Below are 56,997 nucleotides of genomic sequence, written 5' to 3' on the forward strand. Positions count from 1 at the left end.
CGAAGTTGCCCGCGACGCTCATCGTGGCGCGGTGGCGGCTGATCAACTGCAGCCAGACGATCGGGCGTCGCTGGAACTGATCGGTCGCGAGCATGATCGAGTCGGCCCCGAGCACGGCCGGGAGGATCACCTGGATGATCAGGCCCATCGCGTGGTGCAGCGGCGCCCAGCCCACGAGCACCGAGGTCGAGTCGAGCGAGAAGAGCTCGGCGCAGGTCTCGGTCGTGGCGAGGAACGTGCCGTGGGTGCCGATGACGCCCTTCGGGTCGCCGGTCGAGCCCGAGGTGTAGAGCAGGAACGACGTCGCGTCGCCGTCGATGCCCGGCTCGACCCAGGCATCGGCGTCGCCGGCGAGGAGGTCGTCGATCACCCGCACGGGGAGCTCGATCGTGTCGGCGTCCTCGCCGAGGGCGGCGACGATGGCCGGCTCGGTGAGCACCAGCGAGGCTTCGGATGCTGCGGCCAACCCGTTGATGCGCGCGGCGAGCGCTCCCGTGGTGCCGTAGCCGACGACGGGAGCCGGCACGAGCACGAGGCCCGCGTAGAGCGCGCCGTACGCGGCATCCGGCCACTGGAGTCCCGGTGCGAGCGCGATGATCACGCGCTCGCCGGGCTGGTGACCGGCGGCCTGCAGCGACTGGGCGATCCGGCGGGCGCGCTCGTCGAGCTCGCGCCAGCCCCGGAAGGTCGAGGTCGTGGGGTCGGCGTAGAAGCGGACCCCCTTCTCGTCCCCGACGGTGGCGGCGGTGGTGCGTAGTGCGGTGATGAGTGTTGCGGACGTCATGGATTCCCCCCAAAGGATTCGACGTATCGGGTTACGCGGGTGCCTTCTCCGGCGCCTCGGAGCCGGTCGACGGGTCGAAACCGAAGATCGTCTGGCGGGCGAGCGGGTATCCCGGGCGCCAGTCACGGCGGCGGCGCCAGACTTCGTCCCAGGTGGTGTGGCGTCGTCCTCGCACACGGGCGAGGAGCGTTCGGGTGGCGGCACCGACCTGCAGCAGGGCGATGCCCGCCGCGGCCTGCGGTGCCGGCCAGTTCTTCCGCAGCACGGTGGCCTTGCCGGCCATGACCATGCACATCTTTCGGCCGCTCGAGGCGGTGGATCCGCCGACGGCGTGCACGATCTCGGCGTCCGGCACGATGACCGGACGCAGCCCCGCCCGTCGCGCGCGCAGCGAGAAGTCGGCGTCCTCGCCGTAGAGGAAGTACTGCTCGTCCATGCCGCCGAGGCGGTTCCAGCCGTCGCGGGAGATCAGCAGCAGGCATCCCGTGATGATCGGCACCTCGCGCACGCTGTCGCGCTGCCATGATCCGAGCGATTCGGGGTCGAAGATGCGCGAGCGCTTGAACGCGGTCGACAGGCCGGCGGCGAACGACACGAGCGACCACAGCGTCATATCGCCCCAGCAGGAGCTCGGATCGACCGTGCCGTCGGGGCGCAGGGTTCGGCCGCCGTAGAGGCCGTACGAGGGGTGGTCGAGCGAGAAGGTGCGGAGCGCGTCGATCGCGCCGTCGAGCACGACGGTGTCGGGGTTGAGCAGCAGGATCCACGGCGCCGTCGATGCCTCCGCGCCGCGGTTCACCCCGGCCGCGAAGCCGAGGTTCGCACCCGCATCGACGACGGTGATCTCGGGGAAGCGCGCGCGGAGGGCGTCGACGCTGCCGTCGTGCGAACCGTTGTCGACGACGACGATCTCGATCGGCGTGGTCGTCGTGGCGAGCAGGCTCGCGATCGATTCGGCCGTCTCGTCCTTGGTGTTGTAGTTGACGATCACCACGGCGATCTCCGCCGACGTCATGTCGCCACCTCGGCGGCGGCGGCCGGGTTCTCGGGCGCCACGCCGCCGCGCCAGCCGATGACCCGCGCGGGCACGCCGCCCACGATCGCCCCGGCGGGCACGTCTTTCGTCACGACGCCGCCGGCGGCGACGATCGCGCCGTCGCCGATGGTGACCCCGGCGAGCACGACGGTGTTCGCGCCGAGCCAGACATCCGAGCCGAGCACGATGTCGCGTTCGATCTTGGGCTGGTCCATCACGAAGCGGCCGGGCTCGGTGGCGTAGTTCGAGGCGGTCAGGGTCACGTTCGGGGCGAGCAGGCACTTCTCACCGAAGACGATGCGACCCGAGGTGTTGCCCGCCCAGACGATGCTGTGCTCGCCGATGTGGGTGCCACGGCCGATCGTGATGCGCTCGGCGTTCCGGAACGAGACGTTGGGCGCGAAGCTCACCTCGGGGCCGCGATCGAGCAGCCGCAGCTGCTGCACGTGCGAGTACGAGGCGAAGTGCAGCAGGCGGAACACCTGCGCGTAGGTCCGCGGGTCGAGGAGCGAGCGGGCGACGCCGCCGAGCTTGCCGCTCATCGGGCCACCGCCACAGGGCTCGGGGGAGCGGTGTCGACGAAGAGCCCGTCGCGGACGGGGATGCTGCGCGCTTCGCGAAGGCCGCGGAAGAAGCCGCGGAGGTACGCCGCCTGCCCGCGGCGGGTGCGGGCCCGGCGGAACCGTCGCGCGTACCGCACGACCGCCCGCCGGAGGACGAGGGCGGAGAGGCGTCGTCCGTCGGCGGACGACGTGCGCAGCCACTTGCCGCACATCGCGCCGATGCCGAGTCCGTAGTTCTCGTTCAGCCGTTCGTACTCGGAGTCGTCGCGGGTGAAGAGATGGGTGACGACGGCCCCGGGCACCCGAACGACGCTGTGCCCTGCGTGCAGCACGCGGCTCATCGCGTCCATGTCCTCCGCCCCGCCGAAGCGCCGGCCGGCGCCGAGGACGGGGTCGAAGCCGCCGAGGCTGCGCAGGATCGACGTGCGGAACGCCATGAGGGCGCCATGACCGGCGTCGAGGCCGGCGGTGGTGCGGGAGAGCACCTGGGCCGGTTCCTTCGTCGCCGCCGGAGGATGCGAGACGTCGACCAGGCGCCCGGTGGAGGCCCCGACCGTGGCGATGCCGAACGGGGCGACGAGCGGTGCGAGGAATCCCGGATCGACCGCGCAGTCGTCGTCGGTGTAGACGATGAACTCGCCGCGAGCGTGCTCGAGACCCAGATTGCGGGCGATCGACAGCCCCGGCACGTCGGAACGCACGTAATCGACGCCGGCCTGCTCGGCGACCTGTCGGGTGGTGTCGTCGATCGATCCGGAGTCGACGACGAGCACCTCCGCTCCACCCGCGGCAGCCGCGAGGTGGGTGAGCGCGTCTTCCAGCAGGCTCGCTCGATCGCGCGTGCAGAGCACGACGGTCGTCAACCCCGGCACCGTTCGACGGTCATCCCCGGGTGAAGACACGCCAGTTGACGGTGTCATCGCACCAAGCTCCCCACTGCTGGTCGCGTCGCACGGATCCCCCTGATCGCGTACGAGTCCTCCAAGAGTTGCGTCTCTCGGTCTCACATGCAAGTCTGTGGCGTTCGCATGCTCGATTTTGTTCGTTCACGTTAACGCGCAGGCAATGTGCGCATGACAGCGTAGAACGGACCATCAGTTCACGATGCTCGACGATCCGGGGGAGGGTCGCGAGCTCGGTGTCGTGCTGCGGGTCTACCTGGGGGAAACATGGAACAGCCGAGATACGTCCGTCGTCTTCTGAATCAGAAGATCCTGCTGATCATCGGCCTGGTGGTCGCGGTCGCCGCGGGGCTCCTCGCCGGATTCACCATCAAGGACGGCGCCATCGAGTCGCGCGTCGAGCGCACCTACCAGGCGTCGTCGACCGTGCTGCTGACGTCGGCGCAGCCCACCTACTTCCAGGTGGAGATCCCCGGGAGCACGCAGGCGCTTCCGCAGCCCAGCGCCTCGGCGGCGCCCGACCAGCAGGTCGTCGTGACCGAGTCCACTCCGATCGACCTGAGCGGCAACGCCATCATCCTGGCCTACCTCGCGTCGTCCGACGAAGTGGTCGACTCGGTCGCCTCCGAGGTCGGCGGGCTCGAGGACGGCGAGGCCATCACGGCCGTGCGCCGCACCACGCAGCCGGCCGGTGACGAGCAGTTCGGCGGACGCCTGGAACTGCCGATCATCGACATCGTCGGCGTCTCCACCTCGCCCGCGCGCGCCGAGCTGCTCGCCGCCGAGGCGACCTCGGTCTTCTCCGACATCGTTCTGCGCGAGCAGACCGAATGGGGAGTGCCCGAAGACGTCCGTCTCGTGCTCGACGAGGTCAACGCCCCGGTCGCGGGCGAGGGCGAGGGCAGCAACCCCGCCATCCCGATCGTCGTGGTCGCGGTGGGCGTCCTCCTGCTCTTCATCGCTCTCGCGCTCATCATCGAGGCCGTCCGCGACCGCCGTCGCCGCGCAGGCGACGACGCGGACGACACCGACGACGCGTACGCGACGGCCGAGCCCGTGGCAGACGACGATGACGACGACGCGCCCATCGCGGGCGTCCGCCGGTCGAAGCGCTCCTCGTCGCGGTCGGTGGCGAGCGACGACACCGCCCCCATCCGTCGACGCGGGCGCACCGGCCAGACGGCCGAGGCGCTGAGCGCCTCGTCGGTCGAGAACGACGACGCCACCGCCGACGCCCGTCGCTGATCGATCATGACCGATCAGCGAACGGTCGAATCATCCGCACGCCCGGTGCGCGGTTCGTCGGCCGTCAGCATCCTCATCGGCGTGGCCGCGGCCGCGGTGGTGATCGTCGCCGTGCTCTTCCTCGAGCCGGTCATCGTCGGCGGCGTGCTGCTCGTCGTCTGCGGCCTCTTCGTCTTCCGACGCGAGGTCTTCACGCGCACGACGATGCTCTTCGTGCTCATCGCGGTGATCCTGTTCATCCCGATCCGTCGCTACGCGCTGCCGATCCCGATCGGCTTCGCCCTCGAGCCCTATCGCGTGCTGATCGCGGGCCTGCTCGTCTGGCTCGCGCTCACCGTGATCCTGCGGGGCCGGGCGAACTGGAAGCCCGTCGTCTGGGGCTGGCCCATCGCGATCTTCCTGTGGACCGCGTTCTTCTCGCTGATGGCCAACTCCGTCGCGCTGACGCAGTCGGGGTTCATCACGGGCGGATTCTCCAACGTCTTCCAGCTCGCGTTCCTGCTGTCGACCGTCGTCCTCGTGCGCCAGTTGCTCTCGACCGAGAAGGTGACGATGGTGCTGCTCAACGTCATCGTCTTCAGCGGCGCGATCATCGGCGTCCTGGCGTTCTTCGAGCGGGTCACGCGGCGCAACGTCTTCCTGATGCTGGGCAACTTCCTCCCGCTGCAGATCCTCCGCGACGACGCCGAGTCGCTGCGTGCCGGCGGCAACCGCGCCTACGCGTCGTCGCAGCATCCGATCGCCCTGGCCGTGCTGTTCTGCATGATCATCCCGATCGCGATCTACCTGATCAAGTTCAGCGTCTGGCCCGCCTACCAGTTCACGCGCACGCTCGTCTACGTCGCCGCGATCGGCGCGATGATGGTCGGCATGCTGGCGGCGGTCTCGCGCACCGGCGTCGTCACGCTCGGGGTGATGTTCCTGTTCGTGCTGCTGCTCAGACCCAAGCTCGCCGGGGTGCTGGCGGCGATAGGCCTGCCGATCGCCGTGCTGCTGGGCCTGATCTTCCCGCAGCTGGTACAGACCATGGTGCTCTCGCTCTTCGACATCGACGGCGTCATCGCGTCTCAGACCACCAGCGTGGGTCTGGCCGGGCAGGGACGCCTCGCCGACCTGCCGGAGGCCTTCGCGCAGTTCGCCGCGGCGCCGTTCGCCGGGTCGGGCATCGCGAGCCGCATCGTGGTGGGGGAGGGCGCGAACTCGCAGATCCTCGACAACCAGTGGCTCGGATCGCTCATCGACACCGGCGTGGTCGGCATGGTGGGCATGTTCGCCCTCTTCGTCTGGCCGATCGTCAAGCTGGTGCGCTTCGCGATGCGCCCGGGCGTGCCGCCGCAGCGCGGGTTCCTCGCGTTCGCGATCGCCACCTCGACCGTCGCCTACACGGTGTCGATGTTCTTCCACGACTCGTTCGCCTTCATGCAGACCCTGATCGTGCTCGCGATCCTCTACGCGATCGCCGCGTGGGCGATGACCGAGAAGACCGCCGACGGGTGGACGCCCGACGCCCCCGCCTTCGCCGAGCGTCGCGTGGCCGCGCGGAGCGCCTCGTGACCGGCCCGACCGTCGTCATCCCCGCCCACGACGAAGCATCGATCATCGCCGCGGCCGTCGAGCCGCTCGCCGCCGCCGGCCTCGACGTGCTCGTCGTCGCGAACGGCTGCACCGACGAGACGGCCGCGCGGGCGTCCGCCGCGGGTGCCCGCGTCATCGAGACCCGCGAGGCGTCGAAGATCGTGGCGCTGAACGCCGCGCTCGCCGACGTATCGGCATATCCGGTCGCCGTCGTCGACGCCGACGTCACCGTGTCGCCGGCCGACCTGCGCGCCCTGGCCGAGCGGCTCGACGCCGACCCGGTCGCCGACGTCGCCTCTCCTGCCATGCGGGTGCGCCCGTCGAGGTCGTGGTGGGTGCGGCAGTACTACCGCGTCTGGGCGCTGACCGATTACCGGTCGAGCGGTCACATCGGTTCGGGGGTGTACGTGCTGGATGCGGCGGGCGTCGCGCGTCTGGGAGCCTTCCCCGACGTGATCGCCGACGACCTCTACGTGCAGCGGCTGTTCGCCCCGGCCGAGCGGTTGACGCCGGCCGACCTCACCTTCGCGGTCGAGGCCCCCGGGTCGATCCGGGCGCTGCTGGCCCGCAACACGCGCATCGCGGCCGGCAATCGCGAGCTCGCGAGCCGCTTCCCCGCCCTGGCACCGGCTTCGGGAGCGACCGGAGCGCGCTCGCTGGTGAAGAGGGTCGCCCCGCGCCCGTCGCTGTGGGCGGGCTTCGCGATCTACGCCGCGGTCTACCTGCTCGCGCACCGGCGCGCCGAGGCACTCCTGGCCGCGCACCGGCCGGTGGCGTGGAATCGCGACGACACGACGCGGCGGGCGAGCGCATGAGCGTGCCGCACAACCTCGCCCAGCGCGCCACGCGCGGCATCGCGGTCACCATGGGCGGGCTCTGGGGGCGGGCGCTGCTGCAGACGCTGTCGACCATCGTGCTCGCGCGGCTGCTGACGCCGGCCGACTTCGGTCTGATCGCGATGGTGGGTGCCGTCATGGGCATCGCCGAGCTCGTGCGCGACTTCGGCATGACCGGCGCCATCATCCAGGCGCAGAACCTCAGCGACCGCGTCTGGAAGAGCCTCATGTGGCTCTCGGCGCTGATCGGCGCCGTGCTCGCGGTCGTCGTAGCCCTGTGCGCGCCCCTGATCGCGCTGCTCTACAACGAGCCTCGGCTCGTCGGCGTCACGCTGCTGATGGCGCCCGGGGTGTTCCTCAGCGGGCTCGTCATGCCGTTGCAGGCCCGCGCGACCAAAGACCTGCGTTTCGGCACGCTCGCCACTCTCGACGTCTCGACCATGTTCTTCGGCGTGATCGTCGGCATCATCACGGCGTGGATCGGCTGGGGGTACTGGTCGCTCGTCGCCATGGCGGGGGCGCAGTTCCTCGTGCGCCTCGTCGTGCTCTGGTCGATCGTCAGACCTCAGTGGGGCCGGCCGCGGATCGTCCGCGAGACGTGGACCCTCATGGGCACCGGCGGCAGCATCTTCGGTGCCGAGCTGCTCGGCTACGCGGAGAAGAACCTCGACAACGTGATCATCGGCGCCCAGCTCGGCCCGACCGCGCTCGGACAGTACTCGCGCGCCTACGCGCTGTTCCTGCTGCCTCTGCAGCAGATGAACGGGCCGTTGGGCCGGGTCGCGCTGCCGGTGCTGAGCACGTTGCGCGAAGACGGCGAGCGGTACCGCCGCTACATCCGCAGCGCCGCGCTGGTCATCGGCTACCTCACGCTCCCCACGTACGCGGTCGCAGCCGGCGTGGCCCAGCCGCTCGTGCTGCTGCTGCTCGGTCCGAACTGGTCGGTCGCGGCCACCCTGTTCAGCCTCCTCGCGATCGCGGGCTTCGGCCAGGCGATCGGCCGCCTGCGCACCTGGGTCTACATCTCGCTCGGGCACTCCCACCGGCAGTTCGTCTACGACCTGGTCGCGCGCCCGCTCATCATCGGCGGCTACTTCTTCGGCCTGTGGTGGGGCGGGCTCAACGGCCTCGTCATCACCTACGGCGTGATGACCCTCATCCTGCTGGTGCCCGGATTCGGCTTCGCGATCCGCGGCACGTTCGTCAAGGCCGCCGACATCGCCCTCCCGCTCCTGCGGCCGGCGCTCATGGCGCTGGCGGCGTTCGTCGCGTCGTACTTCGTCTCGCGGCTCGTGGGGTCGGACATCGCGATCCTCGAGGTGCTGGTCGGCTGCGCCGCGGCGGGCATCGTGGCGCTCCCCTTCTTCCTCATCCCCGGGTACCGGGCCGACGCGGCGTCGCTGTGGGCCTTCGTCGGCCGGATGCGCGGCAGCAAGAAGGGCACCCCGAAGGCCGAGGCCGACGAGAAGGATGCGGCGGACGAGGCACCCGTCGAGATGCTCCCGTACGAGCCCGAGACCTTCTCGGAGGCCGCGCTCGACGAGCCGATCGTCCGCGAGGACTTCGCCATGCCGCATCCGTCCGACGAGTCGGAGCGCACCCCGACCACGCGACGCGAACGCCGGCGCAACGACGGCTGACCGGCGCTACCAGGTCCAGATGCGCCGGAGGGTGGGCAGCTCGTAGTCGGGGATCGACTGCTGCCCCATGATCTGGTCGCGCGTCCACGACCCCACCGACGTGTCGGTGATCCAGCCGCCCGACGATGACGGCTGCTGCGTCCCCTGCGGGGCGTAGCTCAGCCGCGTGTTGTTCACGTGGGTGAACCCCATGCGCCCGATGGGTCCCGCCACGACCGAGTCGGTGAGCCGCACGTCCTGGCAGCCGCCGGCGAACGCGTTCGGTTCGCCCTGGTAGTCGCCGCTGCGGAGCGGGTAGACCCGCCACGGCAGCTGCCCCCCGAGGATCATGCAGTGCGTGTACTCGGCCCGGACGAGCTTGTCCTGCAGCAGCTCGGCAGCGTTCGACGAGCCGTAGTCGACGCAGTCGACGCTGGTGAACGGTCCGAACGCCCCGCTGCCGGTGCCCTCGAGCTGGATCGTGTCGCAGTGCGCGTTGCTGCCCGCGGGCTTGACCGAGGGGCCGAAGACGCAGCCGTGACGCGAGATGTTGACCATCTCGTTCGCCTCGGTGGGGCGCACGCCCACCGTGTCTTCGGCATTCTGGCGGAAGCCGACCACGAGCTCGTAGAACCCGAGGTCGCGCCCGCGGCGGGTGATGTTGATCGCGGCGAACCGGCTCCACCCGAGATGGATGGCGTAGCACTCGGTGAGGGCGACGCCCCCGTTGCCCGTGAAGCCGAAGAACGACAGTCGCGCGCACTTGTCGAAGCGGATGCCGCTGGCCGCGATCGTGACCGAGCCGAAGCCGTCGCGAGGCACGATCAGCACGTTCCGCGTCCACGACGAGTTGCCGATCCCCGCCAGCGCGGCACGCGCCGACGAGGTGTATCCCGACCCGGGAAGGGTTCCGGGCTTCACGCGCACCACCGCACCGGCGGCGACCTTCGCGGCGGTCAGACCGCTGATCTTGCGGGCGATGTCGACCCAGTCGCACTCCGCGACCAGCTCGGTCGCGGCCTTGTTGCCGGGCCAGGGCACCTCGGCGGGGAAGTGCGTGCCGTTGGGCCCGAACGACCTGAGGGTCGCCGGGCGGGCGCTGTTGGGCTCGGCGAGGGTCGAGCCGGTCACCGGCTCGGGGGAGCCCAGGCTCGGCGACGGGGTGGAGGAGGTGGTGCCCGATGGATCAGGGGCGGCCTCCGGCGCTGTGCACGCCACTGCCGTGGCGCCGACTCCCAGGAGGGCTGCCATCTTCATCATCGTTCTGCGGTCGAGATCCTGCATGGCGCTCCTCGGAGGGGTGGAGTGCGAATGGTGGTGGTGCGGTGATCTGAACGGAACGGTTGCTGGCACCTATCAGGTCGCCGAGCGTAACAGAGTCGAAGTCGGCGTGGGTGGCGAGTCCGCGCCGCGACAGTTCTTCCGCGATCTGCTTCTGGTGGTCGTCGATGTGCTCGCCGAAGCGAGGATCGCGCGAGAAGAGCACCGGATGCTTGCCGGCCTCCAGCGCCGTGAGGGCCGACCCCACGCCCGCATGGGAGATGACGAGGTCGGCTGCGGCGATCATCGATTTCAGCTCCCCGTGGGGGATGCTCGGCTGCGGCGGGATGCCGAGCCCCGCCATGTCGGCGTCGCCCGTCTGGTAGAAGACGTCCATCCCCTCGAGGAGGGGCGCGACCTTCTCGAAGAGCCGCCGGAACGGGAAGCCCTCCTGGGTGCCCACCATCACCACCGCGCGCCGGGGTTCGTGAGGCGGGTCGACGGGCGCGCCCGGGGCGAACTCGTCGAAGATCGAGCCGCGGTACATCCAGCGATCGTCGGCCCAGGCGGGGTACTGCGTGTAGGTGCGGATGCGCGGGAAGCGCGAGATGATCTTCCCCGTCATCGACGGCCCGTCGGCGCGCGCCGCACTCTCTATATAGTGCGTCGGGATGCCGCGGCGCGCCGCCTTCGGGAGGAACGCGACCGCCGGGCTCGACCCGGTGCTGATCGCCTCGACGAAGGTGTTCTCGGCGAAGACCTTGCGCGAGAGCAGCACGAGCTTCGCGAAGTTCTTCAGATCGCGCGGCGCGGTGAACGGCGCGTAGATCACGCGGCGCCCGCTCAGCAGCGACTCGCTCAGTCCGTTGCGGAAGGTGACCCAGACCTGCCGCTCGGGTGCGTAGCCGATGCGTTCGGCGAACCCCGCGAGTTGCCGCAGATGCCCTCCCCCGGAGCAGACGAGCAGCACATCCCCCTGTGCGCTCGTCGGACGTTCCTCGCTGTCCATGTGCTGCAATCCCCTCATTGCCGTTCCCCAGTTTCTTCGGCCCGCGGGTCCCCTAATCCCCGTCGAGCACCGCGTGCGCGGCCGTCAATCGCTGATGAGCGAAAGTATCTCTTTGTGTCTCGTCGTCCACGCGTTGGCGGTGATGAACGCCTGGCGCTTCGGCTCGTCCTCGATGCCCTGCGCGAGGGCGACGTCGACGAGGTCGATGAAGTCGGTGACGGTCTCCGCCAGGTGCACGCGGTCGCCGAAGTTGCGCACCGGACGCAGGTCGGTCGCGAGCACCGGTCGTCCGGCGGCCAGGTACTCGTACACCTTCAACGGGCTCATGGCCTCGGTGAGCGACGTGCGGCGGTGGGCGAGCAGAGTGAGCTCGCAGTTGCGCAGCACCGCGACGACCTCGGCGCGGCGCACCTCGCCCCGGATGTGCACGTTCGGCAAGCCGCGCAGACCCGCGATGTACTTCGGGTCGGGGGCCGGGCCGATGAGCACGATGTGCAGGTCGGGCCGGGCGCGTGCCAGCGCGTGGAGACCCTCGAGATCGAGGCGCGAGTCGAGCGTTCCCAGGTAGGCCGCGCGCGGCCCCGGGATGCGGTCGAACCAGGCCGGGGCGGCCGGCTGCGGGCCGAGCCACTCGCGGGGCTCGATGCCGTTGGGAACCACGCGATGCGGACCCGTCGGCTCGATGCGGTCGATGATCTCCTGCGAGACGGCGGCGACGGCCCGGCCGCTGCGCGCGATGCGGCGGTAGGCCTCGGCGTAGGCCGGCCAGTAGCGGCGTCGGCCGGGGGAGCTCAGCCAGTCGTCCCGGGCGTAGTACAGCGCGGAGCCCGCCCAGTCGAGCGAAGCGAAGCCGCCGACCAGCGGGCTGGCGGTGACGAAGAGCGGATGCTGCAGGTCTGCCGCCGATGCGGCTCGCTGCACGACGCGCTCGTACTGGCGATAGGTCTCGGCGATGGCGTCGACGTCGGTGGGGTCGGCCCGAGCGAGCCGGAGCGGGCTCACGTGGCGCAGCTTCTCGGTCTCCTGCGGACGGTGCGAGAAGTCGATGACGCGTCGCGCCCAGCCGGTGAGCCACGAGCGCCACGGGTCGGCCACGAGCAGCCGGCGCACGTCGGGGCTGTCGATGAGGGTCGTGACGAGGCGGTCGGGCGGGCGCATCATGCCCCGCTTCTGCGCGTCGGCGAACGACTCGTAGGAGAACGTGAAGACGAAGTCCCGCGTTCCGCCGGGTTGCGGAGTGGGGGCGGGGGGATTCGGGTCGGCGAGTGTCATGCGAGCTCTCTGATCACACGGGCCGGGGTGCCGGCGACGACGGTGCGGTCGGGTACGTCCGAGCGCACCACACTGTTGGCACCGACGACACTGCCGCGCCCGATGGTCACTCCGGGGAGCACCACCACGTTCTGTCCGAGCCACGCGCCGCGCTTGATGAGCACGGGGGCGACCCGGTCGATGGGTTGATCGCGCACGGGGACGTCGGCGTCGGCGAATCCGTGCGAATGGTCGGAGATGTAGCACCCGCGGGCGATGGCGACCGCTTCTTCGATCTCTACGCGGTGGACGGCCGAGATCGAGGTGGTGTTCATGCGCACCCTGTCGTGCAGCACGATGTTCGGTCCGGGCGCGTGCTGCGAGGGAACGATGAGCCACGAGCCGGCGCCGATGAGCACCCGGTCGCCGACGCTGATGTGCTCCGCTCCGGAGAGCCGCGTGGGCAGCAGGATGCGGGAGTTCGGTCCGAACGCCGCGAAGCCGGGGGCCGCGAGCTTGGTGAAGGCGAGGTCGCGCAGGCGCTGCGCGCGGATGAGGACGTCGAGGGTGGTGATCACCGGGTGGGCTCCTTCTCGACGGCGGAGACCGGGGCGAACGTCTCCACGGCGGGGTCGAACCCGGAGCCCGCCATGAGCGACGCGGTGATCGAGAGCAGGCGGTCGACGTAGTCGCGCTCGCTCAAGCCTCGACGCTCGGCGACGGCCGGGTCGGGGACGGATGCTGCGGACGCATGCTTCTCGAGGGCCGCGGCGAACGCGTCGACGTCGCCGTGGGGCACCAGAGTGGCATCGGCGTCGCGCAGGTACTCGCCGATGCCGCCGGCATCGGTGGCGACCACCGGCACGCCGGCGGAGACCGCCTCGATCGCGACGGTGCATCCCGAGGCGTGACGGTTCTCGGTCAGAGGGAGGGCGACGACGGCAGCCGTCCGATAGACCTCGGTGAGGATCTCGCGCTGGCGGTAGCTGTTGACCGTGACGTTCGCCGGCCACTCCAGACGCTTCACGTCTTCGGAGAGCGAGATGATCTCGATGCTCAGACCGGGAACGCGTTCGGCGACGGCCTTCATCAGATGCCAGTCGCGGTGACGGTCGTTGCCGATCACGAGCACCTTCGCCGGGTCTGCAGGAGCGCCGGTGCGGGGAGCGGCGAAGTGCGTGCCGAAAGGCACCCGCAGCACCTTCCGCCCGGGGACGCTGCGGAGGGAGTCCTCTTTATTGAGCGCGCTGAGGACGACCTCGACGTCGTGCGCCCTGAGCAGCCGCGTGAACGCGGCCCGTCGCAGCCAGGAGATGCGGGGCCACAGGTCCCAGAGCCACACCGACTGCGCGATGGTGTGGGCGCCGTAGCGGCGCGGGTTGAGGGTGCGCAGCAGTGCGACGGCGAGGTGCTCGCGTTCGGTGTGGGTCCAGACCACGTCGGCGCGCGTGAGGATGCCCCGGTTGCGCCAGACGTGCACGAAGTCGAATCCGAGCACTCGGCGGACCGTCATGCGCCACCACAGCGCCACGCGCCCCTCGGGGCGGTCGGTGGTCCACTCCATGTCGACGTGCGACTCGGCCCAGTGATACCCGTACGGAGTCGCGTCCGAGACCTCGCCCTGGGCGTGACGAACGCGCCACGCGATCGGATTCAATCCGTATCGCACGATCACGCCCACGCGTGTTGTCCCCATGTGGCTACCCCCCGGCAACGCCCCGATCCCCCGATCGCCGCTGGCTTAGCGTACCTCCTGTGCGCGCTACGTTGCGTGACGGCGATGTTTCGTTATGATGCGGGCCGAAGCGCGGCATCGAACGCGACGACCACCCCGCCGGCGACCTCGGGGCGGCGATCGCCGTAGTCGTGACCGGCGCCCTCGACGAGATAGGTCTCGGCCGATCCGCCGGCTTTGCGCCACTCGTGCTGGGTCTCCTCCGACCAGGCGGGGAGGGTCACGTCGTCGTCCTCGCCGTGGATGAGGATGAGCGGCTCGGTGGCGCGGTCGAAGAACGTGATCGGCGAGATGTCGGCCCAGTACTCCGGGTTGTCGTCGGGGGATCCGACCTCGTCGAGCAGTGCGTCGTCGGCGAACAGCGGCGCGGCCTCCGCGAGATCGGTCGTCGGCGCCGACATCGCGATGACGAGGTCGGAGAGCCCCGGGGCGATCACCGCCGCATCGATCGAGAGCAGGCCGCCGAGGGAGTGGCCGAGCAGCCCCACGCGCTCGGGGTCGGCCAGCGGGATCTGTCCGTCGCGCGCGAGGCGCAGTCCGTTGACGACGTCGAGCGCCATGCCCCAGTCGAGCACGATGTCCCACCCGAACCCGGGGTCGACGATGGCGCTCGTCTCGGCGTTCGCGGCGTCGGAGTCGGCGAAGCCGCGCAGGTCGAGAGCGAAGACGATGTAGCCGGCGCTGAGCAGGGCTCGCTGCTCGGCGACGAGGTCGGTGCCCGGTTCGTACTCCTCGGGATCGACGCCGCCGTGCACCACCACGACGACGGGGGTGTCGGCGGCGGCACCGGTCGGCGTGCGCACGACGCCCGCGACCGTGATGCCGCCGCTGCCGTAGAAGACCTCGACCGCCGACTCGCCCGCGAGCGGGTCGACCGCATCGCCGAGCGTGAGCTGCGGGTCTTCCGCGGGCGACTCGATGATCGTCCGCAGCGTCGAGGTGTCGGTCACCGGCGCGACGGTCGACTCGGTCGGCGCCGGCTCGGGCTCGGCGGCGGTGCACCCGGTCAACGCGAGAAGCGCAGCCGCCACGAGTGCGATCGCCGTGCGTGCGGGCGCGAAGCGGTGTATCGAATTTTCCCCCATGCGGACGAGATAATCACAGTTCTTGCGACGCGGAGCGATCGTCTTTCGTTTTGCTCCCTGACGAAACCCTGCAAAGATGCTGAGACCCGGGGAGCTTGTTCAAGAGTGCCGCCCCGGAAAATCACAGTGCGGACCGGCGTCTTCGACGCGGGTCGCAGGGGGGCCACATGAAAAATTTCGATATTGCGCGCCATTTTGGCAATCAGCGGGGCCGCAGAGCCGCCGCGTTCGCGACCGCCGGCGTCCTCGCCGCGGGTGCACTGCTCGCCGTTCCGGCGGCAGCACAGGCTGAGACCATCGACTGGGCTCCGGCCGATCCGTCCGACAGCGCCGTGTCGCTGCTCGCGACACCGACCACCACAGATGTCGTCGTGTCGGCGCGCATCGCGTACCAGCGTGCGCCGATCGTCGACGTCGACAACCCCGCCTACCTCGAGGGCGTGACCTTCGAGCTCTTCGAGCCGGCCGGCAACGCGCCGGGTGCGGCGACCGGGTACACCTGCGAGATTCCCGCGGGCGCCCTCGACTGCACCATCTCGATCCCCGACACCGCGCCGGGCGGCGCGAACGCCGGAGACCGCTTCTACGTCGTGATGACGAGCGCCGGCGACAACGCCACGCCCATCACCGAGCTGCGCACCGGCACGTCGTCCGAGCCGTTCACGCGTCGCTCGTACCCGGGCCTGACGGCTCCGGCCGTCGGCGGCCAGACGCTCGCCTTCCCCTCGCAGGGAACGGGCGAGCAGCTCAACTCGCTCGTCACCGCGGCAACGCTCGACAACCCGACGCTCGACCCGTCGTGCGTCACCTCCGAGCGCCTGTCGCTCGCGACGCAGCTCGACCTCTCGGGCTCGATCGACGAGCAGCAGCGCACCCAGTACCGCGAGGCGCTCGAGGCGCTCGTCGTCTCGCTCGAGGGTGAAGCGGTCGACCTGACCGTGTCGACCTTCGGTTCGTCGTCGCCGGTCGCCGGGCGCGCGGGCGGTCCGTTCGCCCTCGACACCGACGCCGGGCTGGATGCGGCGCTCGACGCGATCGACTCCTACGTTCGCCCCGTGTCGGGCGCGACCCAGCAGACCAACTGGGACCTCGCGCTGCGCAAGGTGGCCGATTACTCGACCACCTTCGATGCCCTCCTCGTCGTCACCGACGGAGCGCCGAACTACGTCAGCAACAGCGCCGGCACCGGTGGGCAGGAAGTCTTCGGCTCCCGCGTCACCATCGCCTCGCTCGAGCAGGCCGTCTTCTCGGCGAACGCCGTGAAGGCCGAGGGCACCCGCATCCTCGCCATGGGCGTGGGTACCGGCGTCGACGGTCGTCTCGCCGACAACCTCGCCGCGATCTCGGGACCGATCGAGGGCAGCGACTACTTCCAGGGCGCCTGGTCGACCCTCGCGGCCGACTTGCAGGCAGCGGTTTCGCCGCTCGTCTGCGTCTCGCCCGTCACGGCGACGACCTACGTCACGGACGTTTCCGGTGAGAACCCGGTTGCGACCGACGGCTTCACGGTCGGCGCGGCCACGTCTGCGGTGTCTGCCGGCACCGCGACCGTGACCGGCGACAACCCGCAGGTCACGGGTGCCGATGGCAACCCGACCGGCACGGCCGACTGGGCGGTGTCGTTCTCCGACGCCGACGCCACAGCGACGCTCACCGTGACGCAGGAGGCCCGCGCGGGTCTGACGCTGACCGGCTCGTCGTTCACCGTCACTCACGCCGACAGCACCACGACGACGGGTACCGGCGGATCGCCGCTCGTCATCCCCGGGCTGACGCGCGGCGACCGTGTCGCGGTGTCGTTCACCAACGCTCCCGCGGTCGACGCCGCCACCTTCCGGGTGCGCTCCGTCGTCGAGGGCTCTGCTGCGGACGCCGTGCCCGACTCGACGACCTTCTCGGTGACCTACACGGTCAACGGAGTGGCTGCGGCCACCCCGCTGACGGTGCGGGCAGACGGCACGATCGTCGATGCGCCGGTGTTCGAGGTCGGTGACGTCGTCGTGCTCACGCAGGGTGCCCAGCCGGCGATCTCGGGCGTCGAGTGGGGCCCCGTGCCGCCCGCGCAGACGATCACCCTGACGGATGCCGCGCAGCTCGTCACGTTCGTCAACACCGCGACGGCGGTCGGCCCGACGCCGACCCCGACCCCGACGTCGACCACGCTGCCCACCCCGTCGCCCTCGCCGACGTCGGGCATGTTGCCGGCGACCGGCTCGGAGGCCACCGCATGGCCGTTCCTCGGCGGAGCGGCTGCGCTCCTGCTGGGTGCGGCCGTCTTCATGGTCTCGCGTCGCCGGGCGGCTCGTCACAGCTGAATCACGAGGCTCGGGCGCCGGCTCTCCGGTCGCGCCGAGTGAATGAACGAACCGGCTCGGGCCCCTCGGGGGCCCGGGCCGGTTCGTTCTTTAGCACAGAGGACGCTCAGGTTCTGTCCCCCGAAGTGCCTACATCGTGTTTCGAAACACGCGCGTAACCTGGGATCACGCTCACTCGCAGGCGCCGGGCATCCCCCCAACGCTCGCCTCGCCTGCCGGTAGCGATAGCCCCCGGCGACGTTCCTCCCCCCGGAACGAACCGGGGGCTCACTCTTGGGATCGGCGGTCTCAGCCGTTCGGGTTCCGGGCGTTGACCGCGGCGGAGTAGACCTCGGCCGGCACGTCGTCGTCGACGTCGTAGCCGTAGTAATCGTCGACGCGCTTGCGTCGGGGGATCTTGTTCAGCACCACGCCGAGGGTGCGCCCGTTCACCTTCGAGATGTTGTCGAGCGACCGGCGCAGCACGTCGAACGTCGTGCGTCCCGATGAGACGACGATGAGCGCGCCGTCGGCGGCCGTCGAGAGCACCGCCGCGTCGGAGACCAGCAGCGTGGGCGGCGAGTCGATGATCACGAGGCCGTGCTGGCTGAGGTCGCTGATGAGGTCGCGCATGCGCTGCGAGCCGAGCATCTCGCTCGGGTTCGGCGGGATGCGCCCCGCGGGGAGCACGAGCAGGTTGCGCGCGGGACCGAACGTGGCGCTCACCTCGTGCGTCGATGCGCGACCGGCCAGCACGTCGGTAAGGCCGACGCCCACCGACAGGCCGAACAGGGGCGCGACGACCGGGCGTCGGAGGTCGGCGTCGATGAACGCGACCCGCTGGCCGGCGGCAGCGAGGCTCATCGCGAGGTTCGCGGCGGTGCTCGACTTGCCGTCGCCCGGCATCGGGCTCGTGACCACGATCGAACGCGGCGGGTTGTCGACGTCGGTGTACTGCAGGTTGATCCGCAGTTCGCGCAGCGCTTCGGTCAGCGCGGTGCGGCTGCCGGGGCGCGAGGAGTTCGTGAACGAGAACACCTCGCGGGTGTTGTCGAGGCTGCGTTCGAGGGGGAGCGTTCCGACGACCCCCACGCCGAACTCGCGCTCGATGTCTTCGGACGAACGGATGCGGCGGTCGAGCACGTCGCGCAGCACCGCGTAGCCGATGCCGAGCGCGAGGCCGATGAGACCACCGAGCGCGACGTTGAGCGGGATGTTCGGCGACGACGGCGACGACGGCAGCCGGGCCGAGTCGCCGGGGATCAGGGTGACGGCGGCCGAGCCGGGCGTTCCGTCGCCCTCGATGTCGTCGATGGCGGCGACCATGCCGCGGGTCCACGCCTCGGCGAGGTCGCGAGCGGCTTCGGGGGTGCCCGCGTTGGCGGCGACATGGATGACGACGGTGTCGAGGGGGTTCGTGACGCTCACGCGGTTGACGAGCGACTCGGGCGTCGTGGTGAGGCCGAGCTCGGTGATGGCCGACTCGGCGACCGACCGCCACGACCCGATGTCGAGGTAGGAGGTCACCTTGCTCCGGGCGAGCTGATCGCTCACGAGCGACGACCCGGTGTCGTTGCCGAGGTCGGTGGCGGCGACGTAGCCGCTGGCGGTGGCGGTGTACACGCGGGGCTGCAGAAGCGACCAGCCGAGCGCGACCGCGAGACCGACGACCGTGAGCAGCACGATGGCCAGCCAGTGCGCCCCCAGCACGCGCAGGTAGTCGCGCAATTCCACGGCGTTCCCCCCGCCTTTCCGCTCGTACACTAGCGGCTGTGAGCCCTGATCCCGTGATCGACGCCCTCGGGGTGCCGATCCGGCTCGATCTCTCCGCCCTCGGCGATGCCGACGCGACCGCGGTGCGCGAGGCCTGGGCCGACGCCGCCGCCGGCTCCGACGCATCCGCTCGTCTCGTGCTGCACGTCGTGCCCGACGGCGACCGCGCGTGGTGGATGCCCGAGCTGTCGCGCCGGGTGACGGCCGCCGCGATCGAGCACCGCAAGGGCGAGGGGTGGATGCTGCACGCCACGGCGCTCGCCGACGACGACGGTCGCGTCGTCGCGTTCGTCGGCGAATCGGGCGCGGGCAAGACCACGCTGGCCGCCGCGGTGGGCCGGAGGTTCGGGTACGTCACCGACGAGACCGTGTTCATCGGGCCGGGGCGAGATGTCGCGCCGTACCGGAAGCCCCTCTCGGTGCGCGGTGGGGGGATCGCCCCGAAGACCGAGACGCCTCCGTCGGGCCTCGGGCTCGGCGTGCTCCCGAACACACCTCTCGAGCTCACCGCGATCGTGCTGCTCGACCGGCGCGACGACGCGGACGAGCCGACCGCCCGCACCCTGACCACGGTCGAGGCCGTGGCCGCGCTCACGGCCCACACGAGCTTCCTCTCGCACCTCGCGCGCCCCCTGCAGTTCGTCGCCGCGATCCTCGCCGAGACGCCGGTCGTGCGGCTGACCTACCGCGAGGCGCACGATCTCGACGCGATCGATGCCCTCTGGCAGACCTCGGGTAATCGGAGTCGCGGCACGGTCGAGCCGGTCGTGGATGCAGCGGACTCCCCGCCGGCCGGGGGACTCCGCCGCGCGGCCGTCGCCGATGCGATCGCGCTCGCCGACGCCGCCCAGCTGCTCGTGCTCCACGACGATGTCGTGCACACCCTCGGCGGCATCGCCCCGACGCTCTGGCGGGCGCTCGGCGCCGCAGGCGACGGGCCGGGACTGGTGACGGCACTGGTGGCCGCGCACGGTCACCCGCCCGAGGGGGACGCCGAGCAGCTCGTCGGGGCGGCGCTCGACGAGCTGGGCGCCGCCGGTCTCGTGGTCGAGGTCGGTTCGGGGTGGCGGGTCGCCGCCGACTGCGCGTGGCAGGAGTCGGTGGGCGGCGGAGTGGTTGTTCTCCCGCTGCGACGGGTGCGCACCGCGAGTCCGCTGGTGCTCGACGAGGTCGGCTCGCTCATCTGGCGGGCGGTCGCCGGGGCGCCGGGTGCGGGCGTGCCGCAGATCAGTCGGATCGTCGAGCGCGAACTGCTCGACGCACCCGACGATCTCACCGATCACGTGGCCGAGTTCATCGCCTCGCTCGAGCGCGCGCTCCTCGTCGACCGCGTGTAGCTCGCGGCGCTGCGGTGCCGCCACAGGGCGCGTGCCGCGGAGGGGAAGGTGCGCAGGCCCCGCCGCCAGCGGGCGACACGGGCGCGGAGTCGGGGGAGCGCGGCATCCGCGATCTCGGGGCGATGCAGCAGCAGCTCGGCGCGGCTCGGCCAGATTCCGTGGGCGATGAGCCTCAGCCGGTCGCGACCCCGCGTGCGCCGCAGGTGCGTCAGCCAGAAGTAGCCCGCCGTGCCGCCGCTGCTGACGCGAGCCCGCCACTGCAGCAGCTCCGGAGAGGGAGGTGTCGGCGGGCCGAGACGGACGCCGAGGTCGTGCAGCACGCCGCGGAGCGTCTCGTCGCTGCCGGTCGCGCGCGCCAGGACGGCGAGGTCGACGGCCTCATCGTCGCTGAGCCGGGTGGTGGCCGTGAGGTGCGCGAGTTCGGTCGCGTGCCGGGGGAGGGCTGAGATCCCGCGCAGCGAGTGCAGGGCGAGGATCAGGATCGACGACGCACGGTCGGGCACGGGGCAGCTCTGGTGGGCGACCTCGATCGCCTCGTGACGGCGCCAGAGCTCGTCGAAGACCGTCTCGGGCTCCGCCAGGAAGCCCGGGAAGAAGCGGTGCACGTCGAGGTCGCACGGCCAGTCGCGATGCACGAAGGTGCGCGAGTGGGTGGTGAACACGGATCCTGCGAGGGTGCTCGCGCGTTCGTGCCAGCCGGCGTGCTCGATGGCCGCGACGAAGACATCGAAACGGGCGGGCTCGATCAGCACGTCGATGTCGTTCGAGACGTGCGGGGCGCGCAGCCCGTGACGCTCGAGCGCGACGCCCTTGATCAGGAGCGCGCGCACGCCGTGCGACACGGCCAGGCGGTGCACCCAGGGCCACCCCACGGCGACGGCGTCTTCGAGCCGAAGCTGGGCCGACCGGGTGTGCACGCCTCCACCGTAGAAGAGCCGCGTCGATGGAACGCGCAGGTCAGCGGCGCGTTCGACACGCGCACGCAACACGCCGTGGATACAATCCTGGTACAGACACGCCTGGGGGTGGCCGTGGAAATCCTGCCGAGTGCCGCGGTAGATCGACGTACCGTGCTCAAGACGACCGCATGGGCGGTGCCCGTCATCGCCTCGGCCGTGGCCGCGCCGGCACGGCTGGTGTCGCCGTCCGAGCCGCCGGCGGTGTCGGCTCGGCCGGACTGGGTCGACGACACCCCCGCTCTGACCGTCGAGTCGACGAACCCCGGCGCCGCGATCCCGGCCGGCGTCTACAGCTTCACGGCGACCGGCGGCGTCTCGCCGACGGCCGAGCTCTTCCGCACCGACCCCGTGATGGCGGCGAACGTGCAGCCCGCGAAGCCGGGCGGCACGACCGCGACCGTGACGCTGCTCGAGGGCAGCGCCGTCTCGAACTTCACGGCATACGTCGTCATCGACGGCATCCGCGACACCATCGACCCGGCGGCGACCCTCACCGTGACGCTGCCCACCGGTGGCGGGGCATCGATCTCGCTGCTCGACGAGCTGCCGACCCAGACTCCCGAGCCGCCCGCCCTCGCCGCCTACGGGCCGAACGGCGCGCACTGGCCGGCGCGCACTCCCGCGGTGGATGCGGCGTTCGACTGGGTGGTCGACGTCGACCCGACCTGGGCGGCGATCGCCGCGGCCATCACGACCGCGACGACGCAGCATCCGAACGGCAAGGTCAAGATCCGCGTGAAGCCCGGCGTGCTGCCCACGGGTGCGGGTGCCGGGTCGAGCTCGAAGGCCGCGATCGAGAACGTCGGCGCGGCAGGCCGGCCGTGGCGCATCCTCGTCACGCCCCGCGACGGATGGGGCACCGTCACGGGTGCGGGCGGCTACGCGATCAGGGGTGTGAAGGGCGTCTCGTTCGTCGGGCTCGACCTGATCGACAGCGCCGTGCTCGTGCGCGACTCGCAAGACGTGGCGCTGGGCTGGTCGACCTTCGCGTACCTCAACATCACGGCGAACGGTGCGGCGGTCACGGGCGTCGAGTTCGTGGAGTGCGTGCTGCCGAACCAGCTCGACATCGACAACGCCGACCGCATGGCCTTCCGCGTCGCCAACGGTCACTCGATCAACGGCGTGACAATGTCGGGATGCTACGTCGCACCCGCCTACAAGCCCGCCGGGTCGACCATGCACTGCGACACCCTGCAGGTCAGCGGGGGAGCGGTGAGCAACATCGCCTTCACCGATTCTATCTTCTTCCAGTCGAGCTCGCAGATTCTGCAGTTCGAGCAGACGCAGGGCGTCGCCTTCACCCGCACCGCGGTGCTGGGCGGGCGCCGCGGCAGCGGACGGTATCCCTTCGGGGCGGATCGTCACGTGAACATCGGGCAGAACTCCGTCTGGGGCAAGACGACCTCGGGCGTCACCTTCGCTGACAGCGTGGTGCTGGGGTCGATCAACAGTCGCGACGTCATCGTCTCGAGCGCGTCGAACACGGTCGTCTCGCACATGCCGGCCGTCGCTCCGCTGCAGGGCTCGTACACGGTCGACAGCCAGTACGCGAACCTCGAGACGCCGGTGCCGGCGGCATGGTTCGACGCGAACTGCCCGATGCCCTCGCGCGCGCGCCTCGCGCAGGTGTGGGCCGCGCTCGCCGTCTGACGTCGCTTCTCGCCTGACGGGGCCTACTGCGTGACGACGGGCCGCGCGGCGAGCAGCCGCTGCTCGCGCTCGGAGTTCTCCGTCTCCTGCCGACGATCGGCGGATGCTGCGGCGCGCCCGAAGACGAGCGCCACCCCGCCTGCGATCACGACGTAGAGCACGAGCAGAAGAAGAAAAAGAACGACCATAGTGACTCCCCTTTGAATCGACCGTTGTGGATCAAGGTAGACCCGGGTGCGGTCGTGGCGAGTGAGATCCCTCTCATGTTGGGCGGATTGTTGTGGACTTTCAATCCGAAGTCCAGAGTTTTCGCGTTTTGTCCCCCAAACGGGGGACACAGGCGTAGGCTCGCCCACAGCCCGCTCCGTGACGGAGGCACCCCTGATCGGAGCGGGCATCTAGGAGATGACATGGCGACGATTGCCTTCCCGCGGCTGGTCCGCGTGGCCACCCATAGAACGCACGCGCGCCCCCGCCTGGGCCTCCGAGACACGGTCGACCTCTTCGTCTACGGACGAACGGCGGTGGACTGCGAGGAGTGCGGCACGTCGTTGCGCCCCAGCCGGGCGATCTGGCGTGGCGCACACCCGTACTGCTCCGTGGAGCACGAGGCGGCCGACTCCTTCTGACGACGGCGTCGGTCGTGAGCGCTCTTCGCGGCCGGTCGTGCGTGCCACTACCCTGTGGGCAGCGAGCGTGGGGCTCGCGGACGACGGGGGAGACATGGCGCGCACGACCGGTGGGGGCGCCGAGGCGCACCGCCCCGACGGGCGTCGGCGGCGAGGCCGCTGGTGGACCGTCGTCGCCACCGTTCTGATCGTCGTCGGCGCGCTCCTGGCGCCGCTGGCGGCCGCGGCGTCGTGGGCGAACACCACGCTCACCGACACAGACCGGTTCGTCGACACCTACGCGCCGCTGGCGCACGACCCGGCGGTGCGCGATCTCGTCACCGACGAGACCGTGCGCGTCATCGAGGAGCAGGTCGACATTCCGCAGCTCACCTCCGACGTCATCGACGGCATCATCGACCTCGGCACTGGGCCCGTCGCGACGCAGGCTCTCGAGGCACTGAAGGGTTCGGTCACCCAGGGACTGCAGTCGCTGGTGCGGTCGAAGGTGGCCGACCTCGTCGCATCGGAGGGGTTCGACACGGTCTGGACGAACACGTTGCGCATCACGCACGTGCAGCTGACCGCGGCACTCCAGGGCGACCCGGACGCGCTGGTGGGTCTGGGCGAAGACGGTTCGATCGGCATCCAGCTCGCCCCGATCGTCGATGCCGCGAAGCAGATGCTGGTGTCGGACGGGTTCACGTTCGCCGACCGGATCCCTTCGACCGACAGGGTGATCGTGGTGGCGCAGTCGGATGCCCTCCCCACGATCCAGCGCGGCTACGACATCGCCGTCGTCTCGGGTGCATGGCTGCCGTGGGTGGCGCTGCTGCTGATCGCCGCGGGGGTCGCCGTCGCTCGGCGCCGGTGGATCGCGCTGATGTGGGCGGGGATCGCGGTCGCCGCGACGATGACTATCCTCGTGGTGGCACTCGCCGTCGGCCGCGCGGTGGCCGCAGATGCCGTCGTCTCGTCGGAGGTTGCCGCGGGGGTGGTCGACGCCCTGTTCGACGCCGCGCTCTCACCGCTCCGAGGCGCGGCGGTGGTCGTCATCGTGGGGGCGCTGGTGGTGGCGGTCGTCGGATGGATCGCCGGTCCGTGGCGTCTGCCGCGGGCGCTGCGGGGCTTCGCTCTCACCGGTGCGCGGGGCGTGCGCGACGCCGTGGTTTCTCGGAGGGCGGCGTCGCGCTGAGCCGGGTCGCCGGGGCGCGCAAGCCCCCGGTGTCGCTCGTCGGCCGGTCGTACGGTGGAACGATCCACCCCCGAGAGGAGTCGACCATGTCTCTGCCCATCGACAAGCTGGCCGTGAGGAGCCCCGATTTCGACACGCTCACGCGTATTCCGGAGGAGTTCTCCGCCGACGGCGGCAACCGGGTGCCGCGTGTCGTGTTCGACGGCGTTCCCGAGGGCACGGTGGAGCTCGCGGTGATCGTGCATGATCCGGACGCTCCGTTGGCCCAGGGGTTCACGCACTGGGTGGTCTACGGCATCGCGGCCGACGCCACCGAGCTCGACGTCGATGCCGACGGCATCCGGCAGGGGCCGAACACGGCTGGGGTCACGTCGTACTACGGTCCGCAGCCGCCCGCCGGCCACGGCGAGCACCACTACTACTTCTGGGTGTTCGCGCTCTCGCGTCCCGTCGAGGGCACGCCGTCGCGCGAGGAGTTCCTCGACGAGTACGCCGACGCGATCATCGAGCAGGCCCGCACCGTCGGTCTGTTCTCGCGCTGACCTTCGCCCGTCGGGGCTAGACGGTGCGGCGACATGCGCGCGGCGATGCTCCCGCGTTCGCGGGCGTGGGTGGTGCCGGATCAGAAGGGTGGCGGGTCGCCGTCGGGCACGAAGGTGACGTAGCGCTCGGGCTTGTCGACCGAGGTGTGTCCGAGGGGTGAGGTCCATTCGATGGATCCGTCGGGATGCTGCCGGGCCGTCCACTCGGTCTCGGTCTTGAGCGTGTGATGTCGCTTGCAGAGGCTCGCGAGATTGGTCACATCGGTGGGTCCGCCGAGCGCCCAGTCGCGATTGTGGTCGTGCTCGCAGTAGCGCGCGGGCATTCTGCACCCGGGGAAGCGGCAATGGATGTCGCGCGCGGCGAGAAACCTTTCCATCGCCCGATTGCGCTGATAGCGGTCGACGGCGAGCACGGCACCGGTGATCGGGTGGGTGAGAATGCGGTCCCATCCGGGCGCGGTGGCCATGAGGCAGCGCGCGGTCTCGGCGTCGACCGGGCTGACTCCGTCGATCGTCGCCCCGCGGTCGGAGACTCCGGCGGCGGTGAGGGCGGGAACCACGACCTGCACCTGCGCGCGGATCGCTCCGAGCCCGCCGGGCACCACGTCGGTGGTCGGATCGATGGCCGGTTGCCCGGTGAGCATGAGGTCGCAGGCGAGATCGGCGCGCACCTGGTCGAGCGTGCGGGTGTCGTGAACGGCGGTGTCGGCATCCACGTCGGTATCGGCTGCGGCGTCGCCGCCGGCTGCGGCGTCGGATGCCACGTCGGACGCGGATGCGGCGTCGCCGTCGCGTTCGGCGGCGGCCGCAGCATCCGCTTCGGTGTCGGTGCTCGAAGACGCGGCGACCGACCGCACGGCGCGCGCCTGCTGGGTGAGGCGGTCGCGCATCGCGCGCACGAGTGTGATCGAGTGCCGCACGACGAGCTCGCCGATGCCGTCGCCGACATCGTTGACCCAGACGCGGCGGTCGTTCTCGGCGCGGGCGTGACGGACGGTGATCGACTCGGGGTGCAGCTCTTCGGCGATCGCGCGGGCGAGGGTGCGCGTGCGCGCGGCGGTATCGGTCGACGCGCGCTCGAGCACGACCTCTTCGAAGGCCTGCCGCTCGTTCGGATCGTCGATCACGGCGCCCTCTTCGCGGATGACGCTCGCGTGGCGCATCGAGATGCGGCCTTGGGAGAGGGCGTCGAGCGTCGCGGGCCACTTGTCGACGAGGTCGATCGCGTCGTTCATGCGCCTCTGCACGACGCGGTCGTTCCACCGCAGGGCGATGCCGATCTCGGCGGCGATCGACCGCAACTGCATCTCGCGCACCTGCACGGTCTTCGGTTTGTGGGCTGAGCGAGAGAGGGCCACGCGCATCGCCGTCGCGAACCCCATGACGTTCTCGGCCTCGAGAGCGGCGGCCGCGCGCTCGTTCTCGACGAGCGTGCTCACGATGTCGTCGAGCACCGCTTCGCCGCGATCATCGAAGGCATCTGCTGTGGCCATGACCCCAGTGTTGCAGGGGGTTCCGACATCGAACCTGGCCCCCGAAGCGTCCCGACCGGGTAGCCGCCGCAGCGCGTCCGCTTCGGAGGGGATGTGCACGTCGGAGGTCGATTCTGCGCAGAATGGCCCTCCGAAATGCATCTCTCCTCCGTTGTGCGCCAGGGGCGTCGCCCGCCGCCGGGCAGGGTCTGGGATGCTCGACGCATGCTCTTCCTCCCCGCCGACGACTACGCGCTGATCGAGCGGTCGGTGCCCCTGGCGTGCGTCGATTTTGTTCCCGAACGCACGGTGGACGGTCGGCGCGAGATCGGGCTCATCCTGCGCGAGTCGCCGCACGGCCGGGTCTGGTGCCACCTCGGCGGACGCATCGGTCGGGGCGAGAGCATTCGCGAGGCCCTCGGCCGGCACGCGCACGACACGATCGCCGTCGACCTCGAGCTGCCCGCCGACCCGCAGCCGGGCTATGTCTACCAGTGGTTTCCGCCCGACGATCTGCCGGCGGATGCTGCGCAGCTGCGCTACGGCGACGACCCGCGCAAGCACGCCGTCGGCCTGTCGTTCGTGGTGACCGCGGTCGGAGAACCGCGGCCGCAGAACGAGGCGCTCGACTTCGGCTGGTTCGCGGTCGACGATCTGCCGCAGCCGCTGTGGCCGGGGTGCGAGGCGCTGTTCGAGCGGCTGCTCACCCTGCCTAGGCTGGATCGATGACAGTTCAGGTCAGGCGCGTTCTCGAGACAGACGAAGCGGCATGGTCGCGGCTCTACGCGGGGTATCGAGCCTTCTACAAGCTCGACGACGACCCCGAGGCCGTGAGAACCACGTGGGAGTGGGTGTCGACCGCGCAGCATGGGTTCATCGGGCTGGTCGCCACCGTCGATGACGAGCTGGTCGGACTGGCTCATCTGCGCCGGTTCGCGCGTCCGTCGACCGCGTCGATGGGCTTGTACCTCGACGACCTCTTCACCGCTCCCGCGACCCGGGGCGCGGGTGTCGCGACGGCCCTGTTGAACAGAGCGTCCGAGATCGCCGCGGCCGAGGGCGCGAGTGTCGTCCGTTGGATCACGGCTGCAGACAATGCGGCAGCACGCCGCGTGTACGACCGCGTGGCTGCAGCGACCCCGTGGGTCACCTACGACATGAAGCCGGCGACGAGCTAAGACGGAGTCTGAGCGGTCACTCGCTGTAGTCGCCCACCCACCAGTCCGAGATCCGGGCCATCACTTCACCAGCGGCCCGGTGCTCGGGCAGTGCGAGGAAGAGTGAGAACGCAGCATCCGTCGTGAACGTCGCGTCTTCGACGATGACGCGGCCCTTGCGCACGTCAATCGACAGCTCGATCCGCCACAGCTCGGCGCCGGCGACCGGCTCGAGCGCGCGCAGGGTGTCCATAGCCGCGAACAGTTCCGGGTCCGTGACATCGTCACGAACCCGGAACAGAACGATATGCCGCTGCACTACCCGCGCAGGGTGTCGACATGCTCGCGGTACCAGGCGACGGTGCGGTCGAGTCCCTCGCTGAGAGAGATCTTCGAGGTCCAGCCCGCCTCAGCCAGCTTCGACACGTCGAGCAGCTTCTGCGGGGTGCCGTCGGGCTTCGTGGTGTCCCACTCGGTCTCGCCGTCGAACCCGACGACCTGGCCGATGGTCTCGGCGATCTCGCGGATGGTGACGTCGGAGCCCGTGCCGACGTTGACCTGGTCGGGTCCGTCGTAGTGCTCGAGCAGGTGCAGGCACGCGTCGGCCATGTCATCGGCGTGCAGGAACTCGCGCCGCGGCGTGCCGGTGCCCCAGTTGGTCACGGTGGGCGCGCCCGACTTCGTCGCCTCGTCGTACCGACGGATGAGGGCCGGCAGCACGTGCGAGCCCTTCGGCGAGAAGTTGTCGTTCGGTCCGTAGAGGTTGGTCGGCATCGCGCTGATCCAGGGGAGGCCGTACTGGCGACGCACGGCCTGGGTCTGCAGGATGCCGGCGATCTTCGCGATCGCGTAGGCGTCGTTCGTCTCTTCGAGGTGCCCGGTGAGCAGCGAGTCTTCGCGGATCGGCTGCTCGGCGAACTTCGGGTAGATGCAGGAGGAGCCGAGGAACAGCACGCGCTCGACGTCGTTCTTGTGCGCCGCGTCGAGCACGTTCACCTGGATGCGCATGTTGTCGCTCAGGAAGTCGACGGGGTAGGTGCTGTTGGCGAGAATGCCGCCCACCTTCGCCGCCGCGAGCACGACGTACTTCGGCTTGGTCTCGCCCATGTAGGCGAAGACGGCATCGCGGTCTTTCAGGTCGAGTTCGGCCGAGGGCTTGCCGACCAGGTTCTCGAACCCGGATGCTTCGAGCTTGCGCCAGATCGCCGAACCCACGAGTCCGCGGTGCCCGGCGACGTAGAACGTCGCGTCGCGGTCGAGCTCGCCGGGGGAGTAGTCGACTCCGTCGACGGCGGTCACGCGGTGCCCCACGAGGCGAGCTTGACGGTGTCGATCCACTCCGCGCCCTTTTCCAGTGCTTCCACGTCGGCGTCAACCATGAGCTTGGCGAGTTCCTTCCCATCGATGGTGGGAACCCAGCCGAGCTTGTCGGCAGCCTTCGAGGGGTCGCCGATGAGGGCGTCGACCTCGGTGGGGCGCAGGTAGCGCTCGTCGAACTTCACGAACTCCTGCCAGTCGAGCCCGACGTGACCGAACGAGGTCTCGAGGAAGTCTTTGATCGTGTAGCCGACGCCCGTGCCGAGCACGAAGTCTTCGGGCTCGTCGGCCTGCAGGATGCGCCACATGCCCTCGACATACTCGGCGGCGTAACCCCAGTCGCGGATCGAGTCGAGGTTGCCGAGGTAGATGTCTTTCTGCACCCCGGCCTTGATGCGGGCCACGGCGCGGGTGATCTTGCGAGTCACGAACGTCTCACCGCGACGGGGCGACTCGTGGTTGAACAGGATGCCGTTCACCGCGAACATGTCGTACGCCTCGCGGTAGTTCTTGGTGATCCAGTAGCTGTAGAGCTTGGCGACACCGTAGGGCGAGCGCGGGTAGAAGGGCGTGTTCTCGTCTTGCGGCGGGGGAGTCGCGCCGAACAGCTCGGAGGTCGAGGCCTGGTAGAACTTCGTCTTCACGCCCGAGAGGCGCACGGCCTCGAGCAGGCGGATGGTTCCCGTGCCGGTGGTGTCGGCGGTGTGCTCGGGCTCGTCGAACGAGACACGTACGTGCGACTGCGCGGCGAGGTTGTAGACCTCGTCGGGGTCGATCTGCGCCATGAGCGTGACCATGCGAGCGCCGTCGCTCAGGTCGCCGTAGTGCAGGAAGAGCTTCGCCGTCGGGTCGTGCGGGTCGACGTAGAGGTGGTCGATGCGGTGCGTGTTAAAGGTCGACGCGCGGCGGATCAAGCCGTGCACCTCGTAGCCCTTCGACAGCAGGAGCTCGGCGAGATAAGAGCCGTCTTGCCCCGTGATGCCGGTGATGAGTGCGCGCTTGGTCAACTGAAGCCCCGTTCAGATGGAGGATGTGCTCGGACGTTGGTGAAGATCGGACGTTCGTGAGCCATCCCCGTCGATGAGCAGCGAGAGAAGCGTAGCGAATCGATCGATCGCGAATGTTTCGTCGAGCACCGTGTTTCGGTAGTTCAGCCCGTTGGCTCCGAGCTCGGTCGAGCGCGCCTCGTCGGCGCCGAGCGCGAGCGCTGCTTCCAGCAGCTTCGACGGGTTGCCGGCAGGCACGACAACGCCGGCGGCGGCCGTTGTGACTTCCTCGGCGGTGATGCCGGTCTCGTCGGTGGCCGCAAGCACGGGGCGACCGGTCGAGAAGTAGGAGGTGAGCTTGCTCGGCACGGCCATCTCGGCGACACCCGGCTTCTCGTTCACCAGCAGCACGTCGGCCGCGATGAGGGCCTGAGCGAACTCGTCGTCAGGAAGTGGGGGGAGGAACTGCAGCGCGCCGATGCCGGCGCCGTCCTTCGAGAGGCGCGCCTTCTCGCCCCCGTTACCCATCAGGACGAAGCGGATGCTGGCACCGCTCTTGTCGGCGAGGCGAGCGGCGGCGAGCACGTTCTCGAGCCCCTGCTTCACGCCCATGTTTCCCGCGTGCAGCACGATGGTCTCATCGCCCCACCCGAGTGCGCGTCGAGCGGCCTCGCGGTCGACGACCGGCATCGGTGGGAGGTGCGTCCAGTTGCGCACGACTTCGATGCGGTCGCGCGGTACGAAGAAGTCTTCGGAGACGCGACGAGCGAACCTCTCGTGGATGACGACGACGCGGTCGGCCCGGCGCAGCAGCCAGCCTTCGACGACCCGGATGATCCGACCGGTGAGTCCCGACCCCTGACCGGTCTCCGACAGCCCGAGCGTGTAGAGATCTTGCACCCATACGACGACGGGCGTGCGTCGGTGGAAAATGCGTGCGCGCACAGCGGCGAAGGCGGAAGAGAAGAGTGCGGGGGAGATGAGGACGATGGCATCGGGGCGCCGCCATCGTGCGGCGACCAGCCGGAGACCGAAGCTGATCTCAGAGAGGAGCCTTCGCACCCCGGTGGGCTTCATCGGCACGTAGTGACGCAGCCTCGTGACGGCGACCCCGTCGAGATGTTCCCTGCGCGACCACTGTCCGTAACCTTCGCGGATTTTCCACTCCGGATAATGAGGGTGCGCCGTGACGACTTCGATGCGGCGCTCGTTATGCGCAAGGCCGAGGGCCATTGCGCCCGTGTAGGGAGAGATGCCCGTCGGTTCAGGCGGGTAGTTGATCCCCAGTAAGGTGACTGCGGGGGCGAGGCGCGGCATGGTCTCGACCTTAGTGCGGCAACGATTCCGTCTCGTTTCAGAAGGTGCCCAATGTCTGAAGTTCCGGTGATCGACCTTTCGAAGGCCCCCGGTGAACGCGCCGCGTGGGACCGTCCGTCGTGGGTCGTGTACCTGTGGGCCGTGTGCGAGCTGCTCTTCGTGACCAACCCGTGGCAGATCAGCTCGAGCCTCCGTATCCGAGTGCTCCGCGCCTTCGGCGCTGAGATCGGTTCCGGAGTCGTATTCCGTCCGCGCACTCGCGTGAAGTTCCCGTGGAAGCTCCACATCGGAGACCGCTCATGGATCGGCGAAGGGGTCTGGTTCCACAACCAGGACCACATCTATGTCGGGCACGACGTTGTCATCTCCCAGGAGACGTTTCTGACGACGGGCAGCCACCGCCACCGCTCCGATATGGCTCTTGTTACTCGCGAGATAATGATCGGATCAGGCGTCTGGGTCACCAGTCGGTGTGTCATTCTTGGCGGCAGTCAGATCGGCCAGTCCGCGTTGGTGCGGCCCCTCAGCTTGGTGGACGGAACCTCGATCAACGCCGGAGAGATATGGGGCGGAAACCCAGCTCGGCGACTCGCGGAAAGATTCACCACGGCGGATAAGAATGGGTGACCGTGGGTACTCATCGAGCCTGCCGTCGGGCAAAGGCCGATTTAAATTCTCGTTCTTAAGCGAGCGTTGCGAATGAGGTACTACTGATGTCCGGGGCCAGGATCCTACGCGTTGTCACTTTAGCGAGCAGAACCGGCATGTACGGGGGCCCCTTCGACACCGCATCTCGTCAGTCTGAACTGGCGCGACAGAGTGGTTTCGATGTCGTTCTTATTGCGGGATCGTTCGATGGTGATGAGCCGGATGCAAAAAAAAACCGCGTCACCGCTAAGGTGCGTCACGTTTTCGGAATGTCGAGCTTTGTAGATGTCTACTCATTCCAAGTATTCATTCGCCTTACTCAAGCCATTCGAGCTGCAGATATCCTACACATCAGCATCTCGCGAGAGATGTTGCCGCTTACGGCGATGGTGCTGGGAAGACTCTTTCGTAAAGGCCTGGTCTTGCAGCCCCATGGGATGCTCACGTCTCGAGCCTCGAACTTCCATCGACTCTTCGATTCCGTCCTACTCAAGCCATGGCTAGGCAAGAGATCGTCCTTCGTCGCGCTAACCGCGAACGAAGCTACCGAGCTCGAACGCTGGAACGACCGCCTTCGAGATCGGATAACGATCATGGGTAACCCGCCGCCGATGGGACTTGAGCGGCTTCAAGACGGACGCGCCACCAATCGCTCTGCGTTGTTCGCTGCCCGATTGCACCCCCGCAAGAAGGTGATGGATTTCGCGGCAGCCGCCGCGACGGCTGAAAAGCACGGATGGGACGAGTCGTACGACGTCCTCGGGCCCGACGAGGGAGACCTCGAGAACCTCCTAGAGGTCGCTGCCGCTGTGGGGAACCTCAACTACCTCGGAGCGACTTCCTCGGAAGGGGTTCTTCGACAACTCCGCAATACGGGTGTGTTTGTTCTGTCATCATCGAACGAGCCTTGGGGGAACGTCCTTGTGGCATCTTTCCGGCTTGGTGTTCCTGTAGTACTAACGCGATCCAGCGTACTCGCATCAGTCGTTTCTGAGTACGAAGCGGGAATTGTTGTGGACGATGGTGATGGACAAGCGATGGCAGAAGCAGTGCACTTGATCCTCGACAAGAGCAACTATGCTCTATTTTCGCAGAGATCGGCATTGCTAGGCGAGAGCCTCTTTAGCGAGACCTCAGCGAAGCACAACCTTGAAAAGCTGTACGAGGCAGTGGCTCAGAGCAGAGGTTCATCATGATGGAACGCACGGGAGGCATTATTGCGGGCCATGCTGTACTAAACTCGAACAGTCGGCAGATGGCGTTGGCCTTCGCCAACGCAGGCCTCTTGGCGGAGTTTCACACGAGCCTGGATACGACTCAACTCGCGAAATACATGCCCACCGCTTCTTTGCGAGCATCAATGGCAAGACGCTCGCTACCCGAGCCGGTTCATCGGGTCACGAAGACACATGGATGGCCAGAGATTCGACGGTTATTTCGGCGACGTTTCCCGTTCCTGGAAAGTCCAAGTGTTTTCGGTCCAGACACCACTCTCCACGCAATCGATGCGGCAATGGGCAAGCGTGTCGACGAACGTACGACCGCCGTGTACGCGTACGAAGATGGCGCGGCACGCAGTTTTGCTGCAGCAGCCGAGCACGACGTCCCTCGAATCTACGATCTGCCGATCGGATACTGGCGTTTAGGTGAGGTGCTCCTCAACGAGGAGGCCGAGGCTGAACCTGCGTGGGCGAGCACGATCTCCATGACGACGGTGCGGAACCACGCAGAAAGGATGAGTCGTAAAGACCTAGAGCTGTCGTTGGCCTCGGAAATCGTTGTGGCGTCTAGTTTTACCGCGAGATCCCTCAATCTTTATCCGGGATCAGCTCCGCGGGTAACCGTCGTCCCGTACGGAGCCCCGCCGCCAGTTCGCACCCGTGTAAAACGAGATCCGTCGAGAATCCGCGCCCTCTACGTGGGTAGCCTGACGCAGAGAAAGGGCATTTCCTATCTTTTTTCGGCTGTACGTGCGTCAGGCAGGCGCGTCGAGTTGACCGTGGTTGGACGTCAGGTAGGTGCGAATGCTGCCGTTGACTCTGCTCTGCGGGCCGAAAACGTGAACTGGATACCATCCCTCGCTCATGGAGCCATCCTCGACCTCATGTCTAATCATGACGTGCTGATTTTCCCATCGCTTTTCGAGGGCTTTGGCCTGGTCTTGATGGAAGCGCTGTCACGTGGGTTGCCGGTGATCTCTACCGCGCACACCGGCGCTCCTGATATCATCTCCGACGGTGTCGAGGGATGGATTGTCCCCGTCCGGAGCGCCAGCGCGATCTCGGAGAAACTCGACTTACTGTTACAGGACTCCCGGCGCGTCGACGATATGTCAGATGCAGCTTTCTCGCGTGCGCACGACCTGTCCTGGTCAAATCACCGCGCCAAGCTGATCGAAGTGGCACGGCGAAACATACGATGACCATGCGTCTCAAATCTCGCGGGAACGGCTCGGGCCGCCGCCATCTGGGTATCCAGAATAGGCAGGCTGACTTGGTGCGGGTGGCAGGTACGCTTGCCGTACTCTATGTGCATCTTTGGATTGCTGAGGGAGCGCTGCGAAAGTGGGTGCCCGGTTCCGACGGCATCATGTATTTGGCGCGAGACGCCGTTGCTATTGGGGTACTTCTTTTCCTTGCGATAGCGCCGGTGCGTGCACGACGTGGTCAGGGCCTATTCTGGGCAGCGTTGCTGGCTATGGCGGTAGCTGCCTTCGCGACAGTACTTGTCGCGGAACTCCCGCTCTCGGTAGCAGTCGCGGGCGTTCGATCGTATATCTCACCTTTCATACTTCCACTTGTTGTGTTCTCATATCAGCCGCCTGGCATTCTGCAAAAAATCGCTCGAGCAGTGTTGGTGTGGGTGCCGGTGCAACTCGTGCTCGGGTTAGCGCAATCCACCGCGCCGCCTTCATCCTGGATAAACCGTGAGATATCGGGGGAGGAGACACGTTTCGTTCAGGATGGAATTGTTCGAATCACTGGGACGTTCACGGCGCCGAGTGGCTTGACAAGCTTCCTTGTCCTTGCCTTCGCGCTCGCTTTGTCGGCTCTCGTTGGATCGAATATCCTCAGCCGGCGGGCCGGGCTAGTTCTGTTGTTGCTCACCGGCATGACAATCGCGATTTCCGGGGCGCGAGGAACCGTGTTGGGTGTCGTGGTTATTCTTATTCTTGTCCTGCTCCACGCGTTCATCAACGACCCCGCCCGCAGCCTGAGGATCGCGATGATCGTGTCAGTTATCAGCGCTGCTGTATGGCTGCTTGCATCCTGGCTGCTTCCACAAGTTTTGGCGGCATTTGTGGGGAGGTTCGAAGCCGCTGATCGGGCGGAAGATACCGGCGGAAGACTTCTCAATCAGACGGTTGGTTTTCTGTTCACAGAGAATCTCAGCCTCACGGGCAGCGGAGTCGGTGGGTCATCGATCGTAGGGATCGCGCTAGGGTCCGGTCAGCAGTGGGTGGAGATCGAGTCGAGCAGGTGGGTAAGCGAGATGGGTATTTTGGGCATTCTCCTTGCACTGGCCCGCCTCGCTATCGGATTGGGCATTGCCGGCTCCGTGATTCTCAATGCTCGTCGTCATAGCACGGTCACGGTCGTACTGGTTGCGGTCATTGCACCGCTTCTGGTGTTTGGCACTATTGGACAGAATCCAAGTTATCAAGGTGCCTTCGGCGTGTCACTCGCTCTACTGATTGCATCGGCCCTGGAGGATAAGAGGTCGCCGGATAGCGTTGCTGCCAACGAAGCGCGATCTAAACGAAATCGGAGGGTTAGCCGTGAAGCATAGAGTCAGAACTGTGCTGGTCTTACTAGTAGGCATCTGGCCAGCCAGCCGGATCAAGGTGCAATTGTTGCGAGTTCTAGGATGGCAAGTTGGGAAGGGTGGCAGCGTAGGACCTGGGCTGTACTTCGCAATCGATAGTGTTGTCCTAGGTGAGAACGCCCGTATCGGGCCGTTCAACGTCTTCAAGGGCCTGGCGGCCGTTGAAGTCGACGATTTTGGACGTATTGGACAGTGGAACTGGTTATCCGCCGCGTCACCCCTCCGTGCGGCAGGGGCGCCAGGTACGGTTTCCATCGGAAGACACTCCGCTCTTACTTCCCGCCATTACATAGATGCAAGTGGTGGAATATCGATTGGGCATCACACCACAGTGGCAGGGGTTCGGTCGACTTTTATCACCCATGGCATCGATTGGCGGACCTCGTCGCAGACCTATCGATCGATCACGATTGGCGACTACAGTCTCATATCCTCCAACGTGCAAATCACTCCCGGATCCCAGATCGGGTCTCGGGTAGTGGTTGGAATGGGTGCGACTGTGGCCGGGTCGCTCAGTGATGGGGGGCTGCTCGTGCAGGAACGTGCGCGAGAGGTAAAGGAAAATCTCCAGGGGGACTATTTCAAAAGAGATGTTGGGTTTATCGATTACGTTCGGGGGCTTCGATGAAGTTGGCGAGGCGAACGGACTACTTCGGTGAGCGCCGTCTGACGCCAAGGCGGCTGTTCAGGAAAGGGCGTCTCCTGGTCGGCGGCACGCTTCTCGAGGCCACGCTGCGCGTGCGGAACCTAGTCGCCAAGAGTTCGGTGCTTGGGGAGTCGACCGTCATCGTGTCCATCACCTCTCATGGCGCGAGGCTCGCTTCTGTGTCGACGGTCATAGAAGGCATCGCTCGAGGCAAGGTGCGACCGCGTCGAATGATCCTTTGGGTAGACCCAGGTGTTGACGTCGCAACCTTGGGCGCTGGACTGCGGCGGTTGCAACGCCGAGGACTAGAGATTGCGCACTCCCCGGATCGGTACGGGCCGCATACGAAATACTTCCCGCTTGCCATCGCGGATTACAGTAGCTCGAATGGCTCCAGTCTTGACATCGTGACGGCGGATGATGACATCCTCTATCCGCGAGACTGGCTCTCGTCGCTAACCGAAGCATCTCGTGATCGTGCCACGATTCTCTGCCACCGCGCCCACCGGCTTCTGGTAGAGCAGGAGCGAATCGCCCCGTACAGGCGGTGGCTCCGCGTCACATCGTCGCGACCATCTGTGCTCAATTTTGCGACAGGTGTAATGGGCGTCCTCTATCCAGCCGAGTTCTTCCGCTATGTTGCAGCGGTGGGAGACCGTTTTCTCACTGTAAGTCCGAGAGCAGATGACGTCTGGCTGCACGCGATGGCCCTGCGTGGTGGGTTTCAAGTGAGGCAACTGAAGGCCGTGGCTGCGGAGTTCCCGATGTTGTTTGGGAGTCAGGCCTCCTCGTTGGTCTCAGACAACGCGTTTGACGGGGGCAACGACGAGCAGATCGCTGCTACTTACACTGCCGATGACCTGCTCGTACTCAAGGCTGCGCAATCTCGCGAAGGGCTGACAGCCCGTGGCTAAAAACCTGCTCATTGTTTCGTACGCTTTTTCTCCTAGCATCGGGGGGATCGAGCGTGTCTCAGAGTTCCTCGTATCGGGGTTGAAGGAGCGAGGGTGGGCCGTTCGGGTCGTCACCATGACGGACGGACCGGCGTCGGAAGGGGTGTTGCGTCGACCGACTGCTGTCCAGTTGATCCGAGCGCTGCGCTGGGCTTCCGTAATCGTTGAATCCAATATGAGCGTGCGGCTCACGTGGCCTCTCGTCGCTCGGTTGATACGTCGTCCGAGGGTGGCGGTCCTGCATGCCCCGCTGCGGGCGCCCGGACAAGCTGCACCGCGAATGCGCGATCGAGTGAAGTCCCTCCTCTTGCCGGCAGGTTCAACATACGTTGTCGCGCGCTACTTGCAGAGGTTCGTTCCGGTCACGACGCGCTTCATGCCCAATCCGGTTTCTGCTGCGTACATTCTCGACGACAAGCTCGCAAGATCGGGCGTCGTTTTTGTAGGCAGGCTGGTTGACGCAAAAGGCATTCGATACTTAATAGAAGCGTGTTCGATTATGTCCCCTCCCACGTCTCTGACGGTCATCGGTGACGGGCCCGAGAGGGAGCGCCTAGAGAAACTCGGTCGGGAGTTGTCAGTCGAGGTGGAGTTTGTCGGCTCTAGACCTCCGGATGAGGTGGCGAGTATCCTCCGACGTCGTTCAGTGCTGTGTATCCCTTCTGTCTCGAATCCGCCGGAGGTCTACCCGCTCGTGGCGCTCGAAGGCCTCGCCGCGGGCTGTCGGGTAGTCGCAACAGACTGTGGCGGACTCCCGGAAGCAGTTGGCGGCTGCGGTGTCGTCGTGCCCGAGGGAAACGCGGCAGCACTCGCGGCGGCGATCGTTACCTCGCTGGAGAAGGGCGGATTATCTGTTGAAGAGGTCGAGACGCGTGCCCGGCACCTACAACGTCATTCCGCCGGAGCTGTGTTGGATGCATACGAAGCCGCACTCGCTGAAGCGGGAGCGAAGTAGTTGCCAGACGATGGAGGGCCGTTGAATTGTCTCGTATCGCACTAATCTTCCCCTCAGTTGGTCGCAAGATGGACGGAATCGCAGACCACTCTCTGGGGCTTGCGCGCGCGCTCGGACAGGAGGGACATGAGGTGACCGTGATAGGCGCGGGCCCGCGTAGCGATGCCCTCGGGGACCTATCGTACGAGGACGGGTGGCCAACAGGACGCCTCAGAGACGTGTCCACGGTTGTGGATAGAGCGTCCAGGGCCGATGTTTACCTGGTTCAGTTCGAGCAGTTCAGCTACGGGCGTCGTGGCTTCAACCCAGAATTTTCAAACATGATTCGGTTGGTGAAGAAAGCGAACCCAGTTGCGCAATCGATCGTCTATTTCCATGAGACTTATGCCTACCCCAAGAATTTTCGCCACGCGATTATGTTCGCTTATCAGCGGCGCCAGGCTATTCAATTGGCTAAATCTGCCTCGACGGTATTGTTCACCTGCCGGATGGGTATGGCGCGCCTCGGCCGATTCAACCCTGAATCGTGGGTTGTCCCAGTACATGAGAACATCCCGGTGATCGAGGCGGCACCCGAGCCATTGCGACCCGCCGGCGACGCCGTGCGAGTGATGGTTTTCGGTAACCTCGAATCTCGACGCGCAAAGCTCATTCGCGACGCATTCGCGGAGATTGAGGGGGCGGTGCCGACGGCTGAGTTGTGGTACGTCGGCCGTGATAGTAGGCGTGCACGAGAGCTGGTGAGCGGCGAATCAATCTTGAGAGTCTGGGCTGAGGCGGAGCCTGCGAAGGTTTCGGAGCTAATGAAACTCGTCGACCTCGCTCTGTCGCCGTTTCCGGATGGAATCAGCGGGCGCCGCGGTAGTTTCGCCGCCCTTATGAAGCATGCGGTGCCTACCGTCACGAACCTCGGGCGCTTTTCCGATGACTATCTTAGGGTCGCTGCCGCCTGTGGTGCGTTTGTGTTGACTAGTGACGAAGATTTTGCAAAAGAGTCTGCGAGACTTGCAAAAGACGCTGATCGGCTCAAGCGAACTAGTCGAGCTGCCGGTCGCGCGTTCCAGTTCGTCCCGAGTCTGGCAGCTTCGGTTGGTGCTGTGGAGGCCGCTATGTCCCGTTATGTCCCATCGGTGGTTGATGGCGGGGCAGCCACGCCCGCTGAGAGTGAGGTCGGACGTGGTCACTAGGCGTGTCTTTCGAGAGTTCGGCGTAGTACGGGCAGCGTTCCACTTTCGGCGGGCCGGCGTCGAGATCGGTTCACGTCCGTTCGTGGAAGGTCGTTTGCCCTGGATCCAGAATTTGGGGGAGATGGTTGTAGGAGATCGCGTCTTGATCCGGGGGATAGAGGCTCGGGCATCAATCGAAACGGAGGCGAGAGGTCAACTTGAAATCGGGAACCGTGCGTTAATAAATTCGGCAGCCTCCATACATGCGGCAAAGTTGGTTCGAATCGGCGATGATCTTCGCATGGCGGCTTTTTCAAGTATCTCCGACTCGGCGTTTCATGAAGTGGTCCCTGGTGAAGGTATTCGAATTGCGCCAGTTTGGATTGGCGACGACGTTTGGCTAGGGAGGGGTTCTATCGTTTTACCTGGTGTGAGCATAGGGTCCGGCAGTGTCGTCGGGGCGGGAGCGGTGGTCTCTCGCGATGTCCCGGAGTACTGCGTTGCAGTTGGCGTTCCTGCTAGAGCGATTCGCGACCTACCGCGCGATCGAGGGCGCACGCGTCGATGATCTTGAACTTTCCATGTGAGGACTCATCGTGAAAGGGTTCTCGTCTTTCGCGCTACTGCGCGTCTTCGCCCAGGTGTTGACCTTTGCCGCCGGTGTAATTGTCGTTCGCATCCTGCCGCCCGATCAGTACGCTCTCTATGCGATCGCCGCTGCTCTCATAGCCGCCATCACCGCTATATCGGCGACGGGTATTACTAGTAGGTTCATGGCGTTAGGCGCGGCGCTTGAGCGACCAAGCATGGAACTCGATCTACTCTATGGGGGCGCGCGTAGTGCCCGGCTCCGGCTTGTGACGGTCGTGTTGGTAGTGGCTTTGCCCTTCTTGGCCTATCTACTGATAAGTAACGGTGCTGATCCGCTCGCGGCAGTCGGCATACTCGTGCTTTGTGTCTTGAGCACCGTGCCGCTTCAGCAGTTTGGGCTCGCTAGCACCGAGTTGCAGCTTGAGAAACGTTTCGTGTTGATTGGTGCGATAGATGTTATCGCGAATGGTGTCCGCGCGCTGTCCGTTACTATCCTTTGGATACTCGGCGTTTCTAGCGCTGTGGTGCTGTTCTCCGTTACCGCGTTCGTGGCCTGGACGCAGGCAGTGCTGGGGTGGAGATCAGTTCGCCGGTACGTCCGCGCGCGTGTGGGCGTGGACCCCAGTTCCCGTCGAACGTTCGCTATAGCTGTGCGCCAATCATTGCCGGCGGTGCTGGTGATGGTTGCCAGTGAGCAATTAGTAACGCTTCTACTTACGCTTTCCGGTAATACTCTCGGGATAGCTCAGGTGGCCGCGTTGTCGCGCTACGCTCTCGCGTTCGCATTGGTCAACAATATTCTTGGAACCTGGGGTGCGTCTGCTCTGGCTCGAACAGTTGGTGGCCGAGGAACGGTGCTTCGGGCATCAGGGCGGTACCTCGCAGTCTACGGTGCTGCGTGTCTTGCATTCCTGTCTATTACGGTGATATTTAGTGGTCCGCTGTTGCACCTCCTCGGGGAGAGCTATGAGCAGTTGACTTTGGAGTTTGCGTTACTTATGGCTGGCGCCACGCTCACGAATTTTGCCGCATTTGGCATAGGGGCGATTAATCACGCCCGTGGCTATCTGTCGCTGAGCTGGGTGTACATACCATTCGTCGTTGCCTGGCTCGTAATCGGTATGACTTTTGTGGACACATCTAGCAGCCTGGGTGCCGCAATCCTGGCGGCTAGCCTTGCGGTTCCGACCTTGTTGGGTCAGCTTGCGCGCGCGATTTACGGTATCTGGAATCATACTCAAAGCGATGTGGAGTAGTTGTCCTGTGAAAGTCTACGTGTTCTCCTTGCTCATCTATTTCAATAATCATGTGTTGAATAAAATACCGAGCCGCCGTCTGCGTCTTTTTTGGTATCGGCGAGTGATGCGTTTTTCGATTGCTCGAGGGTCCTTCGTTCACCTTGGTGTCACATTCGATACGTGGAAAAACTTCTCGATGGGTTCGGGTAGTGTCATAAACGCTGGATGTCGTGTCGATAATCGAGCACTGATCACGATCGGGGCGTCCGTTTCCATCTCGCAGAATGTGACGCTTTTGACTGGAGATCACGATTTGTTCGACGTCGCCTTCGCTGGTCGCACACGTCCGATTAACATTCGGGACCATGTCTTTATCGGTACCAGTGCCATCGTGCTTCCAGGGATCACGTTGTCAGCTGCAAGTGCTGTGGCGGCCGGATCGTTGGTTGCAAAAGATGTGCCCGCTGGGCAGATCGTCGGAGGCGTGCCCGCGAAGCCGATCAGTGGGCTCCGTCCCTCGGGTCTAAACTACGACGCGTCGTATGGCCCACTTTTTCAATAGTCCTGCAACGCGATAATTGCGGATTGAGGCGCTCAACCGCTAGTCCCTAAGGTCCGTTCGCATGGCTGCGCTGCGGTCGTCCGTCTGAGGCCGGCTGTTCCCGCGCGCGAAGGTCGCCGTCCTGGCTAATTTCTTCGGAGGAAACGTGGACGCGACGCCTACGATGCGGTCTCGCCTGGTGCGAGCGCCGCGCGAGCTGTCTTCGTCAAGATGACGATATCGCCGAGGAACGTCCAATTCTCCACATAGGAAAGATCAAGGCGGACCGACTCTTCCCACGAGAGTGTGGAACGGCCGCTCACTTGCCAAAGGCCCGTGATCCCGGGCTTCGCCAGAAAGCGCCTATGTACGTGGTCGGCGTATTGCGCTACCTCGGTTGGCAGTGGTGGCCGTGGTCCGACCAGCGACATCGTGCCGCCGATGACGTTGAAAAGTTGGGGGAGCTCATCAAGGCTGAACTTACGCATGATCCGTCCAACAGGAGTGATGCGTGGGTCGTTCTTCATCTTGAAGAGAATCTCATTGCCAGCATCGCGCTGTTCACGTTGCAGTTGCTCCAGTAAATCCTCGGCGTTGGTCACCATGGAGCGGAATTTGATCATCGTGAATTCCTTGCCGCGAAGTCCGATGCGGGTCTGGCGGAAGAACACCGGTCCCTGGCTCGTGAGCCGGACGGTTATTGCGAGGATTGCGAGTAGGGGGCTGATGAGTATCACGCCAACGAGAGACGCCGTCAGGTCAAGCGAGCGTTTGACGAAGAGCTGCCCTTTAGTGAATCGCGGCGTCTCGACATGGATGAGGGGAAGTCCAGACACTGGACGCATGTGTATGCGAGGGCCAGCAATGTCGACGATACTGGGTGCCAGAACGAGGTGCTGCTTCCCAGCTTCGAGGTTCCACGAGATCTCTTTGACTTTGTCCGGTGGTAGTTCGTCGGTGCTGGTTACGGCGACCGTGTCCGCGCCTGTCGCCTGAATGGCTCGGCCGACGGCCGACACCGAACCCATGATCGGGATTGCCGTGCCAGGAATAGTTCCGGCCACGCGGCCAGATGGTACACACGCCCCGACCACCTGATATCCCGAGCCGGGGGAGCGATGAAGCTCACGTGCGATTTGCGCCACGGATGATTCCGACCCGACCAAGAGAACCCGCGCTGCGTACTCTCCGTTGCGCCGCTTCGTGCCGAGCCACTGGCGCCACAGCCACCGTTCCGCTAGGAGGACGAGTATCCCTACCGGCAAAGCAATCAAGAGGAATCCGCGAGCGACATCAATGCGGAACAGGAACGCGATGATCGCGATCACGCCGAAGAGTCGAAAGCTGGATGTCGCGATCCGGACGTACTCGGTCGATCCACTTCCGATTACGCGATAACCACGCGAGTCGACGAAGGTGAGGGTGTACATCCACGCTGCGATGAGGATGACGGAGAACGTCCAGTATGAGAACTCGTTGATCCGCGCGTCCTCGCGAATTGCGACCGCAACGTTGCCGAGCCCGATCCAGGCGATCTGTGTGCCTAGGACGACCCACACCAGAACTAGCAGGTCGCTCACCCAGAGCATGCGGGCATACCGTTTGCGCCAGTTGAACTTGGGTGTCGGCGGGACGCTCGGCGTGGGAGCGGACGGAACGGGCGTTATCGGCTCAGCGAGAGTGTCGCTCAGCTCGTCGGAACGGTTGGAACTCATCTGAATGGCTCGCTGCGACGCCGGTGTCGCGTCGACCCGAAGGTGCGACGTCACAGTTGTGCGATCCCTTTCCCCTGAAGAATCTCCCCGTGGGGAACGGTATCACCCGTTTGTGTCGGCCGTATAACACTTGTCGTAACGACGGGTTGCGGACGGTCGGGGATGCTCAGGGCACTTGAATGAAGAGCCCGTCGATGAGGTCTTGGAAGTAGATCGGCTCGACGGCGACCGGTCCCGCATAGGCATGGTCGAAGCCTGCCACCGCGTACAGCAGCAACGAAACGAACAGGGCGATCAGCCCGGCCATTAGCAGATGTATCCGCAGGTTGGTGACCTGGATCAGGCCGATGAGCACGGCGTTCAACACCGCGCCGACGGCTAGCACGATCCACAGCACCCCCGGCAGGGCGAGGCTCGTCAGCGCGAGACGTTGGCGCCGTTCAGCGACGAAGTCGTTGAAGACGACGAGCGTCTGCGCCTGCAGTGTCGTCTCGGTCGTCGTCGTCGGTTCGAGCGAGAGAATCGCGTCCTGGATGATCCCGACTTCAGCATCGGTCGTCTCGGGCACGATCAGTCGCTGCTGCAAGGGCCAGTCAAGTTCGACGACCTTCTCCGTGTAATCGATGAGCGCGGCCTGCAGCTCCGACGACACCGGCTCGGGGAACTGGTCGGCGCTGCGGTACATCACCGCAATCGACGAAGACTCCGACAACACGGCGTCGTCGACCTCGACGAGGTTGCCGTAGGCGCCGGCCGCGATGAGCCCGAGCGTGACCCCGTAGAACACTCCGTAGGCGCCTACGGCGTACCCGAGCACGCGGTCCCACTCGATGTCTTCCTGTGCCATTCTGCGCACCCAGCGCCGGAGCAGCAGAAGGATGCCGAGTGATCCGCCGACGACTACGAGGACAAAGAGGGGCAGCCCGACCGCTATCGGCAGGTCATACAGCCACATGAGCGTTCTCCACGTGAGCAGTCTGGCGGAACTCCGCTGGCTGAGCATCCCACCGTCGTCGGCGATGCTAGTTGTGCCACAGGCGCTGATGGGGTCACGACCGCTATTACGCAGCCTGCAGGGTGGGCTGGAGCTGACCTCTTGCTCGTAGGCCCCTCCGCGAAGCCGGTGTGAACCGCCGGCCGTGGCGAGAAGCCGGCGCGGCCGACCCGGGTCGCACCGGGGCTTCGTCACCTGACAGCGTGTGGGCGGTTCGTTGAGACCACCGGGCGCTCCCTCCACGAGAGGCGCAGGTGGGGGAATCCTCGATGTGCCTCACCAGCGCGAGGAACTTGATGGTCGGGTCTGACGTATTTGGCCGTCAGCCCCACTCCGGGGCGAGATGGAGGCATTCGTCGGCGAGGCATCCGCACTGAAGGCGCACCACTTCTACTGCGTGTGAACAGCCCGCCGCGGTTTGGGAGGGTGAACTAGCTGGGTGACCGCAGGCGCGCCTCCTGCTCGCCCATCTCGCGTCGACTCCTAGCTGCGGAGCCGAATCTCCGAGCTAGGAGATGGCTGGGTCTCTCGACCATCCAGTAAAAAACAATCGTCCCGAGAGTCGTCGCTAGACCATAAATGACGAATGAACCAATATCTCCCAGTACCAGTACGTTCGCTAGCGCGGTCAGGGCGAGTGTGTGCACGAGGTAGAGCGAGTAGCTCGCTGCGCCGCCGCGGTCCAGGAGGCGGACGCTGCGATTCGTACGTTCGGCATAGTATTTCGCCTCAAAGCCGAGCCAGATAGTTGTCGGAAGGGCGAGTACGGTCAACAGGTAGACATTCGAGGCGCCCACCCCCACGTAAGGCTCACCGTGGAATTTGATGGCGCGGAAGATCACCGAGAGAGCAAAAATTGCGACCCGCATCGCCCACATTGCGGCGGGAGTGAGTACCCGGAATCGTTCACGGCGTTCTGCCAGGGCGCAGCCTGCTAGCCACGCCGGAAGCCCGAGCAGGAAGGTGAAGTAGCCGAACACTACGTAGTCCTCGCCGCTCGACTCCACGACGGGCCAACCGGCGATTCCCAGAGCGGCGGCGACCCCGAATGCGACGAAGGTCTGGTTGAGGAATGACACGCGGAGCCGACGGAGGGCGGGATACATCGTGTAATAGATCAGCTCGCAGATTACGCTCCACAGAACGGTATTGTTCCAGTCCCAGTCGGTAACCGGCCGGCCGAACGCGAACGAGAGGATCATGAAGATAACCAGCGGGGGGATTATGCGGGTGTATCGCCGTGCGGCGAACTCTCCCCAGAAGAATTTTCGTCCGGACGTGTAGGGCAGGTGGATCACAAACCCGCTGAGGACGAAGAACACGATGACGGCCGCTGGTCCATTAAAAGCGTTTCCGAGAAGAGCGTCCACGAAGTTCGCAGCGGTCGAGCCGAGGGCTGGCGTCAGTGATTCCGTGAAATCGAACGGAAAATGGCCGAGGGCCACAATTGCGGCGCAGATGATCCGGATAGCGTCCAGTCCGTAGATGCGCAAAGCGTCCCCCTCCTGCCGGTACTTGAGTAACTATGGCAGAGTCGATGTTTCGTGCAGGTGAAGTGTCGCGGAACTAAGTTGGTGGACTACAGGCCCTGGTTAGCACCATCCGACCAGCTGCAGGTCACGTCGACGGAGGCTCAAACAGCCTCGTAGATCTGAAATATTCGGGCGGCGTGCGGTTCATTACTGACGCGGCGGTAGCGGTGCGCCTTGACCGAGCGGTGTTCATAGTGGGCGTGCACTTCGCAGGGGGATGGCTCGCACGAGCGAGGCGCGCCTGTTGCGGGGATCCCGCGCGCGGAGGCGTGATCGCGGAATGCGCACCGTGCTCACCTTCTTCTAGCTCGCGCTGTCAGGCCGTCTGGCTTGCGTGCGGGCTCAGCGCGCTGTGCCAAGCGTCACCGCCGGTCACTGGCTGGAGTCGGTCACCAGCTTGACGAGTGCGGCCACGCCGATGGTGTGCCGGTGTCGATGCCCCGACAGGCGCCTACCGTCACCGAGGCGGTGCTGCGCGCCGTCGCCTGGCTGATCTGCGTCGTGCTCGCGGCGCCGCTCTCATGGGCGGTCCTGGCGCCGTCTTCTTCGTTGAGGGTGAGATCGCGCGGTGTCGTCAGGGAGCGCTTCGCGTCTGACGTGAGCTCGATCTTTATTCACTTCTATACCCATTTGGCCGCAAGGTCCCGAATATTGCTTGACGGAGTGCGGGAATCCGCCCTACTCTTCATTCAGTCCTGAACAAAGGGGTTCCCTTGGCCCAGTCCACTGCACGCGCCGACGTCATGCGTTCGGCCGTTCTCGCTCACATCGGGGCGAGCGGCCCGACGTCTCGCGCCGACCTCGCCCGCGAGCTCGGCGTCTCACCCGCGCTCATCACGCAGCACACCCGGCAGCTCATCGCCGACGGTCTGCTCGTCGAGCTCGAGCACAGCCCCTCGCAGGGCGGACGCCCCGCGCGTCTCCTCGGGCTCGTCGCCGACGCGGGCCGTGCCATCGGGGTGAAGATCGTCGCCGACCACATCACCGCGGTCGAGGTCGGCATCGACGGCGCCGTCGTCCGCTCGGCGACCGAGCCCTTCGACGCCGCGGCCGGCACCGCCGTCACGCGCCTCGGCGAGGTGCTGCGCGGCTTCATCGCCGGGGGCGGCGAGGCGCCCCTGCTCGGCATCGGTGTGGGGGTTCCCGGCAACGTCGACGAGCAGGCCGTCGGCACCGTCGACTCCACCCAGCTGGGCTGGCTGCGGGTTCCTCTCGGCGAGGCGCTGCGGCGAGAGCTCGACCTGCCCGTGCTCGTGGAGAACAACGTCAACGCCCTCGCGATCGCCGAGGCCCTGCACGGCCAGGCTCGGGGGCACGAAAACGTGCTGGTCATCACGATCGGAACGGGCGTCGGCGCGGGCCTGCTCAGCGACAGCCGCGTGCTGCGCGGTCGCAGCGGCGGCGCGGGCGAGATCGGGCACACCCCCGTCGAGGAAGACGGACCCCTCTGCCAGTGCGGTGGCCACGGCTGCCTCGAAGCGCTCATCGGCCAGAGTGCGCTCGTCGCTCAGGCGCGCGAGCGCGGCCTCATCTCGGCAGACGCCGGCATCGCTGTGCTGCGCGGTCTCGCCGACGCGGGCGACGAAGGAGCGCAGCAGCTCTTCTCGCGCGCGGGCCACCTGCTCGGGCGCGTGCTCGCCGGGGTGGTCAACCTGGTCGATCCCGAGATCGTGATCGTGCTGGGCGAGGGCGTGGAGGCATGGAGCCACTGGTCGTTCGGCTTCGAACCCGCCTTCCGTGCGGGCCTCATCCCCCGCAACCGCGCCGTGCCCGTCGCCGTCGAGACCTGGCAGGACGACCGGTGGGCGCAGGGCGCGGCATCGCTCGTGCTCTCCACCCCGTTCGACGCGCAGGGCCAGTCGGGGGAGCAGGGGCGCCTCGTACGCGAGCGCCTGGCGGTCTCACGCACGGCGTCACCCGACGCTGCGGTAACCGGCCCCGAGGCGGCGAAGGAATGACGCTCACCTACCGGCCCGTTCCGGCCACCGAGGGCCGCGAGGCGATCGAGAACCCTCCCGTGCGTCGCCGCCGCAAGAAGGGGCGCTACGCGCTCACGGTGCTCGTCTTCCTGCTGCCGAGCGCCCTGCCGCTCGCCTTCTTCACGATCTACCCGATGTTCGGGGCCCTCTGGACGAGCTTCCACAAGTGGAACCTGCTCGCGCCCATGCAGTGGGTCGGCTTCGACAACTACGTCTCGCTCGCACAAGACCCCACGACGCAGCGGGCGTTCTTCAACACCTTCTACTACCTCGCCGGCTACCTGCCGCTGGTCTACGTCGGCGGACTCGCCCTCGCCCTCGCGCTCAACGCGCGCATCAAGGGGCGCAACATCCTCCGAGGCGTCTACTTCCTGCCGGTCGTCACGAGCTGGATCGTCGTCGCCCTCGTGTGGCGGTGGCTGCTCAACCCCTCGGTCGGCATCGTCAACGCCACGCTCGGCGTCTTCGGCATCGAAGGACCGGGGTGGTGGACCGACCCTGCCTGGGCCATGCCGTCGATCATCATCGCCTCGGCCTGGAAAGACCTCGGCTTCGTCATGATCATCCTGCTCGCCGGGCTCCAGGCGATCCCGCAGGAGATGTACGAGGCGGCGAAGGTCGACGGCGCCGGCGCGTGGCGGCGGTTGTTCAACGTCACCCTCCCGCTCCTGTCGCCCTCGACGTTCTTCGTCGTCGTCATCTCGCTCATCAACGGGTTCCAGGTCTTCGACCAGGTGTACGCGATGACCGGAGGCGGACCCGCGGGGGCGAGCACCGTCGTGGTGCAGCAGATCTTCGACCTGACCTTCCGCTACGGCGCCGCGGGCGAAGCATCCGCCCTCTCGTGGATGCTCTTCGTTCTCGTGCTCGGAGTGACCGTCGTGCAGATCATCGGCCAGAAGAGGTGGGTCACCTATGCGTGAGAAGACTCAGCGCATCGCGCTCACGGGCGTGCTCATCATCGGGGCGCTCATCATGTTCTTCCCGTTCCTGTGGACGCTGACGACGTCGCTCTCGCCCGGCGCGGGCCTCGACGCAACGCCGCAGCTCATCCCCGAGAACCCCTCGTTCTCGGCCTACCAGACGCTGTTCGCCGAGCTGCCGTTCGCCCGCATCATCGCGAACTCGCTCGGACTCGCGGTCGTCACGGCGCTGCTGCAGATCGTCACGAGCGCGCTCGCGGCCTACGCGTTCAGCCGTCTGCCGTTCCGCGGACGCGGCGTCGTCTTCGCGCTGTACCTGGCGACGATGATGATCCCCATCCAGGTGCTGATCGTGCCGCTGTTCGTGCAGATGCGCGACCTCGGTCTCGTCGACACCTACCTGGGCGTGCTGCTGCCGAGCGTCGCCAACGCGTTCGGGGTGTTCCTGCTACGTCAGGCGATGAACGCAGTGCCGCGCGAGCTCGACGAAGCGGCCACCCTCGACGGCGCCGGGCACTTCCGCATCTTCGGCACCGTGGTGCTGCCCCTCGTCGGCCCGTCGATCGCGACGCTCGCTGTGTTCGCGTTCATGAACAGCTGGAACAGCTTCCTCTGGCCGCTCATCATCCTGCGATCGAGCGAGCTGCAGACCCTTCCGCTCGCGCTCGCCGGTCTGCAGGGGCAGTACACCACCCAGTGGGACGTAATGATGGCGGGCTCCGTCGTCAGCATCCTGCCCATGCTCGCCATCTACCTGTTCGCTCAGCGCTTCGTCATTCAGGGCGTCGCCTCGAGCGGCATCAAATGACCCGCACCTCACCCGCAATTCACCATCGAAGGAGATAACCCCATGGCTCACACAGCACGCCTGGTCGGAGTCGGCATCGTCGCCGTCGCCGGTCTCGCCCTCGCAGGATGCTCCGGCGGCGGAACGCCCGCCGGAGACGGACCCATCACCATCACGTACACGAACTTCACCTCGAACGGAGGCAACGAAGAGAACCTGCAGAAGATCGTCGACGCCTTCGAGGCCGAGAACGACAACGTCACGGTCGAGGTCACGACGCTGCCCTACGCCGACTACTTCACGGCGCTGCAGACCGACCTCGCCGGCGGCACGGTGTCGGACGTCTTCGACATCGAGTTCGCGAACTACGCCGCGTACCAGGAGAGCGGCGTGCTCGCGCCGATCGAGGGCGTCGACACCAGCGTCTACCAGTCGACCCTCGCCGACGCGTACGCGACCGACGGCACGCAGTACGCGCTGCCGAGCTCGTTCTCGAACGTCGTGCTGTTCTACAACGCCGACCTCTTCGACGCCGCCGGCATCGAGTACCCGACGTCGGAGTGGACCTGGGAAGACGAGCAGGCCGCCGCCGAGAAGTTGACGGATGCTGCAGCCGGCGTCTGGGGCGACTACCAGCCCATCAGCTACAACGAGTTCTACAAGACCGTCGCGCAGGCCGGCGGCGAGTTCCTGAGCGCAGACGGCTCGTCGGTCGAGTTCAACTCGCCCGAGGGCGTCGCCGCGGCGCAGTGGCTCATCGGCAAGAGCGGCACGACGATGCCGACGGCCGAGCAGGGAGCGGGCACGCCCGACTTCGACAGCACGCTGTTCACCGACGGCAAGCTCGGCATGTGGCACACCGGCATCTGGATGTTCGGCACCCTCGCCGACACCGCCTTCACCTGGGACGTCGCCGTCGAGCCGGGAGACACCCAGCACGCGAGCGCCCTGTTCTCCAACGGCGTCGCCATCTCGGCGGGTTCGAAGAACGTCGAGGCGGCCACCGCGTTCGCCGAGTTCCTCACGAGCTCGCAGACGACCGTCGACGTGCGGCTCGACGCGGGCTGGGAGCTCCCGCCCATCGCCGACCAGGCAGCCCTCGCGCCGTACCTCGAGAAGACGCCGCCGACGAACCGTCAGGCCGTGTTCGACTCGCTCGAAGAGGTCGCTCTCGCTCCGTCGATCGGTGAGGGCCAGGCCGAGATGCAGGACATCGTCACGGAGGAGCTGACCGAGGCAGCCGCCGGTCGCAAGACCGTCGAGCAGGCACTGGCCGACGCCGAAGAGCGCGTCGCACCGCTGCTCGGCTGACGCGTCAGACACAACCGATGCGGGGCGGGCCGACGCCCGCCCCGCATCCCTTGCCTCGATCGGAACAGGATCCATGACCACCACCCCTCGCGTCGACCTCGACGCGCTTCTCGACCGTTCTCGCGCCGTCATCACGACGCTGCAGCAGCCGAACGGCGCGTACCCCGCGTCGCCGACGTTCTCGGCCTACCGGGGGTACTGCTGGCTGCGCGACGGCGCGTTCATCGCCGACGGCGCATCGGCCGCCGGCGAGGTCGCGTCGGCGTCGGCCTTCTTCGACTGGTGCGCGATGGTCGTCGAGCGTCACGGCTCGCGCATCGACGAGATCGTGGCGGCGGCCGCCGCAGGCGCCCCGCTGCCCGACGATCGGATGCTGCCTGCACGCTTCACCTTCGACGGATCGCTCGGCGACGACGACTGGTGGGACTTCCAGTTGGACGGCTACGGCACGTGGCTGTGGGCTGCGGCCGAGCACGCCGCGCGGCACGGCGTCGACGTGGGCCGGTGGTCGGCCGCGGCCGCACTCACCATCGACTACCTGCTGAGCTCGTGGCAGCGCCCGTGCTTCGACTGGTGGGAGGAGCACAGCGAAGAGGTGCACGTGTCGACCCTCGGATGCGTCGCCGCGGGCCTCGCCGCCGCGGCCGACTCGGGACTCGTCTCGGGCGACCGGGCGCTGCGGGCCCGCGCGGGCGCCGAGCGGGTGCGAGCGCGTATCGAGCAGTCGGGCGTGGTCGACGGGCACCTGGTGAAGTGGTTCGGATCGACGGCCGTCGACGCCAGCCTCAGCGCCCTCATCGCGCCGCTCGGCGTGATCGACGCGAGCTCCGACCTGGGCGCGGCGACACTGCGGGCGGTCTCGGCAGATCTCGAGGTCGACGGCGGGGTGCACCGCTTCCTCGCCGACACCTTCTACGGCGGCGGCCGGTGGCCGTTGCTGTCGTGCTTCCTCGGGCTCGCCTACGCCGCATCCGGCGACCGCGACTCGGCGCAGCGGCTGCTCGACTGGGCTGCCTCGACCGCGACCGACGAGGGGACACTTCCCGAACAGGTCGCGGGGCACCTTCTCTCTCCCGAACACCAGCAGGAGTGGATCGACCGGTGGGGGCCGGTCGCGAACCCGCTGCTGTGGAGCCACGCCATGGTGCTGCGTCTCGCCGCCGAGCTCGGCACGAACCGCGGGGAGGTGGCCGCGTGATCCGGCACCGCCCGTCGGGTTCGGGCCACCCGTACTCCGACGACACCGAGCAGCGCTCGCCTGTGCAGCCGGTGGCCGGTGAGCCGCTGCGGATCGGCGCCCGCACCTCTGCCGACGTGGACGCCGTCACCCTCGAGTTGCGCATCGACCAAGGCGCCGTGCGGGAGGTGCCCCTCGACCGCGTCGCGCGGTCGTCGCGCGGGCAGGCCGTCGACGGCGGGCACCTCGCGTCGGCCCAGGCGCGCACCGCCCGATCGGCCGGCGGCTGGGAGGTCGTGCTCGACGCCCCCGAGGCGGGCAGCGCGATCGAGTACCGACTCGTCGCGCTCGCGGACGACCGTCCGCAGGCGACCCGATGGTTCCGCACCCGCTCGGCGGGGTGGCGGCCCGCGTCGGACGGCGAGCTGCAGGTCGACGGCTCGGCGGTCGAGGTCGACCCGGCGGGTGTCGCCGTGCTCGACGACGGCGAGCGGATCCACCGCATCCGCTTCTCGCTCCCGCTGCAGCCCGGTGAGCACGTCACCGGTTTCGGCGAACGCTACGACGCGCTCGACCACCGCGGCGAGACACTCGACTCGGTCGTGTTCGAGCAGTACAAGAGCCAGGGCGAGCACCGACGCACCTACCTGCCCATGCCGTTCGCGCACGTCATCGGCGGCGAGGGGTGGGGATTCCACGTGCGCACCTCGCGACGCGTGTGGTTCGACGTCGGGCGCTCGCGCGACGACCGGCTGGCCGTGGAGGCCGAGGTCGATGCTGCGCCGGGGGAGCGCAGCATCCTGAGCCTCGGCCTCTACGCCGGCCCTCCGACCGCCGTGCTCGAGGCGTTCGTCGCGGAGACCGGGCGCCCCGAGGCCCTACCCGACTGGGTCTTCGGGCTGTGGGCGAGCGGCAACGAGTGGAACACGCAGGCCGAGGTCGAGCGGCAGATGGCGCTGCACCGGGAGCACCGCATCCCGGTGCGCAACGTCGTGATCGAAGCGTGGAGCGACGAGAAGACGTTCACCATCTTCCGCGACGCGGAGTGCACCGTGCGCGAAGACGGCGCCCCGATGCGGTTGGGCGACTTCACCTTCCCCGCCGAGGGTGCGTGGCCCGACCCGAAGGGGATGGTCGACGACCTGCACGCGCACGACGTTCGCGTGCACCTGTGGCAGATCCCGCTCATGAAGCTGCGTCCGCATCCCACCGGACAGGCCGCCGCCGACGCGCGCGCCGCGATCGAGGCCGGGGTGCTCATCCGCGAGACCGCGCCGGGCGGCGAGCTGCGCCCGTACCGCAACCGCGGGTGGTGGTTCCCGCTGTCGCTGATGCCCGATCTGACCGACGAGCGCGCGGCCGAGTGGTGGACCGAGAAGCGCCGCTACCTCGTCGAAGAGATCGGCATCGACGGGTTCAAGACCGACGGCGGCGAGCACGCGTGGGGAGAAGGCCTCGTGTACCTCGACGGGTCGACCGGCGCCGAGTCGAACAACCGCTTCCCCGTGGCCTACGCGGCCGCCTACGGCAAGCTGCTCGCCTCGGCGGGGAAGGCACCGGTGACGTTCAGCCGCGCCGGCTTCACGGGCTCGGGGGCGCACGGCGCGTTCTGGGCCGGCGACGAGAACTCGACGTGGGACGCCTTGCGGTGGTCGATGCTCGCCGGGCTCTCGGCCAGCTCGTGCGGGATCGTCTACTGGGGATGGGACATCGCGGGTTTCTCGGGACCGATCCCCGACCCCGAGCTGTACGTCCGGGCGATGGCGGCGAGCGTGTTCGTGCCGATCATGCAGTACCACTCCGAGTTCAATCACCACCGGCTGCCCTCCAACGACCGCACCCCGTGGAACATCGCCGAACGCTTCGACGACCCCGCCGTGATCGACGAGGTGCGTGCGCTCGTCGAGCTGCGCGAGCGGCTCGTTCCCTACCTCGCGGCCTCCGCCGAGAGGGCGGTTTCAGCATCCGTTCCTCTCATGCGTCCGCTCTGCTTCGACCACCCGCTCGACGAGCGCGTCTGGGACAAGCCGGTGCAGTGGATGCTGGGCGACGCGCTGCTCGTCGCGCCCGTGCTCGAGCCCGGTGCCGTCTCGTGGCCGGTGTACCTGCCGGCGGGCGAATGGATCGAGGCCCGCACCGGTGCCCGATTCGACGGCGGCCGGGTGGTGGACGTCGACGTCGTGGAGCGCGCGAGCGTGCCCGTGTTCGTCGCGTCGCAGCACTGGGAGGGCGTGCGCGAGCTGTTCGGGTAGGTGCGGTGGGGGGTCGGGAGCGCGGGGGCCGTGTCCCACTTCGGACGGTTACCAGGTCGGTATTCGGGTGGGAAGTGGGACATGGTCGCGCATGCGGCGACTCGACGCGGGCGGGGGCGAGGGCGAGGAGTGATGCAAGCCCTCTCGCGCGGGGGGCGCGAGGGGGCATGATCGAGGCATGCGCACCATACTCAACGTTCTCTGGCTCGTGCTGTCGGGGTTCTGGCTGTTTCTCGGATACGTGCTCGCCGGCGTCATCCTGTGCGTGCTGATCGTGACGATCCCCTGGGGGATCGCGTCGTTCCGCATCGCTGGCTACGTGCTGTGGCCGTTCGGCCGCGACGTGATCGAGAAGCCGACGTCGGGTGTCTTCTCGGCGATCGGCAACGTGATCTGGGTGATCCTCGCCGGCTGGTGGCTCGCGCTCGGGCACATCATCTCGGGGCTCGCGCTGTGCATCACGATCATCGGCATCCCGCTGGGCATCGCGAACTTCAAGCTCGTGTCGGTGTCGCTCACCCCGCTGGGCAAGCAGATCGTCGACTCGCGGCGCGGCACCTTCGACAAGGCGATCAAGCGGTAGAGCGGCGCCGGGCGCTTCGACAGGCTCAGCGACCGGGGGCGAGCGGGGTGTCAAGCCCCGGGGGCGAAGTGGCTCCGCGGAGGTGCGTCGATAGGGTCGAAACGTCCGCATCTGAGGAGAGAATCATGCGTCTGCGCCCTGTCACCCTTGTCGTCACCGCGGGTGCCGCCCTGTCTCTGCTGGTCGGCTGCTCGTCCGCCGAGGTCGAAGTCTCGCCGGTCACCCCCGCCGCCGAAGAGTCGCAGGCATCCGACTCCAGCACGTTCTGCACCGACTACTCCGACGTCGGAGGCACGCTCGCGACGCCCAGCAACTTCCAGATCGGGCTGCCCGCCGAGCAGACGATCGCCGACCTCAGCGAGCGCATCGCGGTGTTCGACGCCGTCACTGCGCCCGACGAGATCGCGACCGAGTGGCAGACCACCCGCGATCTCTACGCCGAGAGCGTCGAGATCGCCGAGCAGACCACCCCGAGCGAGCCCGTCATGGACTCACGCGTGATCGAGATCATCGGCGAGCTCGACGAGCCCACGGGCGTCATCCGCGACTTCCTCGACGCCGAGTGCTGAGGCCGGCGATGACGGCCCGCCGTCGCTCCGGCCTCGCAGGCCTCGCGTTCGCGGGCGTGCTGGCCCTCGCGCTCGCCGGCTGCGCCGGGGGTGAGACATCCGCGACGCCGGATGCTGCAGCATCCGCGACCCTCGACCCCTCGGCCGCGAGCGAGGCCGACCGCCTCTCGGCGGAGGAGCTGACCGCCCTCTTCGACAAGCTGCAGTTCCCGCCCGGGGAATACGACACCAGCGCCGAGCTGCTGAGCTCGATCTACCCGGGCCTGACCGTGTCCGATCCCTCGTGCCTCGCGCCCTTCGGCGCCGGCTGGGAGTCGGCGGTCGCCGACGACGACACGGCCGCGGAGATGGCGACCAGCAACGACCGTTCGATGACCGCCGTGGTCGTCAGCTCGGCCGACCCCGATCAGGCCGCCACCCTGTTCGCCGACGCGGAAGAGGCGCTCGCGACATGCGCCGACGGCAGCCAGTCGTTCGAGCTGTCGGGCGTTCCCGTCGATCTGCAGCTCGAGACCACTCCCACGACCGTGACCGGCACCGACGAGGCCGTCTCGTGGCGGGCGACCGGCGAGGTCGCCGGCTCTCCGTTCAGGCTCGTCGGCATAACGGCCGTACACGAAGGCACGGCGATCGCGCTCGTCGGGTGGGACCCCGCGACCAGCGCGGATTACGTGCCCGCCGCGACCCAGATGTTCATCGACGGGTTCTGAGCGGACGCTTCGACAAGCTCAGCGACCGGATGGGGTCGGCTCCGCCACCGGGGCGGGTCAGCGGCTGAGCGGTGCCTCTCGGGCGGTGCGCAGCGCCTGGAGGAAGTGGCGGGCGTTCGCGCGGATCGTCTCGGCATCGCCGTCGCGCACGGCGGCGGCGGGCAGCAGCTCGCTTCCCGCGCCGACGGCCACGGCACCGGCGGCGAGCCAGTCGCCCAGGTTCTCGGCGTTCACACCCCCGGTGGGGATGTACGTGACGTCGGGGAACGGGCCGCGCAGCGCCTTGAGCGCCGCCGGTCCGCCGATGCTGCCGGGGAAGAACTTCACCACGTCGACGCCGATCTTGCGGAGGCGCTGCACCTCGGTGGGGGTGTATCCGCCGATCATCGACA

Annotated in this window: 54 protein-coding genes (2 of these 54 cut by a window edge); 32 read left to right on the forward strand and 22 right to left on the reverse strand. The window is 67.2% G+C overall.

What is annotated here, in order from left to right; genetic code table 11:
• The 4 genes in view from FVP77_RS15675 to FVP77_RS15690 are tightly spaced (at most 31 nt apart) and all read right to left on the reverse strand, a layout consistent with a single transcriptional unit that may run on beyond the window.
• On the reverse strand, nt 1-784 hold the beginning of the coding sequence (locus tag FVP77_RS15675; protein ID WP_147895458.1) for an AMP-binding protein. Its footprint begins 935 nt before the window's first position; only the first 784 of its 1,719 coding nucleotides appear in the window; the start codon lies at nt 782-784; its stop codon lies beyond the left edge, outside the window.
• Nucleotides 785-815: 31 nt separating this feature from the next.
• Nucleotides 816-1,799, reverse strand: coding sequence for a glycosyltransferase family 2 protein (locus FVP77_RS15680; protein ID WP_147895459.1), 984 nt, complete (start codon nt 1,797-1,799; stop codon nt 816-818).
• Nucleotides 1,796-2,362, reverse strand: a complete 567-nt coding sequence (locus FVP77_RS17195) for an acyltransferase (protein ID WP_147895460.1) — start codon at nt 2,360-2,362, stop codon at nt 1,796-1,798. The genes FVP77_RS15680 and FVP77_RS17195 overlap by 4 nt, the downstream gene beginning before the upstream one ends.
• Nucleotides 2,359-3,255: a glycosyltransferase family 2 protein gene (locus FVP77_RS15690; protein ID WP_187266974.1), complete on the reverse strand. Its 897-nt coding sequence runs from the start codon at nt 3,253-3,255 to the stop codon at nt 2,359-2,361. Before FVP77_RS15690 ends, FVP77_RS17195 begins: the two co-directional genes overlap by 4 nt.
• Before the next feature lie 297 nt (nt 3,256-3,552).
• Between FVP77_RS15690 and FVP77_RS15695 the strand changes: the two genes are divergently transcribed.
• From FVP77_RS15695 to FVP77_RS15710, 4 genes are read left to right on the forward strand one after another with little or no spacing between them, the layout of a single operon-like run.
• Nucleotides 3,553-4,530 carry a hypothetical protein gene (locus FVP77_RS15695; RefSeq protein WP_147895462.1) on the forward strand — a complete coding sequence of 326 codons (978 nt, stop codon included), beginning with the start codon at nt 3,553-3,555 and terminating at the stop codon, nt 4,528-4,530.
• Between the two features lie 6 nt (nt 4,531-4,536).
• Nucleotides 4,537-6,084 (forward strand): O-antigen ligase family protein, encoded by a 1,548-nt coding sequence (locus FVP77_RS15700; RefSeq protein WP_147895463.1) that lies wholly within the window; start codon nt 4,537-4,539, stop codon nt 6,082-6,084.
• Nucleotides 6,081-6,920 (forward strand): glycosyltransferase, encoded by an 840-nt coding sequence (locus FVP77_RS15705; protein WP_187266975.1) that lies wholly within the window; start codon nt 6,081-6,083, stop codon nt 6,918-6,920. Before FVP77_RS15700 ends, FVP77_RS15705 begins: the two co-directional genes overlap by 4 nt.
• Complete coding sequence (locus FVP77_RS15710; RefSeq protein ID WP_147895465.1) at nt 6,917-8,581, forward strand: lipopolysaccharide biosynthesis protein; 1,665 nt, start codon at nt 6,917-6,919, stop codon at nt 8,579-8,581. The genes FVP77_RS15705 and FVP77_RS15710 overlap by 4 nt, the downstream gene beginning before the upstream one ends.
• 6 nt (nt 8,582-8,587) lie before the next feature.
• Here FVP77_RS15710 and FVP77_RS15715 read toward each other — a convergent pair whose 3' ends face one another.
• The 6 genes from FVP77_RS15715 to FVP77_RS15740 all read right to left on the reverse strand — a co-directional run bounded on the left by FVP77_RS15715 (nt 8,588) and on the right by FVP77_RS15740 (nt 14,846).
• A complete protein-coding gene (locus tag FVP77_RS15715) occupies nt 8,588-9,844 on the reverse strand; it encodes a hypothetical protein (protein WP_187266976.1) in 1,257 nt (418 codons plus the stop codon).
• On the reverse strand, nt 9,747-10,829 hold the full coding sequence (locus FVP77_RS15720; RefSeq protein ID WP_187266977.1) for a glycosyltransferase: 1,083 nt from the start codon (nt 10,827-10,829) through the stop codon (nt 9,747-9,749). The genes FVP77_RS15715 and FVP77_RS15720 overlap by 98 nt, the downstream gene beginning before the upstream one ends.
• A gap of 84 nt (nt 10,830-10,913) precedes the next feature.
• A complete protein-coding gene (locus FVP77_RS15725) occupies nt 10,914-12,101 on the reverse strand; it encodes a glycosyltransferase (protein ID WP_147895468.1) in 1,188 nt (395 codons plus the stop codon).
• On the reverse strand, nt 12,098-12,658 hold the full coding sequence (locus FVP77_RS17105) for an acyltransferase (protein ID WP_147895469.1): 561 nt from the start codon (nt 12,656-12,658) through the stop codon (nt 12,098-12,100). Before FVP77_RS17105 ends, FVP77_RS15725 begins: the two co-directional genes overlap by 4 nt.
• Nucleotides 12,655-13,776 (reverse strand): glycosyltransferase family 4 protein, encoded by a 1,122-nt coding sequence (locus FVP77_RS15735; protein WP_147895470.1) that lies wholly within the window; start codon nt 13,774-13,776, stop codon nt 12,655-12,657. The genes FVP77_RS17105 and FVP77_RS15735 overlap by 4 nt, the downstream gene beginning before the upstream one ends.
• Nucleotides 13,777-13,868: 92 nt before the next feature.
• Nucleotides 13,869-14,846 (reverse strand): alpha/beta hydrolase family protein, encoded by a 978-nt coding sequence (locus FVP77_RS15740; RefSeq protein ID WP_187266978.1) that lies wholly within the window; start codon nt 14,844-14,846, stop codon nt 13,869-13,871.
• 221 nt (nt 14,847-15,067) lie between these two features.
• On the opposite strand from FVP77_RS15740, the gene FVP77_RS15745 reads away from it, so the two are divergent.
• Nucleotides 15,068-17,215 carry an LPXTG cell wall anchor domain-containing protein gene (locus FVP77_RS15745; RefSeq protein WP_147895472.1) on the forward strand — a complete coding sequence of 716 codons (2,148 nt, stop codon included), beginning with the start codon at nt 15,068-15,070 and terminating at the stop codon, nt 17,213-17,215.
• A 288-nt stretch (nt 17,216-17,503) separates the two neighbouring features.
• Here the strand turns inward: FVP77_RS15745 and FVP77_RS15750 are convergent, their stop codons facing one another.
• Complete coding sequence (locus FVP77_RS15750) at nt 17,504-18,928, reverse strand: tyrosine-protein kinase domain-containing protein (RefSeq protein ID WP_187266979.1); 1,425 nt, start codon at nt 18,926-18,928, stop codon at nt 17,504-17,506.
• A 38-nt stretch (nt 18,929-18,966) separates the two neighbouring features.
• Between FVP77_RS15750 and FVP77_RS15755 the strand changes: the two genes are divergently transcribed.
• Nucleotides 18,967-20,304: a P-loop NTPase family protein gene (locus FVP77_RS15755; RefSeq protein ID WP_147895474.1), complete on the forward strand. Its 1,338-nt coding sequence runs from the start codon at nt 18,967-18,969 to the stop codon at nt 20,302-20,304.
• On the opposite strand, the gene FVP77_RS16895 is transcribed toward FVP77_RS15755, so the two are convergent.
• Entirely contained in the window at nt 20,247-21,221 is a 975-nt protein-coding gene (locus FVP77_RS16895; protein WP_187266980.1) for a nucleotidyltransferase family protein, read from the reverse strand. The genes FVP77_RS15755 and FVP77_RS16895 overlap by 58 nt on opposite strands.
• 153 nt (nt 21,222-21,374) lie before the next feature.
• Between FVP77_RS16895 and FVP77_RS15765 the strand changes: the two genes are divergently transcribed.
• On the forward strand, nt 21,375-22,916 hold the full coding sequence (locus tag FVP77_RS15765; RefSeq protein WP_187266981.1) for a hypothetical protein: 1,542 nt from the start codon (nt 21,375-21,377) through the stop codon (nt 22,914-22,916).
• A gap of 23 nt (nt 22,917-22,939) precedes the next feature.
• Here FVP77_RS15765 and FVP77_RS16900 read toward each other — a convergent pair whose 3' ends face one another.
• Nucleotides 22,940-23,104, reverse strand: a complete 165-nt coding sequence (locus FVP77_RS16900) for a hypothetical protein (protein ID WP_187266982.1) — start codon at nt 23,102-23,104, stop codon at nt 22,940-22,942.
• A gap of 222 nt (nt 23,105-23,326) precedes the next feature.
• Between FVP77_RS16900 and FVP77_RS15770 the strand changes: the two genes are divergently transcribed.
• The 3 genes from FVP77_RS15770 (at nt 23,327) to FVP77_RS15780 (ending at nt 25,261) form a co-directional block, all read left to right on the forward strand.
• Complete coding sequence (locus FVP77_RS15770) at nt 23,327-23,545, forward strand: hypothetical protein (protein ID WP_147895477.1); 219 nt, start codon at nt 23,327-23,329, stop codon at nt 23,543-23,545.
• Nucleotides 23,546-23,639: 94 nt separating this feature from the next.
• Complete coding sequence (locus FVP77_RS15775; protein WP_147895478.1) at nt 23,640-24,719, forward strand: hypothetical protein; 1,080 nt, start codon at nt 23,640-23,642, stop codon at nt 24,717-24,719.
• 86 nt (nt 24,720-24,805) lie between these two features.
• Nucleotides 24,806-25,261, forward strand: a complete 456-nt coding sequence (locus tag FVP77_RS15780) for a YbhB/YbcL family Raf kinase inhibitor-like protein (RefSeq protein ID WP_147895479.1) — start codon at nt 24,806-24,808, stop codon at nt 25,259-25,261.
• A gap of 80 nt (nt 25,262-25,341) precedes the next feature.
• On the opposite strand, the gene FVP77_RS15785 is transcribed toward FVP77_RS15780, so the two are convergent.
• Entirely contained in the window at nt 25,342-26,754 is a 1,413-nt protein-coding gene (locus FVP77_RS15785) for an HNH endonuclease signature motif containing protein (protein WP_187266983.1), read from the reverse strand.
• A 204-nt stretch (nt 26,755-26,958) separates the two neighbouring features.
• Between FVP77_RS15785 and FVP77_RS15790 the strand changes: the two genes are divergently transcribed.
• Both FVP77_RS15790 and FVP77_RS15795 read left to right on the forward strand, forming a co-directional pair.
• Nucleotides 26,959-27,462, forward strand: coding sequence for a DUF4916 domain-containing protein (locus FVP77_RS15790; RefSeq protein WP_187266984.1), 504 nt, complete (start codon nt 26,959-26,961; stop codon nt 27,460-27,462).
• On the forward strand, nt 27,459-27,911 hold the full coding sequence (locus FVP77_RS15795) for a GNAT family N-acetyltransferase (protein ID WP_147895482.1): 453 nt from the start codon (nt 27,459-27,461) through the stop codon (nt 27,909-27,911). Before FVP77_RS15790 ends, FVP77_RS15795 begins: the two co-directional genes overlap by 4 nt.
• A 16-nt stretch (nt 27,912-27,927) precedes the next feature.
• Here FVP77_RS15795 and FVP77_RS15800 read toward each other — a convergent pair whose 3' ends face one another.
• The 4 genes from FVP77_RS15800 to FVP77_RS15815 are packed head-to-tail and all read right to left on the reverse strand — an operon-like array spanning nt 27,928 to nt 31,510.
• Nucleotides 27,928-28,209 (reverse strand): Dabb family protein, encoded by a 282-nt coding sequence (locus FVP77_RS15800; RefSeq protein WP_147895483.1) that lies wholly within the window; start codon nt 28,207-28,209, stop codon nt 27,928-27,930.
• Nucleotides 28,209-29,189 (reverse strand): GDP-L-fucose synthase family protein, encoded by a 981-nt coding sequence (locus tag FVP77_RS15805; RefSeq protein WP_147895484.1) that lies wholly within the window; start codon nt 29,187-29,189, stop codon nt 28,209-28,211. The genes FVP77_RS15800 and FVP77_RS15805 overlap by 1 nt, the downstream gene beginning before the upstream one ends.
• Nucleotides 29,186-30,214 (reverse strand): GDP-mannose 4,6-dehydratase, encoded by a 1,029-nt coding sequence (gene gmd / locus FVP77_RS15810; protein WP_147895485.1) that lies wholly within the window; start codon nt 30,212-30,214, stop codon nt 29,186-29,188. Before gmd ends, FVP77_RS15805 begins: the two co-directional genes overlap by 4 nt.
• 12 nt (nt 30,215-30,226) lie before the next feature.
• Entirely contained in the window at nt 30,227-31,510 is a 1,284-nt protein-coding gene (locus tag FVP77_RS15815) for a glycosyltransferase (RefSeq protein WP_147895486.1), read from the reverse strand.
• A gap of 51 nt (nt 31,511-31,561) precedes the next feature.
• Between FVP77_RS15815 and FVP77_RS15820 the strand changes: the two genes are divergently transcribed.
• The 11 genes from FVP77_RS15820 (at nt 31,562) to FVP77_RS15870 (ending at nt 42,094) form a co-directional block, all read left to right on the forward strand.
• A complete protein-coding gene (locus FVP77_RS15820; RefSeq protein ID WP_246134138.1) occupies nt 31,562-32,137 on the forward strand; it encodes an LbetaH domain-containing protein in 576 nt (191 codons plus the stop codon).
• A 137-nt stretch (nt 32,138-32,274) separates the two neighbouring features.
• Complete coding sequence (locus FVP77_RS15825; RefSeq protein WP_187266985.1) at nt 32,275-33,354, forward strand: glycosyltransferase family 4 protein; 1,080 nt, start codon at nt 32,275-32,277, stop codon at nt 33,352-33,354.
• Nucleotides 33,351-34,580, forward strand: a complete 1,230-nt coding sequence (locus tag FVP77_RS15830; RefSeq protein ID WP_147895488.1) for a glycosyltransferase family 4 protein — start codon at nt 33,351-33,353, stop codon at nt 34,578-34,580. The genes FVP77_RS15825 and FVP77_RS15830 overlap by 4 nt, the downstream gene beginning before the upstream one ends.
• The gene (locus FVP77_RS15835; RefSeq protein ID WP_147895489.1) at nt 34,577-35,947 is read left to right on the forward strand and encodes a hypothetical protein; all 1,371 of its coding nucleotides are present in this window, start codon (nt 34,577-34,579) and stop codon (nt 35,945-35,947) included. Before FVP77_RS15830 ends, FVP77_RS15835 begins: the two co-directional genes overlap by 4 nt.
• A gap of 367 nt (nt 35,948-36,314) precedes the next feature.
• Nucleotides 36,315-36,611: a hypothetical protein gene (locus tag FVP77_RS17245; protein WP_425463150.1), complete on the forward strand. Its 297-nt coding sequence runs from the start codon at nt 36,315-36,317 to the stop codon at nt 36,609-36,611.
• Nucleotides 36,608-37,543, forward strand: a complete 936-nt coding sequence (locus FVP77_RS15845) for a glycosyltransferase (RefSeq protein ID WP_147895491.1) — start codon at nt 36,608-36,610, stop codon at nt 37,541-37,543. The genes FVP77_RS17245 and FVP77_RS15845 overlap by 4 nt, the downstream gene beginning before the upstream one ends.
• Nucleotides 37,544-37,874: 331 nt before the next feature.
• Nucleotides 37,875-38,537: a glycosyltransferase gene (locus tag FVP77_RS15850; RefSeq protein WP_187266987.1), complete on the forward strand. Its 663-nt coding sequence runs from the start codon at nt 37,875-37,877 to the stop codon at nt 38,535-38,537.
• Between the two features lie 218 nt (nt 38,538-38,755).
• On the forward strand, nt 38,756-39,724 hold the full coding sequence (locus FVP77_RS15855; RefSeq protein WP_147895493.1) for a tetratricopeptide repeat protein: 969 nt from the start codon (nt 38,756-38,758) through the stop codon (nt 39,722-39,724).
• 280 nt (nt 39,725-40,004) lie between these two features.
• Nucleotides 40,005-40,271 (forward strand): DapH/DapD/GlmU-related protein, encoded by a 267-nt coding sequence (locus tag FVP77_RS17110; protein WP_187266988.1) that lies wholly within the window; start codon nt 40,005-40,007, stop codon nt 40,269-40,271.
• Nucleotides 40,272-40,299: 28 nt separating this feature from the next.
• Nucleotides 40,300-41,550 carry a hypothetical protein gene (locus FVP77_RS15865; protein WP_147895495.1) on the forward strand — a complete coding sequence of 417 codons (1,251 nt, stop codon included), beginning with the start codon at nt 40,300-40,302 and terminating at the stop codon, nt 41,548-41,550.
• A 7-nt stretch (nt 41,551-41,557) separates the two neighbouring features.
• Nucleotides 41,558-42,094 carry an acyltransferase gene (locus tag FVP77_RS15870; RefSeq protein WP_222707746.1) on the forward strand — a complete coding sequence of 179 codons (537 nt, stop codon included), beginning with the start codon at nt 41,558-41,560 and terminating at the stop codon, nt 42,092-42,094.
• A gap of 158 nt (nt 42,095-42,252) precedes the next feature.
• On the opposite strand, the gene FVP77_RS15875 is transcribed toward FVP77_RS15870, so the two are convergent.
• The 3 genes from FVP77_RS15875 to FVP77_RS15885 form a co-directional block, all read right to left on the reverse strand.
• On the reverse strand, nt 42,253-43,788 hold the full coding sequence (locus tag FVP77_RS15875) for a sugar transferase (protein WP_147895497.1): 1,536 nt from the start codon (nt 43,786-43,788) through the stop codon (nt 42,253-42,255).
• Nucleotides 43,789-43,954: 166 nt separating this feature from the next.
• Nucleotides 43,955-44,791 carry a bestrophin-like domain gene (locus tag FVP77_RS15880; protein WP_484213819.1) on the reverse strand — a complete coding sequence of 279 codons (837 nt, stop codon included), beginning with the start codon at nt 44,789-44,791 and terminating at the stop codon, nt 43,955-43,957.
• 422 nt (nt 44,792-45,213) lie between these two features.
• The gene (locus tag FVP77_RS15885; protein WP_147895499.1) at nt 45,214-46,275 is read right to left on the reverse strand and encodes an acyltransferase family protein; all 1,062 of its coding nucleotides are present in this window, start codon (nt 46,273-46,275) and stop codon (nt 45,214-45,216) included.
• A 752-nt stretch (nt 46,276-47,027) separates the two neighbouring features.
• On the opposite strand from FVP77_RS15885, the gene FVP77_RS15890 reads away from it, so the two are divergent.
• The 9 genes from FVP77_RS15890 (at nt 47,028) to FVP77_RS15930 (ending at nt 56,605) form a co-directional block, all read left to right on the forward strand.
• Nucleotides 47,028-48,272: an ROK family transcriptional regulator gene (locus FVP77_RS15890; protein WP_222707747.1), complete on the forward strand. Its 1,245-nt coding sequence runs from the start codon at nt 47,028-47,030 to the stop codon at nt 48,270-48,272.
• Nucleotides 48,269-49,216 (forward strand): carbohydrate ABC transporter permease, encoded by a 948-nt coding sequence (locus FVP77_RS15895; RefSeq protein ID WP_147895500.1) that lies wholly within the window; start codon nt 48,269-48,271, stop codon nt 49,214-49,216. Before FVP77_RS15890 ends, FVP77_RS15895 begins: the two co-directional genes overlap by 4 nt.
• Nucleotides 49,209-50,024: a carbohydrate ABC transporter permease gene (locus FVP77_RS15900; protein ID WP_147895501.1), complete on the forward strand. Its 816-nt coding sequence runs from the start codon at nt 49,209-49,211 to the stop codon at nt 50,022-50,024. The genes FVP77_RS15895 and FVP77_RS15900 overlap by 8 nt, the downstream gene beginning before the upstream one ends.
• Before the next feature lie 42 nt (nt 50,025-50,066).
• Complete coding sequence (locus FVP77_RS15905; protein WP_147895502.1) at nt 50,067-51,314, forward strand: ABC transporter substrate-binding protein; 1,248 nt, start codon at nt 50,067-50,069, stop codon at nt 51,312-51,314.
• Nucleotides 51,315-51,387: 73 nt separating this feature from the next.
• On the forward strand, nt 51,388-52,512 hold the full coding sequence (locus FVP77_RS15910) for a glycoside hydrolase family 15 protein (protein WP_147895503.1): 1,125 nt from the start codon (nt 51,388-51,390) through the stop codon (nt 52,510-52,512).
• Nucleotides 52,509-54,743 (forward strand): glycoside hydrolase family 31 protein, encoded by a 2,235-nt coding sequence (locus FVP77_RS15915; RefSeq protein ID WP_147895504.1) that lies wholly within the window; start codon nt 52,509-52,511, stop codon nt 54,741-54,743. Before FVP77_RS15910 ends, FVP77_RS15915 begins: the two co-directional genes overlap by 4 nt.
• A gap of 178 nt (nt 54,744-54,921) precedes the next feature.
• Nucleotides 54,922-55,326 (forward strand): YccF domain-containing protein, encoded by a 405-nt coding sequence (locus FVP77_RS15920; RefSeq protein ID WP_147895505.1) that lies wholly within the window; start codon nt 54,922-54,924, stop codon nt 55,324-55,326.
• Nucleotides 55,327-55,451: 125 nt separating this feature from the next.
• Complete coding sequence (locus tag FVP77_RS15925; protein WP_147895506.1) at nt 55,452-55,895, forward strand: hypothetical protein; 444 nt, start codon at nt 55,452-55,454, stop codon at nt 55,893-55,895.
• A gap of 8 nt (nt 55,896-55,903) precedes the next feature.
• The gene (locus FVP77_RS15930; protein WP_147895507.1) at nt 55,904-56,605 is read left to right on the forward strand and encodes a hypothetical protein; all 702 of its coding nucleotides are present in this window, start codon (nt 55,904-55,906) and stop codon (nt 56,603-56,605) included.
• A gap of 57 nt (nt 56,606-56,662) precedes the next feature.
• On the opposite strand, the gene FVP77_RS15935 is transcribed toward FVP77_RS15930, so the two are convergent.
• Nucleotides 56,663-56,997: the 3' portion of a bifunctional 4-hydroxy-2-oxoglutarate aldolase/2-dehydro-3-deoxy-phosphogluconate aldolase gene (locus FVP77_RS15935; protein ID WP_147895508.1), read on the reverse strand. It continues 322 nt past the right edge of the window; only the last 335 of its 657 coding nucleotides appear in the window; its start codon lies off the right edge, out of view; its stop codon occupies nt 56,663-56,665.

The organism is Microbacterium hatanonis (assembly GCF_008017415.1).
GTDB lineage: Bacteria > Actinomycetota > Actinomycetes > Actinomycetales > Microbacteriaceae > Microbacterium > Microbacterium hatanonis.

Excerpts from the sequence above, each read along its gene's own strand:
- FVP77_RS15770 (WP_147895477.1), top strand. The coding sequence starts at position 23,327 with ATGGCGACGATTGCCTTCCCGCGGCTGGTCCGCGTGGCCACCCATAGA.
- FVP77_RS15910 (WP_147895503.1), top strand. The coding sequence starts at position 51,388 with ATGACCACCACCCCTCGCGTCGACCTCGACGCGCTTCTCGACCGTTCT.
- FVP77_RS15785 (WP_187266983.1), bottom strand. The coding sequence starts at position 26,754 with ATGGCCACAGCAGATGCCTTCGATGATCGCGGCGAAGCGGTGCTCGAC.
- FVP77_RS15895 (WP_147895500.1), top strand. The coding sequence starts at position 48,269 with ATGACGCTCACCTACCGGCCCGTTCCGGCCACCGAGGGCCGCGAGGCG.
- FVP77_RS15715 (WP_187266976.1), bottom strand. The coding sequence starts at position 9,844 with ATGCAGGATCTCGACCGCAGAACGATGATGAAGATGGCAGCCCTCCTG.
- FVP77_RS15775 (WP_147895478.1), top strand. The coding sequence starts at position 23,640 with ATGGCGCGCACGACCGGTGGGGGCGCCGAGGCGCACCGCCCCGACGGG.
- FVP77_RS15795 (WP_147895482.1), top strand. The coding sequence starts at position 27,459 with ATGACAGTTCAGGTCAGGCGCGTTCTCGAGACAGACGAAGCGGCATGG.
- FVP77_RS16900 (WP_187266982.1), bottom strand. The coding sequence starts at position 23,104 with ATGGTCGTTCTTTTTCTTCTTCTGCTCGTGCTCTACGTCGTGATCGCA.
- FVP77_RS15930 (WP_147895507.1), top strand. The coding sequence starts at position 55,904 with ATGACGGCCCGCCGTCGCTCCGGCCTCGCAGGCCTCGCGTTCGCGGGC.
- FVP77_RS15710 (WP_147895465.1), top strand. The coding sequence starts at position 6,917 with ATGAGCGTGCCGCACAACCTCGCCCAGCGCGCCACGCGCGGCATCGCG.
- FVP77_RS15835 (WP_147895489.1), top strand. The coding sequence starts at position 34,577 with ATGACCATGCGTCTCAAATCTCGCGGGAACGGCTCGGGCCGCCGCCAT.
- FVP77_RS15790 (WP_187266984.1), top strand. The coding sequence starts at position 26,959 with ATGCTCTTCCTCCCCGCCGACGACTACGCGCTGATCGAGCGGTCGGTG.
- FVP77_RS15920 (WP_147895505.1), top strand. The coding sequence starts at position 54,922 with ATGCGCACCATACTCAACGTTCTCTGGCTCGTGCTGTCGGGGTTCTGG.
- FVP77_RS15815 (WP_147895486.1), bottom strand. The coding sequence starts at position 31,510 with ATGCCGCGCCTCGCCCCCGCAGTCACCTTACTGGGGATCAACTACCCG.
- FVP77_RS15900 (WP_147895501.1), top strand. The coding sequence starts at position 49,209 with ATGCGTGAGAAGACTCAGCGCATCGCGCTCACGGGCGTGCTCATCATC.
- FVP77_RS15880 (WP_484213819.1), bottom strand. The coding sequence starts at position 44,791 with ATGCTCAGCCAGCGGAGTTCCGCCAGACTGCTCACGTGGAGAACGCTC.
- FVP77_RS15845 (WP_147895491.1), top strand. The coding sequence starts at position 36,608 with ATGAAGTTGGCGAGGCGAACGGACTACTTCGGTGAGCGCCGTCTGACG.
- FVP77_RS15820 (WP_246134138.1), top strand. The coding sequence starts at position 31,562 with ATGTCTGAAGTTCCGGTGATCGACCTTTCGAAGGCCCCCGGTGAACGC.
- FVP77_RS15695 (WP_147895462.1), top strand. The coding sequence starts at position 3,553 with ATGGAACAGCCGAGATACGTCCGTCGTCTTCTGAATCAGAAGATCCTG.
- FVP77_RS15700 (WP_147895463.1), top strand. The coding sequence starts at position 4,537 with ATGACCGATCAGCGAACGGTCGAATCATCCGCACGCCCGGTGCGCGGT.
- FVP77_RS15735 (WP_147895470.1), bottom strand. The coding sequence starts at position 13,776 with ATGGGGACAACACGCGTGGGCGTGATCGTGCGATACGGATTGAATCCG.
- FVP77_RS15780 (WP_147895479.1), top strand. The coding sequence starts at position 24,806 with ATGTCTCTGCCCATCGACAAGCTGGCCGTGAGGAGCCCCGATTTCGAC.
- FVP77_RS17110 (WP_187266988.1), top strand. The coding sequence starts at position 40,005 with ATGGCGGCTTTTTCAAGTATCTCCGACTCGGCGTTTCATGAAGTGGTC.
- FVP77_RS15725 (WP_147895468.1), bottom strand. The coding sequence starts at position 12,101 with ATGACACTCGCCGACCCGAATCCCCCCGCCCCCACTCCGCAACCCGGC.
- FVP77_RS15925 (WP_147895506.1), top strand. The coding sequence starts at position 55,452 with ATGCGTCTGCGCCCTGTCACCCTTGTCGTCACCGCGGGTGCCGCCCTG.
- FVP77_RS15745 (WP_147895472.1), top strand. The coding sequence starts at position 15,068 with ATGAAAAATTTCGATATTGCGCGCCATTTTGGCAATCAGCGGGGCCGC.
- FVP77_RS15830 (WP_147895488.1), top strand. The coding sequence starts at position 33,351 with ATGATGGAACGCACGGGAGGCATTATTGCGGGCCATGCTGTACTAAAC.
- FVP77_RS15680 (WP_147895459.1), bottom strand. The coding sequence starts at position 1,799 with ATGACGTCGGCGGAGATCGCCGTGGTGATCGTCAACTACAACACCAAG.
- FVP77_RS15905 (WP_147895502.1), top strand. The coding sequence starts at position 50,067 with ATGGCTCACACAGCACGCCTGGTCGGAGTCGGCATCGTCGCCGTCGCC.
- FVP77_RS15875 (WP_147895497.1), bottom strand. The coding sequence starts at position 43,788 with ATGAGTTCCAACCGTTCCGACGAGCTGAGCGACACTCTCGCTGAGCCG.
- FVP77_RS15825 (WP_187266985.1), top strand. The coding sequence starts at position 32,275 with ATGTACGGGGGCCCCTTCGACACCGCATCTCGTCAGTCTGAACTGGCG.
- FVP77_RS17195 (WP_147895460.1), bottom strand. The coding sequence starts at position 2,362 with ATGAGCGGCAAGCTCGGCGGCGTCGCCCGCTCGCTCCTCGACCCGCGG.
- FVP77_RS15720 (WP_187266977.1), bottom strand. The coding sequence starts at position 10,829 with ATGGACAGCGAGGAACGTCCGACGAGCGCACAGGGGGATGTGCTGCTC.